We start from the raw sequence: 57,671 nt of genomic DNA on the forward strand, positions 1-57,671 counted from the left end.
CCCCGAAGGGTGCTTTTTTGACATGCAAGATAGAGCGTGACTTACCAGCCAGTCACTTCTTTCAGTGCATCGCCGATTTCCGCCAAAGAACGAACGGTTTTAACACCGGCGTCTTCCAGGGCAGCAAACTTCTCGTCAGCAGTACCTTTACCGCCAGAAATGATCGCGCCGGCGTGGCCCATACGCTTGCCAGGAGGTGCAGTAACACCGGCAATGTAGGATACCACTGGCTTGGAAACGTTGGCTTTGATGTAAGCCGCTGCTTCTTCTTCAGCCGTGCCGCCGATTTCACCGATCATGACGATCGCTTCGGTTTTCGGATCTTTCTCGAACATCTCCAGGATGTCGATAAAGTTGGAACCCGGAATCGGGTCACCGCCGATACCTACACAGGTAGACTGGCCGAAACCGTGATCAGTCGTCTGCTTAACGGCTTCATAGGTCAGGGTGCCTGAGCGCGATACGATACCTACGCGGCCCGGCTGGTGGATATGACCCGGCATGATACCGATTTTGCATTCGCCCGGGGTGATAACACCAGGGCAGTTCGGGCCAATCAGACGCACACCCAACTCGTCGCATTTTACTTTTGCTTCGAGCATATCAAGCGTGGCGATACCTTCGGTGATGCACACGATCAGCTTGATGCCTGCATTTGCAGCTTCAAGGATCGAGTCTTTACAGAACGGTGCCGGAACGTAGATAACGCTGGCTTCCGCGCCTGTTTTCTCAACCGCTTCTTTAACGGTGTTGAAAACCGGCAGACCCAAGTGCTCCTGGCCGCCTTTGCCCGGCGTTACACCGCCGACCATCTGCGTACCATAGGCAATCGCCTGCTCGGAGTGGAACGTGCCCTGGCCACCGGTGAAACCTTGGCAGATGACCTTGGTGTTCTTATCGATCAGGATACTCATTACTTGCCCTCCGCCGCTTTAACGACCTGCTGAGCCGCATCGGTCAGACTGGTAGCAGCGATGATGTTCAGACCGCTAGATGCCAGTTTCTCAGCACCCAGCTCGGCATTGTTACCTTCCAGGCGAACGACAACCGGTACGTTGACACCGACTTGCTCAACGGCACCGATAATGCCTTCAGCAATCATGTCGCAACGAACGATACCGCCGAAAATGTTAACCAGAACGGCTTTAACATTGTCGTCAGACAGAATGATCTTGAACGCTTCTGCAACGCGCTCTTTGGTCGCGCCGCCGCCAACGTCCAGGAAGTTAGCCGGTTTGCCGCCGCTCAGGTTGACGATGTCCATGGTACCCATGGCAAGGCCTGCGCCGTTAACCATGCAACCAATGTTACCGTCGAGAGCAACGTAGTTCAGTTCCCACTTCGCCGCATCGGCTTCACGCTGATCTTCCTGGGAAGGATCGCGCATGGCCTGCAGGTCCGGGTGACGATACAGCGCGTTGCTGTCGAGGCCCAGTTTGGCGTCGAGGCAGTGAAGATTGCCTTCGTCAGTAATAACCAGCGGGTTGATCTCTAAAAGCGCCAGATCTTTGTCATGGAACAGCTTGGAGAGGCCTAGGAAAATCTTGGTGAACTGTTTGATCTGGTCGCCTTTCAGGCCCAGAGCAAACGCCAGTTCACGCGCCTGGTACGGCTGTGCGCCGACCAGCGGATCGATTTCGGCTTTAAGAATCTTTTCCGGCGTTTCTTCTGCAACCGTTTCGATCTCGACACCACCTTCAGTCGAGGCCATGAAGACCACGCGGCGGGTAGTACGATCGACGACGGCACCCAGATACAGCTCATCAGCGATATCGGTGCAGGTTTCAACCAGGATCTTGGCAACCGGCTGACCTTTTTCGTCAGTCTGGAAGGTCACCAGGTTTTTGCCCAGCCACTGCTCAGCAAATGCTTTTGCTTCGGCGGGATCTTTGATCAGCTTAACGCCGCCCGCTTTACCGCGACCACCTGCGTGAACCTGGGCTTTAACAACCCACATGTCGCCGCCGATTTTTTTACACGCTTCTACTGCTTCTTCGGGAGTGTCCACGGCAAAGCCTTTGGACACTGGTAGACCATAATCAGCAAACAGCTGTTTGCCTTGATACTCGTGAAGGTTCATCGATTCATGCCATTGGTTGCATGTGACTCGAACGACAACCCGTTTTAAAAACGGGCTGTCCCCGTACTTTCGCGCGCTATTTTACAACATGCCCGAAAGTGATGCGCCACCTTATGGTGGCGCTTGGTTGTTACCGCTGAACTTATTAACGCTTTTTACGATTAGCCATATGAATTGCATGGCCTTCCACCGCGAGAGCCGCTTCGTGAATCGCTTCAGAAGTACTCGGGTGGGCATAGCAGGTCAACGCCAAGTCTTCGGCACTGGAGCCAAATTCCATTGCGATAACGCCTTGGGCAATCAGCTCACCCGCGTGCTGGCTGACGATATGCATACCCAGAATGCGGTCGGTCTCGGCATCGGCAATAATCTTGGCCATACCTTCAGGCGCATTGTTGGCAAGCGCACGACCGTTGGCCGAGAATGGGAAAGAGCCCGTTTTAACTTCGATGCCTTTGGCTTTGGCATCCTGCTCGGTCATACCTACCCATGCCACTTCAGGCGAGGTGTAGATAACGCTGGGGATGGCATCGTAGTTCATTTCAGCTTTATGGCCGGCAATAATATCAGCCACCATAACGCCTTCTTCAGATGCTTTATGCGCCAGCATCGGTCCACGTACGCAGTCACCGATCGCATAGACGCTCGGGACATTGGTACGGCACTGATCATCAACGAAAATAAAGCCACGCTCGTCAAGCTCAACGCCTACGCCGTCGGCAATAACGCCTTGCGTATAAGGACGACGACCCACGCAAACAATCAGTTTATCGAAGGTCATTTCCTGCTCGCCGTCACCATCGGTGTACTTAACGACGACTTCACTGTCCTTAACCTCAGAACCGGTCACGCGTGCGCCCAGTTTGATGTCCAGTCCCTGTTTCTTGAGCAGCTTCTGGGTTTCTTTGGCAATCGCACCATCAACCATCGGCAGGAAGCTGTCCATGGCTTCAAGAACGGTAACGTCAGAACCTAAACGCTTCCAAACACTGCCCAGCTCTAAGCCGATAACACCGGCACCGATAACCCCCAGACGCTTGGGTACTTCGGTAAACTCGAGCGCGCCTGTCGATGTCACAATCAGGTCGTCGGTCAGCGGCGTCGGCGGAATTTCAACCGGTACGGAGCCTGCGGCGATAACGATGTTGTCAGCGGTGTAGGTTGTCGCATTGCCATCGTGGTCGGTTACTTCAACTTCTGTGGAAGAAGTAACTTTGCCTTTACCTTCCAGTGAAGTAACGCCATTCGCTTTGAACAGCGCGCTGATGCCGCCAACGTTCTTGTTAATGACCGAGTTTTTGAACTCGAGCATTTTGGCGATATTAGCCTTCGGCGCGTCGATTTCGATGCCTACTTCGGCAAAGTGATCGCGCGCTTCAACAAACTTATGCGACGTTTCAAGCAGCGCCTTAGAAGGAATACAGCCGACATTCAGGCAGGTACCGCCATGAACGGTTTTGCCTTCTTTATTGACCCATTTCTCAACACAGGCTGTTTTCAGGCCCATTTGTGCTGCACGAATAGCAGCAACGTAACCGCCAGGGCCAGCGCCGATAACGATCACATCAAACTTGTCAGCCATGTTGGCTCCTTTAGCTTGGTGCCCTTCTCCCGTTTTGACATTAGCCGGGAGAGGGGCTGTGTGCGATTGCATTAGAAGGTGACGCGTAAATACGCGAAGATACGTAGTGACTGTATCTTAGACGTCCAGCAGCAGACGTGCCGGATCTTCCAGCAATTCTTTAATGGTCACCAGGAATCGAACGGCGTCTTTGCCGTCGATCATACGGTGGTCATAGGAGAGCGCCAGGTACATCATAGGGCGAATCTCGACCTTACCGTTGATCGCCATCGGACGATCCTGGATCTTGTGCATGCCCAAGATAGCGGTCTGCGGCGGGTTGATGATCGGCGTCGACATCAGCGAACCGAAAGTGCCACCGTTAGTGATGGTAAAGGTACCACCGATCATGTCGTCCATACCCAGCTTGCCGTCACGACCACGTTTACCAAAGTCGACAATCGTTCTTTCGACGTCAGCAATTTTCATATTGTCCGTGTCGCGCAGTACCGGCACGACCAGACCGCGGTCAGTAGATACCGCCACGCCGATATCCTGGTAACCGTGATAAACGATGTCGGTACCGTCGATAGAGGCGTTAACGTCCGGGAAGCGCTTGAGCGCTTCAGAGGCCGCTTTAACAAAGAAGCCCATAAAGCCCAGTTTGATATCATGCGCTTTGAGGAAGGTATCTTTGTACTGCGCACGCAGGGCCATGATTTCAGTCATGTCCACTTCGTTGTACGTCGTCAGCATCGCCGCCGTTTGCTGCGCCTGAACCAGGCGCTTGGCGATGGTCTGGCGCAAGCGGGTCATAGGTACACGCTTCTCAGCACGCTCGCCTTCAGCCACAGGCGCCGCCGCTGATTTAGCCGGTGCAGCAGCAGGTTTGGCAGCACCTTTCTTGGCGGAGCCATCTTTCACGGCTTTTTGCACGTCTTCTTTCAGGACGCGACCACCTTTACCCGTACCTTCAATCTTGGCAACATCAAGGTCGTGCTCAGCAATCAACTTACGTGCAGCCGGTGCAACGATCTTATCGCCCATCTTCTCATCGCTGGCGCCATCGTCAGCAGAGGCGGCTGGCTCTTTATCAGCCGCTGTCGCTACGTCGCTACCGCCGCCTTCAGTGAAGACTGCAAGAATCGCTTCGGACTCAACCTGGCTGCCCTCATCGGCCTTAATTTCAGCCAAAGCACCGTCAGCCGGTGCTACGACTTCGAGCACAACTTTATCGGTTTCAATATCAGCCAGCACTTCATCGCGCTTAACCGCTTCGCCGACTTTCTTATGCCAGGTAGCAACGGTGCCTTCCTGAATCGACTCAGGGAAGCTCGGCGCCTTGACGTCATGCTGCTTACCGCCGCTGCTGGCTTGCTTCTCTTCCTGCTTGGCGTCTTTCTTTTCGTCGGATTTCTCTTCGGATTTTTCAGCGCCATCATCGTCAGAAGATTTTTCTTCTTTCTTACCGCTGTCGTCGCCTGAAGCACTGCCTTCACCGATTTTGCCAAGCACCTGCTCAGACTCGACGGTTTCGCCCTCTTCGGCCATCACGTCAGTCAGGGTACCCGCTTCCGGTGCAACGACCTCCAGCACCACCTTGTCGGTTTCGATTTCAACAATCAGTTCGTCACGTTCGACGCTGTCACCCGGCTTTTTATGCCACGCAGCCACAGTACCTTCGGCAACGGATTCCGGAAAGGTTGGCGCTTTGATCTCAGTAGCCATGTCGTTTCCCTTATGTGTTCTCTAAATCCGGTGGGCGCTTTATAGATTAAAAGCGTCTTCCACCAGTTGGCGCTGCTGTTCAGTGTGAACGGACATGTAGCCCGCTGCCGGTGCGGCAGAGGCAGGACGTCCTGCAAATTTCAACTCGCGTCCTAGGCCATCTTTAAGCATATCGGCCACTGTACGCATGTGGTGTTGACTTGAATACCAGGCGCCTTGATTCAATGGCTCTTCCTGACACCAGACAATATCTTCCACATTGGCATACGCCTGGAGCACTTCCAGAAGCTCTTCTTTCGGGAAGGGATAGAGCTGCTCAAGACGAATAATCGCCGTATCGTTACGCTCATTCTCTGCGCGCCAAGCCGCCAGGTCATAATAGACCTTGCCTGAACACAGAATCACACGCGTTACCTCTTCAGCAACCAGATCCGCTTGATCCGGCAATACCATTTGGAATTTGCCGTGGGCAAGATCTTCAAGGCTCGATACCGCTTCTTTATGACGCAGAAGCGACTTAGGCGACATAACGATCAACGGCTTACGCAGCGGGCGAATAACCTGACGACGCAGCAAGTGATAAATCTGCGCAGGCGTTGTGGGTACGCACACCTGCATGTTGTGCTCAGCGCACATTTGCAGGAATCGCTCCAGTCGGGCAGACGAGTGCTCTGGACCCTGACCTTCATAGCCATGGGGTAGCAACATCGTCAGGCCACACAGCCGGCCCCACTTGGTTTCACCCGATGAAATAAACTGGTCGACCACCACCTGGGCACCATTAAAGAAATCACCAAACTGGGCTTCCCAGATAACTAGATCATTTGGCGCTGTGGTCGAGTAGCCGTATTCAAACGCCAGCACGGCCTCTTCCGAAAGGTAAGAGTCATGAATCGTGAACGTCGGCTGGCCATCGGCCATGTTTTGCAGCGGCACATAGGTAGAGCCATCTTTCTGGTTATGTACCACGGCGTGACGGTGCGAGAACGTACCGCGGCCTACATCCTGACCGGTAATCCGGATGGGATGGCCTTGTTCCAGCAAAGTGGCATAGGCCAGCGTTTCTGCAAAGCCCCAGTTCATGGCCATGCCACCGGCCTGCATCTTGCGACGGTCTTCGTAAATCTTGGCTACCTGACGCTGCACTTCGACCCCATCCGGAATCTCGCACATTTTCGCAGCCAGCTGCTGAAGACGCTTCATGTCAAAAGACGTGTCGGCATCGCCAGACCACTCATGCCCCAGGTACGGCGCCCAATCCACAAACAGGGATGTATTAGGCTCCTGCACCAGCGCATTGGCAACGTGGTTACCCGCGACCAAGTCATCGCGATAGGTTTCCATCATTGCTTTGGCGTCGTCTTTAGATAAAACACCCTGCTCAACCAGACGCTGCGCATAAACTGTGCGCGTTGAAGAATGGTCTTTGATCTTGGCGTACATTAGTGGCTGCGTACCGGAAGGCTCATCGGCTTCGTTGTGCCCACGGCGACGGTAGCAGACCAAATCAATGACAACGTCTTTTTTGAACTGCTGACGGTAATCCAACGCCACTTGGGTAGCATGGATAACGGCGTCAGGATCATCACCATTAACGTGAAAGATAGGCGCTTGAACCATCTTGGCGATGTCAGTGCAGTACTCAGTAGAACGAGCATCCAGGGGATTAGACGTCGTAAAGCCCACCTGGTTATTGATGACGATATGAATCGTCCCGCCAGTTTTATAGGCCCGGGTCTGAGACATCTGAAATGTCTCCATGACCACACCTTGACCAGCAAAAGCAGCATCACCATGAACATTGATGGGTAAAACTTTATCCCCTGCGGGATCTTTGCGGCGGTCTTGACGTGCACGTACCGACCCTTCAACCACCGGCGCTACGATTTCCAGATGCGACGGGTTGAACGACATGGCCAAGTGGACTTCGCCACCAGGTGACATGACGTTAGAGCTAAAGCCTTGGTGATATTTCACGTCGCCAGAACCACGCTCAATCACTTTCTTGCCGTCGAACTCGTCAATCAAATCAGCGGGATTTTTACCCAGAATATTGACCAACAAGTTAAGGCGACCGCGGTGCGCCATACCGATAACGACTTCCTTTGTACCATAACCGCCAGCACGCTGGATAAGCTCGTCCATCATAGGTACAAAGACTTCACCGCCTTCAAGACCAAAGCGTTTGGTACCTGGATATTTAGACGCCAAGTAAGTTTCCAAGCCTTCCGCAGCGGTCAGACGCTCAAGTACATGCTTGCGAACATCGTCACTAAACTTGGGAGCACTGCGTACTGATTCGAAGCGACGTTGTAGCCAACGTTTTTCTTCGGTGTCCACAATGTGCATGAACTCGCAGCCGATGGAGCGACAGTATGTCTTCTCCAGCGCATCCACGATGTCACGCAGCGGGGCCTTATCAATACCCAGGAAAAATGAACCGGTCTGGAACTCTGTATCAAGATCAGCTTTCGTCAGCTGATGAAATGACAAATCGAGGTCAGGGACGGGGGTGGGATTGCGCAGTCCTAGCGGATCGATATCGGCCTTTTGATGGCCACGAAAGCGATACGCATTGATCAGCTGCAGGACTTTAACCTGCTTTTTGTTCTCACCGCTATCGGCAGCGGCGACTACCCGACCAGGACGGCTTTCGCGGCCTAACTGGTAGAACTGATCACGAACGGGGCTTAGTGGAACATCGTGGGAGGCACTGCCCTCGGAACTGGGTAGCTGATCAAAATAGCTACGCCATTCGTCGGGAACAGCATCGGGATCGGCGAGGTACTGCTCGTAAAGCGCTTCCACGTAGTGGACATTGCCACCACTAACGTGAGAGGAACGCCACATTAACTCCATTATGCCTTGTTGCATCTCTCGGTCACCCTGCACTGATGGGGTGGTATCGGCATCGCTGCAAAAACGCAACGACATCGCTATTGCCCTGCCGGCGGGGCGGAACATTTGCCGGCGGCATCGGCTCAAAGCCGGAAGCCCTACTTATCTAGCGGTTCTTAATCAGTTCATGCTCAAAAGCCGGTACGTACAGCACCGGCTTTTAAACGTGTCTGGTCATAAGCTGCGACGCGTCGCCGCACCTTATGACAAACCCTATGATAACAAGCGAAGCGCCACGATTTAAGTAGCAAAGCGATACAAGTTGCGTGGCAATCGCTTTTTATTTGCTCAAAGGGTACTTACGTTGCATCCGCAAGCAGCATTTCACGGATTTTACCGATGGCGCGCGTCGGATTTAAGCCTTTCGGGCAAACTGCTACACAGTTCATGATGCCGCGGCAGCGGAACACTGAGAACGGATCTTCCAGATCGGTCAAGCGCTCGCGGGTTGCTGTATCACGCGAATCTGCCAGGAAGCGATAAGACTGTAGCAGGCCGGCAGGCCCGACAAACTTATCGGGGTTCCACCAGAACGACGGGCATGAGGTGGAACAGCAGGCGCACAAGATACACTCGTACAGGCCGTCCAACTTTTCACGGTCTTCGGGCGACTGCAAGCGCTCAATGGCGGGTGCTGGCGTTTCATTTTGCAGGTACGGCTGAATACGCTCGTACTGCTTATAGAAAATCCCCATATCCACAACCATATCGCGGATAACCGGCAAGCCAGGTAGCGGGCGCAAAGTCAGCTTGTTGTTTTTCACAACATCTGACAGCGGCGTAATACACGCCAAGCCGTTTTTGCCGTTCATGTTCATACCATCAGAGCCACAAACCCCTTCACGGCAGCTACGACGGAACGCCAGGCCACTATCCTGCTCTTTCATCAGGTGCAGTACATCCAGCACCATGATGTCGCGCCCTTTGGTATCAACTTGAAACTCCTGCATATAAGGCGCGGAGTCGGTTTCCGGATTATAACGGTATACGGATACCTGAAGATTGGACATTATAACTCCCTCTCGTCAATACGAAGCTTAGTAGGTACGAACCTTAGGTTCGAACGTATCAACAGTTTTTGGCTTAAAGTTAACATCGCGCTGCTTCAGCTCTTTCGTTGCGGGGAAGTAGAGCGAGTGTTTCAGCCAGTTGACGTCATCACGGTCCGGGTAGTCGTAACGCGAGTGGGCACCGCGGCTCTCTTTACGCTCAAGGGCAGCAATCGCCGTTGCTTCGGCCACTTCCATCAGGTTATCAAGCTCTAACGCTTCTACACGAGCAGTGTTGAAAGCGTTGGATTTGTCAGGCAAATGCGCATTGGCGATACGCCCACGCAGGTCGGCAAGCTTTTGAACACCTTCAACCATGTTTTTCTCTTCACGGAATACACCGAAAGAGTTCTGCATGATGTCCTGAAGCTCCGCCTTCAGCGCAGGAATACTCTCGCCACCTTCAGACTCATTCCAGCGGGTGATGCGCTTCATAGCGGATTCGATATCAGACTCGGAAGCGTCTAGGTACTCAATACCTTCGTTCAACGCGCCTTCGATAAACATGCCAGCCGCACGTCCAAAGACCACCAAATCAAGCAAAGAGTTCCCGCCCAGACGGTTAGCGCCGTGAACTGATACACAGGCTGCTTCACCACAGGCAAATAGACCGTTGATAATCTGGTCGTTGCCGCTTTCGTCCTGCAGAATCGCCTGACCATGAATGTTGGTCGGAATACCGCCCATCATATAGTGACAGGTAGGTACGACCGGAATCGGGTCTTTTGCCGGATCAACATGTGCGAAGGTTTTGGAAAGCTCAACGATACCCGGCAGGCGCTTGCCTAGAACTTCTTCGCCCAAGTGATCAAGCTTCAGGAAGACGTGATCGCCCTTCTCGCCACAGCCGCGGCCTTCCAGAATCTCCATCACCATGGAGCGCGCCACCACGTCACGACCCGCCAGGTCTTTCGCGTTGGGCGCGTAACGCTCCATAAAGCGCTCGCCGTCTTTATTGATCAGGTAGCCACCTTCACCCCGGCAACCTTCAGTCACAAGCGTCCCCGCACCGTAAATACCGGTCGGGTGGAACTGCCACATTTCCATGTCCTGCATCGGGAAGCCGGCACGCAGTGCCATACCAATACCGTCACCCGTATTGATCAGCGCATTGGTAGTAGAGGCGTAGATACGGCCTGCACCACCCGTCGCCAGCACGGTCGCTTTCGATTTAACGTGAACGACCTCACCGGTTTCAATGCACATAGCGATACAGCCAACCACGTCACCGCTGGCATTCTTCACCAGATCAACCGCGTACCACTCATTCAAGAACGTCGTGTTGTTCTTCAGGTTATTCTGGTAAAGCGTGTGTAGCAGTGCGTGGCCAGTACGGTCAGCCGCTGCACAGGTACGTGCTGCCTGACCGCCTTCGCCAAAATTCTTGGACTGGCCACCGAACGGACGCTGATAGATACGGCCATTATCAAAGCGAGAGAACGGCAAGCCCATGTGCTCAAGCTCAAATACGGCTTTAGGGCCTTCAGAACACATGTACTCTGACGCGTCCTGGTCAGCGATATAGTCGCCGCCTTTAACGGTGTCGTACATGTGCCAGCGCCAGTCATCATTAGGATCTGATGATGCAATAGCACAGGTAATACCACCCTGAGCAGAAACAGTATGGGAGCGTGTCGGGAACACTTTAGATAAAACGGCTGTCTTCTTACCGGATTTAGCCAGCTCCAGAGCAGCGCGCAGGCCAGCGCCACCGCCACCAATGATAATGGCGTCAAACGTCAGGCTACGAAGGTTAGACATGGATCAAGCTCCCCACAGAATTTGAATGCCCCACACCAGGTATACGAAGATGGCCAGAATGATCAGCGTCTGGGCACCTACGCGCAGTAGAGTGGACTTAAGGTAATCGGTGGTTACGGTCCACAGGCCAATCCAGGCGTGCGCTGCGATAGAGATAAAGGCTAACAGCGAGAAGATCCGCATCCACGTTTGGTTAAACAGACCGCTCCAGGTGTAGTAGTCAAGGTCTGGATGCAACAGCAGGTAGGCCACCATAAAGACCGTATAAACGGCCAGTACGACCGCGGAAACGCGCTGCATCAGCCAGTCAGACAGCCCGCTACGGCCAAAACTTGTGATGTTGGTTACCATACCCAAACTCCTGCCAGAATAATCAGAACCGCACTGACCACTACGGTGATCTGTGCTTTTTGCACACTACCTTCTAGCGTCACGCCAATATCTGCATCCATTAACAGGTGTTTAATACCTGCCACAAAATGGAACGCCAAAGCAGATAGCAGACCCCATGCAATGAACTTCGCCAATACGTTATTGGCTAGCGCATTGCTAACAGCATCAAAGCCTGCCGGAGATGACAGTGACTTACCCAGCGCCCAAAAAGCGAAAATCAGGCCCACGAACAAAATAACCCCCGTAACACGGTGGGTAATCGACGTCAGTGCCGGAAGTGGGAAGTGTATCGTTGTTAGATCTAAATTTACGGGTCGTTTGCTATTCACGGCTTATACACACTCTCTTGGCCCGCTCTGCGACAGGTCGGGCATAGCCCGAGCGGGCAGTGGTTGCTGGAAGGGGCTCGGCCGTTTGCCAAGTCTGGCACGACCACCTACCTGCCGGTCGCGCGCCGTGGATTATAAGAACCTTCGCCCCTGCTGACAAACCGATCTCGGACCTAACTCGACTATAGAGCAAAAAAAAAGCTATCAACCCGAGTCGATTTTGCGTTGCAGCATCGATATAGTGACAGAGCTGAGATGATTTGATAAGCCTGTTAAGGAGTCGTCAAACCTCTGACACTTCGCTACTATAACGAGCAGCAACTATATACAAGTATTGTTCACAATAATAATTTTGCATAACTACGCTTGTACGTTTGATATGCATAAAATTTTCACATGACGTTTTGCAGCGATGACGCCTAGCGTTTTGACTAATTGACAAAATGTCGCACGCTTCTATAGTGGGCAAGCCTTTTCGCCGGCGCGGTCTGCGAAACAATGACTTTACGTCCAACCCGAATCCGAAAGGAGGCCAGCATGGCTGACAGGAAAGCAACATTGACGGTAGACGGTCTCGATAAATCGATCGAGCTACCCATGTATTCCGGCACACTTGGCCCTGACGTTATTGACGTTCGTGGACTAGGTGCTGAAGGCCTGTTTACCTACGATCCCGGCTTTATGGCCACCTCTTCCTGCCAATCTGCCATTACCTATATTGATGGCGGCAAGGGCGTACTGCTACACCGCGGTTACCCCATTGACCAACTGGCGAAAGAGTCCAACTTTGTTGAACTAAGCTACACTCTGCTGTTTGGTGAGCTGCCTAACGATGAGCAGTATGCGGATTTCGCGGCACGTATCCGCAACCACACGATGGTGCACGACCAAATCAACAACTTCTTCAAAGGGTTCCGCCGTGATGCGCACCCCATGTCGATTCTTTGTGGCGTAGTCGGCGGCTTGGCGGCCTTTTACCATGACCACATGGACATCACCAAAGAAGAAGACCGCATTATCAGCGCTATTCGTTTGATTGCCAAAATGCCTACTCTGGCGGCCATGTCGCACAAGTATAATGTTGGCCAGCCGTTTAACTATCCGCGCAACGACCTGAGCTATGCAGAGAATTTTCTCTACATGATGTTTAGCAACCCGTGCGAAGAGTACAAAATCAACCCGGTCTACGCGAAAGCGATGGATCGCATTTTCATGCTGCATGCCGATCATGAGCAGAATGCGTCCACCTCTACCGTACGCCTGGCAGGCTCTACCGGTGCCAACCCGTTTGCATGCATCAGTGCGGGTATCGCTGCACTATGGGGCCCAGCACACGGCGGCGCTAACGAAGCCGTACTGGCGATGCTTGATGAGATCGGCGACGACTCTGAAGAGAACATCCAGCGCTTTATTGATAAGGCAAAAGACAAAGAAGACCCGTTCAAGCTGATGGGCTTTGGTCACCGCGTATATCGCAACTTTGACCCTCGCGCCAAGGTAATGAAAGAGACCTGCGACGAAGTGCTTGCCGAACTAGGCATGGCTAACGATCCGCAGCTCAAAATTGCCAAACGCCTTGAACAAATTGCGCTGGAAGATGAATACTTCGTCGAGCGTAAGCTCTACCCGAACGTCGACTTTTACTCAGGCATCATTTTGAAAGCGATGGGCATTCCCACCAATATGTTCACGGTTATCTTTGCCGTGTCGCGCACCATTGGCTGGATCTCTCATTGGCACGAAATGCTGAGCGAAAGTTATAAAATCGGTCGGCCTCGCCAGCTTTACATCGGCCACGACCAACGTGATTACCCGAAGAAATAAATTTTCGTCGGCGCACATCTAAATGAAGAAGGCCACCCTCGGGTGGCCTTCTTGGTTTACGTGCCTGCGTGCTTCTATATGGCCACTCCTTTTAACTCTCCACCTTATCTTTTGGCCATCACTACCCTACCTTATTGACGCCCCCTGTACGCACCTTTCAATGGGCCACTAAGCCAACTAGCCATACTTCAACCAAGATCTGTTCAAACGTCTATATCCCACCCTCTCAATAGACGAAAGCACCAGCCAAAAGGCTCGCAATAGGCTGTAATAGCGCTTGACTTTTTAAGGAGCCAGGATAGAAAAATGTTTTCCACACTATCTGTGGATAAGCTTGTTCATAACCTCGCAGGAATGCCCCACAATCGCCATGAACAGTGACCTAGCCTTAGATTGGTTATTTTTTAACCTCTCGTAAGTAATTGTTTTTAAACAAGATAAGCTATTTTGAATATTTTTCGCGGGTGCAGCAAGGGGTTGTGCACAACCTGCCCAAAGGATCACCAAAAGTGGACAAGTCAAGCAAAAAAACCGCAATTAAAGTGAGGATTTAGCCGTTTTTCAGACTAACAGGCAGGCAAAAACGCAGCGAATGAATTAACTCATTGCCACATTGATATCGGGATAGGAAAGTATAAAAAGAGATGGCGTCCCATAGGGGGTTCGAACCCCTGTTACCGCCGTGAAAGGGCGGTGTCCTAGACCACTAGACGAATGGGACGTTACGACAAATCTACTTAATTGGTGGAGCCTAGCGGGATCGAACCGCTGACCTCAACACTGCCAGTGTTGCGCTCTCCCAGCTGAGCTAAGGCCCCACATGTCTTGAAGACGGAGCGTATAGTACTGATTACGCTTGCCTTCGTCAACCTCTCAATCAAAGGAAAACGCCACCCTCTTAGTAGCTACATAAAGATGGCGTTTTCTGCAGCGATTAGCTTATCGAATTACAGGTCGCGATACTCTTTCTCAAAGCGCTTCGCCTGTTTCTTGGAAACGCCGCCCAGTACATCAATAGCACTGCGCAGGCGCGCGCGGGTTACATCTGAGCCTAGTATCGCCATGGCATCCATAACGGATGTACTTGAGGCACTTCCCGTAATGGCGATAAACACAGGCGCCAGGAACGCTTTCATTTTAAGCTCAAAGTGTTCAGCGAGGCTTTTCACCTCTTCCAGTAGAGCTTCTTTATGCCAGGCTGGCACGACCTCAAGGCGCCAGACCAAAAACTGCAGCAGTTTTACCAGCTCCTCTTTATCCAGCTTCACGCTATCAAAATCATCTTCGCTGAGCGCAGGCAACCCGGAGAAAAAATGCCCGGCCAGCGGCATTACTTGTGAAAGCGTTTCTACCCGTGGGCGCACCTGCGGCAGAATCTGCTTCACATAAGCGTCATTGAACGCCCATTCGCGCAGCGCGTTAAGTAGCGCATCGTCATCTAGATCCTCACGAATATAAACGCCGTTGAGCCAGGTGAGCTTTTCAAGATCAAATACCGGCCCGCCCAGCGATACTCGCTGGATATCAAACTCAGCCATCATATCGGATAGGCTAAATTTCTCGCGTTCATCGGGCATGGACCAACCCATGCGACCCAGGTAATTGGTAACTGCTTGGGGTAAAAAGCCCATACGGCGATAGTAATTAATCGACGTGGGGTTTTTACGTTTAGAAAGCTTGGACTTGTCGGGATTACGCAACAGCGGCATATGACATAGCTCAGGCATATCCCAACCAAAATATTCATACAACAGCTGATGTTTCGGCGCCGAGTTAATCCACTCTTCACCGCGTAGAACGTGAGTAATGTCCATTAAATGGTCATCGACGACGTTCGCCAGATGATAGGTAGGCATTCCGTCGGACTTGAGCAGTATCTGCGCATCGACCTGAGCCCACTCCACTTCAATCGTGCCACGCAGCATATCATTAACTACGCAGACGCCTTCGCCTGGCACCTTCATGCGTACTACGTAGGGCCAATCTTCTTGCTCACGACGAGCTACTTCCGCTTCATCCAAGGCCAAATCGCTTGGTTTCAGGGCCAGCTGCAAACCTTCGGCCTTACGGGATTCACGCAGCTCATCTAACTCTTCTGCGGTTCGGAAACATTTAAAGGCATGCCCGGCATCCAGCAACTGCTGAGCGTACTTCGCATAAATATCGCCACGCTCACTTTGGCGATAAGGGCCATGCGGGCCACCAACATCGGGACCTTCATCCCACTCAAGGCCTAGCCAGCGTAAGGAATCCAGAATCATTTGCTCTGACTCAGGCGTCGAGCGCACGCGATCCGTGTCCTCAATGCGCAAGATAAACTGGCCGCCATGCTGACGCGCAAAGCATAAATTGAACAGCGCAATATAAGCCGTACCAACGTGGGGGTCTCCTGTTGGGGAGGGTGCAATGCGAGTACGTACAGTCATGAAGACATCCTTAATAGCGAGAAAGCGTGGCGATATTATACCTACCCTACGCGCAACCAACAGCGTCATAAAGGGAACGACTAGCGTATAAAAGCGTCATATAAAAAGTCATAAGGTTATAGATTACAAGATGCGCGACATTGCACAATCGCTTAGTATGTCGCCGCGCCTATGATCGGCGATCATGCTGATAAAAAGTGTTTAAACACACCCAGCATGCCCACATCACCGCGCTTGCGGTGGAAGTAAACAGAACGAGCTGATAAAGCTCACTTATAGGAAATCGAAATGGAATCGCTAGGCTCACGAATCAAGCAATTGCGGCTTCGGGCCAAGCTAAATAAAGCTGCCCTAGCACGCAACGTTGGCGTGTCGGATGTCACTATCTCTTACTGGGAATCAGGCGCAATTAAGCAAATCGGTCATGAGCGCTTAGTCGCACTTGCCGAAGCGCTCGACTGTTCGCTTGCCACCCTGTTAGAAGGTGACACTGCTCCTCAACTATTGACGTTGACGCACACTGGCCCCCTCCCCTGGGAACAGGTACAGGCAACGACAATTACCGTGCCGCATCACCTGTCTTTAAACATTGACTGGAAGGCGCCATGCGTTATGGCCACTCCCGGTCCTGACACAGACTTCGCCCCTGTTGCAGCGAATGATCTACTGCTACTGGGTCCGACGCATGTGTTTCATAAAGCAGGGCATTACCTTATAAAACGTGATGATCGCTTTGTCCTTGAGCACTTTGCAAAAGCGCCCTCTGACACTGCTATTCACGCCGTACTACTCGCCCATTGGCGTTCTGTCTAAAGCATCCCCCTCCCCATAATATTTTAATGAACTTCCACCTGGTCACGTGTTCGTCTTGGTTCATCCCCCACCAAGAAACGGCGTGAGTAGGTGGCCAACTGTCCTAACCCATGGCGGGATTGGCTTACCAGCTCTCCCGCCAAATGCTCCCCACGGCGACCAATGCGATCTTGCACAGCCTCAGGCTGTACGCTTGCTGCGGAAAGCTGCACGCTTACTACATAAGTGCCATCCGGCAAACCGCTTCCCGAACCGAACGGGCCAGCACTGAAGCGACCATTATTTACATTGGTACGCGCATGCCAACGAACTCGACTTACTTCACGCTCTACAATGATCTGCACCTGCGCCTGATCAGGAAGATTGGTTTCGCCTTCAACCATTAAACGCCGGTCAGTGCGCAAGGAAACAGATGTCGAGATCGCCACCTCTAAAGGCGCGACCGATGCCTGCTCAACGTTTTTTGGCGCATCAGCAGGTAGAACGTTGCTGGATGTCTGATCCGATCGTTCACGAAGCGGTTCATGCTCCTCGTCACCACAACCTGCGATCAATAGCGACACGACCATTACTAAACCCACACCCGCTTGTAGCTTATACATAATGCTTCCTCGACAACGGCAGTTTACAGATTATCACTGCAGCCCTAAGACCACAGTGAATTAGGCCGTTCACGAAGTAAATTAAGTCGCCCAGCAGTGGCCTTTGCCATTGCGTTGACCTAACAGCGCTTTTATTTCATTTCAAAACCACGCTCGATCAGGAAGTCACGCATATGCGGACGCAGCTTGTTATCAAATAGCGGCTTTAGGTTTTGCGACCAGTCGGAATGTTTATTACCACTGCTACGCGATTGATAATACGTCTGCATGGTGTCATCAAACGCTTGCACCTGCGCGCTGTCGTCACTGTAGTAGTCTTCTTTTAAAATAGCCTCAACCGGCAGGCGGGGCTTTACTTCTGGCTCATGGGCCGGGTAGCCAAGGCACATACCAAATACGGGGTAAACATGCTCAGGCAGCTTTAAAAGATCGCTGACAGCCTGTGGATTATTGCGGATCCCGCCGATATAACAGATGCCCAACCCTTCGGATTCAGCGGCTGTCGCGACATTCTGGGCCATTAAAGCGGTGTCTACCGTGGCTACCAGCAGCTGCTCGGTCATTCCGCGTACGACGTTGGAACCCGCTCGCTCAGACGCCTCGGTTGGGCGTTTCATATCGGCACAGAAGACCAGAAAATCTGCACAGCTGGCAATATATGACTGCCCCCCCGCCAGCTCAGCAATCTGCTCGCGGTTAGCTGCGTTTTTGACATGAATAACCGTGTATGCCTGAACATGGCTGGACGTTGCAGCGCCTTGCCCTGCCTGGATAAGCTCGATCAGTAATTCGTGCGCAACGGGGCGATCGCTGAATTTTCGAATGGAGCGGTGGGATTTCAAGAGTTTAATAACGTCGTTCATGGTTCCTCGTCTAAATAGAGTATCGCTTATCGAACATTAGAATTGCACAGCACCACGCCGCTAGCTTACTGCTAAACGTTTCACCAAATAAGATGCAATATATTAGGCCTCAAGAAAAAGTATAGTGGGCCTGCTAGCGAAGCTGGCTATCTTTACTACCTCGACGATTATAACTGCCAGCATTCGACTGTTTTTTATCGTGCTCGTTCTGACAAGCAACGCATAGCCGTACACCGGGAACAGCAATACGGCGTGCCTCAGGGATCACCCCATCACACTCTTCACAATATTTACGACTTTCCCCCCGAGGGAGTCGGCTGCGAGCCAGCTCAACGGCATCGTCCAGCGTTCTTTCGATTTGCTCTTGTTCGGCACCATCCTTTGCCCATCCGCCTGCCATTATCTATCTCCTGTTTATTGGCCTACCTATCAAGATAGCAATAATAAGTCTTGCTGCTTAACAACGGAGAGTTTTGCTGATGTCGTAAAGCTGATTGATAAGCAGGTGGAGCCAAGCGTTAAATATTAGAGCGACAGACCAACAACCAAATAGGCGGCCAGAGAGAACAGAGCAACGGTCAATGCAAACGGGATTTGGGTTTTAATATGGTCAATGTGATCAGAAGCCGCCCCAGTGGACGCAAGCACCGAAGTGTCCGATAGCGGTGAGCAGTGATCTCCGAACACTCCTCCACCGGCTACGGCAGCAACCGTTGCATATATCAGCGGGGTAAGCACATCGCCACTAAAATTAAATGCCAGAGGCACTGCCAGCGGCATCATGATCGCGAAAGTACCCCAGGATGAACCTGTTGAAAAAGCTACCAATGCCGCAATTAGAAACGTCATGGCGGGCAACAGCGAAGGCGTAAGCCAGCCCGAGGAAATTTCCACGATATAGCTGGCGGTGCCCATATCCTTGGAAAGCTGATTAAGCGAATAAGCCAGCGCAAGAATAATAATGGCCGGCATAACGCCTTTCATTCCTGAAATTGCTGTTTTCATGATGTCGTTAAAGGGGATGCCTTGCAGGCGCATTACAACGCCCAGGAATACCGCAGCGGCCAAAAAAGCTTCCATGGTTTTAGCAGAACCCATGACAATGAAAGTTCCTACCGCGACACCAATAACAATCATTACCGGGGCAAAAAAGTTTAACAGTAGCCCCGTACGTGCGCCTTCATAGGCGGGAATTTCCGTCAACTCCTCACCCACCAGGGGCTCGGCACCATCGCGAAGCACTTTTCCTTCTTCTTGCGCACGCTTTTCGGCCTGACGCATGGGCCCAAATAGAGGAATGATGCCAATTATCACCAGGCCCACCATAAGTACAGAAAGCCAGGCATAGAGGTTAAAAGGGATCGCATTAAGAAATACGCCCATCGCCTGCCCGGCAGTTTCAATGGGCCCCATACCAATCAGCAGGCCAGAGATAAATACGGCCCACCCGGTGATTGGAACCAATACGCTGACCGGTGCGGATGTTGAGTCGGCAATATAGGCAAGCTTTTCACGGGAGACCCTGTAGCGGTCAGTCAAACCGCGCATCGTACTACCCACGAACAAGGGGCTGAAATAGTCGCTAAAGAAGACAAACATACCCATCAGCCAGGCTATGAGCTGAACGCGGACACGTGTTAAGGCGCGACGCTCAACCCAAGCCGTAAAGTTTTGGATGGCTCCGGTGCGCTGAAAGAAAGCAATGACCGTACCAATGAACAACTCGAGAAGCAGTATCCAGGAGAAGCTGGTCGTGCCCAACGTTTCCTTTAACAGGGTGGGAAAGCCCATCAAGCCATTCCCCAGTGTAATCACGCCGACAAAGCAGGCCACTGCTAATGAGAAAACGGTATTACGCGTAATAAATGCCAGGATAATAGCTAACGTGGCAGGAAGAATGGACAGCAATCCGATATGTGCTTGGGGATCCATAGGAATCTCTCTGTTTTTATAAGGAAGGAGCTTTCAAGTTTCACGTTTTGCTTTACGACGCTCGATACCGCTTTTTAAATAGAACCCCAGCTTGCGTATCGGGCTCGGGGGCATCCAGCTGGCTTTACCAAATAGCGATGCAATATCCTCAACCGGTAAACCTAACGCATGGCGCGCCAGGGCATCCCCCAAATAGGTGCCTTTGACTATTCCCCCACCGTTACACCCAGCCGAGACATACAGGCCTGACTGCAGTTCACCCCAAAACGGCGCGCCGTTATACGTCAGGCCCGTGGTTCCGCCCCACATCTTGTCGAAATGCACAGGGCCAAGCTCAGGATAGCGAGCCTCAAGACTGGCTTTCAGCTCAGCCTCAATAAGTGCATTGTCAGCCTCTTTTTCGTAGCTATAACGTGAGCGAATCATCAGCCGTCCATCACTGGTGGTTCGCAGCGTACAACCCAGGCGGTGCGCCGGCAGTAGTCCCCATTGCTCACTAATAATGCGCTGCTGGTCGGCGCTAGAGAGAGGAGGCGTTAATGCTGCATACGTATAGATGGCCGTTAACCGCGAGGTGTCAGCACCTAATGCACGCGAGAACGCATTGTTGGCAAGAATGACGGTTGGCGTTTTAACTTCGCCTTCAGGCGTGATTACGCGCCAGCCAGCGCCATCAGGTAAAACGCCGATAGCCGGTGAGCGTTCAAATAGCTGAATGGCAGGATCAAGGTTATCCACCAAGCCGGTGATCAGTGCAGCCGGTTGCACCAGATAGCAATCCGGCGAATAAAGCCCCTGCTGGTAGTAATTAGTGCCCAGCCGTTCATAAAGCTCAGCCTTATCAATAGCTTGATAGCTTAAGCCAGCCCCTTCGAGAAACTCACGGTATTGGTGTAGCGCATGCTGCCCAATATCGCTACGTGCCGCTCGATAGGTGCCGCTATGATGAAGCTGGCAATCAATGCCATATTGCTCGACTCGCTCACGCAATAGCGCCATCGTTTGGCGACTAAGCGCGTTCAACTTGGCCATACGCGCCAATTCATTGGGATGCGCGTCATTAGCTAGCGCCACTTCAAGCATGAAACCAGAATTTCGCCCAGGGCTACCTTCACCGATGCTATCGGCTTCAAGTAACGTAACGCGGTCTTGGGAATGATGTTTTTGCCACGCCATCGCCGCAGCCACACCCGTATAACCAGCGCCAATAATCACCACGTCGGCGACGTCAGAGCCTTGAAGAGATGGTTTTTCCTGGCGCGTGGGTAGCCAGTCGTTCCAGCCGCAACTTCGCTGGTGAGTAGGGTGAGTGGGTAGTGACATGGTAGTTATTCCAGATAAAGTAATCCGTGGGCCTGATCAATCATTTCGCGAACCTCAGAGTGCATGTTTTCCAGAACCTCTTTGCGGTGAGTGTCCGTCATGCGCGACTTGAGCATTGAGCAGCTCATCGCGCCCAACGGGTGCCCGCTATGATCAAGAATGGGAATAGCTAGCCCGGCGTATTCGGGCAGCAAAGAGCCTTCAACGCCCCGCGCAAATCCGTGCTCCTTTAGGTGGGTAATTTCAACGTTGACTGCCGCAATGGAAATCCCATACTCATTCAGAAGAGTTTCTGCATTGCGGCTTAATATGTCTTGTTGCTCTTCAACGGGAAGGTAAGCGAGCAGCGCAATAGAGGCTTGCCCTACGCCTAACGGCACACGTCCCCCCGTCGCTCGTACAAAACTGCCAACAGGATAGGCGCCGTTTTGGACTTCCAGGCAGACCGCATTAACGCCATCCTGAGCAAACAGATAAAAACTATCCCCAAGCCGTTGGGCTAGCGCCAATAACCTGGGACGAGACAAGTCACGAAGCCCCGCCCCATTACCCGCCTGAGCACCTAGCACCAGGAGTTCGTAACCCAATAGATAACGGCCTCTAACAGGTGATGATCGCAAATAACCTTGCTGCTTAAGGCTTTTCAGCAAGCGATAAAGTGTGGGACGACTGAAGTCAAGCGCCGTTAAATAGTCGTCGATGCTTGCACCACGGTGGCCACCCTGCGCCGTCACTTTTAGTATCTGCATTGCATGAATCAGCGTGGCGGGCCCAGCACGATGAGATTGCTCATAAGTTGACATGGTTTTTATCATTATTGGCTTCTTTGTTTTAAAACATAACAAGACAAAACGACCAATTCATCTCACATAGTGAGACATGCAAATTAATACAATAAAACGACTTTTCCTTTGATGGAGAGTCAAAGGCGGAGTGTGATTAAAATCGTGTCTGACGTGATGAGCTAGATAGCAAGCACTAGACCGTAAGTGATCTTATAAGGCAGAAAAGGCGCTCAAAAGTGGCATCTGAGTTAACGTTCATACGCTTAAAAAATCAGATATTTTCTTGTCGGCGCAGACGTTATGCCGCCGCAGGCTATACTCTTTGTACTCCCCTTGAAATATAACGATGCTAGGAAGCCGCCATGAACAACATTACGCCGAATGCGCCTGGTCAAGAGTGGGATGCTGGCCAATATGCTAGAAATGCTGACTTTGTTTCCAAACTGGGTAGTGATGTCGTTAAGCTGCTCTCGCCTCAACCGGGCCAACGCATTTTAGACTTGGGCTGCGGTGACGGTGCATTAACTGAGCAATTGATGCAGCTCGGCGCCGATGTGTTAGGCGTTGATACCTCAGAGGACATGGTGGAGGCCGCCCGCCAACGCGGGATTACCGCGCGTCTGGTTGATGCGCACGACCTTCCATTTGATCACGAATTTGATGCCGTTTTTAGCAACGCTGCTCTGCACTGGATGCTTGACCCACAAGCGGTTCTGTCTGGCGTTAAGCGTGCATTGAAACCGGGCGGTCGGTTTGTCGCTGAGTTTGGTGGGCACGGTAACGTTGCGGCCATTTGCACCGCACTGATTGCGTCGCTTCAGTTTCGAGGGGTTAGCGCTCGCGGGCGGCATCCATGGTATTTCCCAACCACCGAAGAGTACGCCCACTTACTACAAACCGTTGGATTTCAGGTGGATTCCATCGAGCTGATCCCTCGCCCTACTGCGTTACCTACAGGCATGACAGGTTGGATTGAAACCTTCGCCAGCCCGTTTTTACATGGGCTGGAAGAGGATCTCCGCCACTCCATAATTGATAACACCATCATGCTGCTGAGCCATAGTTTAAACGATGGCCAAGGCAATTGGACCGCTGACTACGTACGCTTACGGGTATCAGCCCACGTCTAGTTTGTACTGAGAAGACGTTCTACTCAGCACCCTGACCAGGCTTGTTAACTTTCTTACCAGCCCGGTCAGGTGAAACACCAAAACGTTTATTTAAAACTCATCCCAATCATCAGCGGCCGTTTCTTTAACACCAACCTGTCGGGAAGGCTTTTTAGTAGAGGAGCTAGTCTCCGTAGACCATGATGAGGGCAATGCAGAAGACGCCAAATATACTGGGGCCTTACCTGCCTGCTCATCAAGGCGAAAAGTTGCCATGAGTTCGGCTAATTGACGCGCCTGATCTTCAAGCGCCCCAGCGGCGGCACTGGTTTGTTGCACCAGTGCGGCATTTTGCTGAGTGACTGAATCCATTTCCGTCAGCGCCGCATTTATTTGCTCGATACCTCCGGTTTGCTCACGGCTTGCCGTTGATATTTCGCCCATCAGGGCGGTTACCTGACCGATCGCCTGAACCGTTTGCTGAATGGTGTGCCCACTGCGTTCAGCCTGCGCGGCGCCACCTGTGATTTGCGACGTCGTTTGCTCAATTAAGCCACGAATTTCCTTGGCTGATTCCGCACTACGGGTGGCAAGCAAGCGAACTTCACTGGCGACGACCGCAAACCCGCGCCCTTGCTCACCGGCTCTAGCAGCTTCAACCGACGCATTAAGCGCCAGAATATTGGTTTGAAACGCAATCGAGTCGATCACACCGATAATATCGTTAACGCGATTCGCGCTGGCCGCAATGTCACGCATCAACTGCACCGTATGCTGAACTTCCTCTCCCCCCGCCTTGGCAGACTGCGAGGCCGCCACCGACAGCTGGTCGGCGGCTACCGCCGTTTCGGCATTTTTGCTCACCGTGGTCGACATTTCTTCCATGCTCGAAGCCGTCTGCTGAAGCGCCGATGCCTGCTGCTCGGTACGTGAGGAGAGATCCTGGCTTCCTACCGAGATATCGCCAGCACCGCTAAAGACACTTTCACTGCTGCTTCTTAACGAGATGACCAGCGTTTTTAGCTTAGCCTGCATTGTGGCTAACGCGCTAAATAGTTGGCCCACTTCGTTTCGACCCCGCGCTTCGATACGCCCGGTCAAGTCACCGTCGGCAATATGCGCAAAATGCGCTATCGCCTGGTTAAGCGGGTGTACTACGCCACGCATCATTGCTATACGGATAAGAATCGCCGCAACAAAGGAAATGAACAGCAAGACCAGGGCGATGACCCCGATTATTTGCGCTAGCTGGTCAACTTGCTCAATCACTCGCCGCCCTCGACTCTCGGTATAGGTAATAAAATCCCCCATGGCCTCGTCAAGCTGGGCGCTGCTCTCGCCTAACGCCTCCTGACGCCGCTGAACCTGAAACGGCGCCGCTTCCAGCAAAGGTATGATGCCATTAATAACGAACGCTTCGTAAGCCACCACTACCGCCTCGCGATAGCCTGCCAATTCGCTTTCCGATAGTACTGGAAGCGCTTGAAACTCATCAAAGCGCGCCTGCGCTGCGGCGACTGCTTCCGTCGCCATTAGTAGGCTGGCTTGGCCTTTTTCCGGGTTCCCCTGAGTGCTAAAGCTTGCAAAACGGTCCAGAAAAGTTTGCGCTCTTAACGCATTGACCTGGGTTCGGTTGGCAAGGTTCGTCAATCGCACATTGATATCGGCAAGCTCCTCAAGTGCTCGGCCACTTGTATGATTGGCGTAAAATCCAAGGCCACTGATCAATCCGATCATAAGTACCATCAATGCCAATGCAGCGGTCAAACCCCACTTAATCGAGAGATGCCTCATCTATTTGATCCCCTTGCTTTTTTAGATATTGATCATTAACAGAGGCCAGAATAAACCAAGCAGAAGCTTTTTACGGCGTACTATCGACCTATGTATAACGCGAGGACATAAAAAAGCCCACCGCAGCAAAAGCCCCGATGGGTGGTTAACACTCCTAATCGTTACTCACTTTCCGTTAGTCGGCAGAGTCCTTTAGCGTGGCCATGTCAATCACAAAACGATAGCGCACGTCGCCTTTCTCCATACGCTCGAAGCCTTCATTGATGTTATTGATATTCAGCATCTCGATATCACAGGTAATTCCCTTCTCAGCGCATAGCGCGAGCAGTTCCTCGGTCTCAGCAATACCGCCAATCAAGGAGCCAGCTACTACTCTGCGCTTGAGCACTAGGTTGAAGGCTTCAATAGCTGGTTCAATCGGCTCTAAAAGACCGACAATAATATGCGTGCCGTCGTATTTGAGTGATGCAAGGTAAGGATTCAAGTCATGCTGGACCGGCACGGTATCCAGCATGAAATCAAAACTTTCCGCGACAGCCTCCATCTGGGACGTGTCGCTTGAAACAACGACGTGGTCAGCGCCATTGCGCTTGGCCTCTTCTACCTTGGCATCTGAGCGGGTAAATACGGTAACTTCAGCACCCAACGCTTTGGCCAGTTTGACGCCCATGTGGCCTAGACCACCCATGCCGATAACGCCCACCTTGTGGCCTTTGCCTACACCGTAATGTTTGAGTGGCGAATAAGTGGTAATACCAGCACAAAGGATGGGCGCCGCAGAAGCCAGATCAATGCCGTCCGGCATCTTCATTACAAAGTGTTCGCTAACCACGATAGCATCTGAATAGCCGCCCTGAGTAATAGTGCTATCCTGCCGATCTAGGCTGCCGTAGGTCATGGTAAACCCTTCCAGACAGTACTGTTCCACGCCATCTTTGCACGCGCTGCAGGTCTGACAGGAGTCGACCATGCAGCCGACACCTACCAGGTCGCCTTCCTTGAAGCGGCTCACCTTGTGGCCTACTGCAGTGACACGGCCCACGATTTCATGGCCGGGCACAACCGGGTACTGACTCATGCCCCAATCGTTACGGGCAAAGTGCAGGTCGCTGTGACAAACCCCACAGTAAAGAATCTCAATGGCGACATCATCAGCACGCGGCTGACGACGCTCAAATGAAAAAGGCGCTAACGGTTTATCCGCCGCAAAGGCAGCGTAGGATTTGGCTTGGCTCATCAGATAAAACTCCTTAAATCGGTGATCCTCTTGACCACGAGGACGCCTGACTATTATTCGCCGATTGAGCAGCAATAACGATGAGCGAAGCTCCGTATTTTTTGCCTATTCCTCCATATAATTGTGATAAAATAACAAAAAATGGCCGATATTTGACATTATTATCTTAAGCTGCCCATTTTCAAACATTTCTGGCAGGTCTTCATGAGCACGCTGTTACCTACCTACCCGCCCTTGGCACGCATTATTGCAACGCTAACCAAGGCAGACGGCATCACCCAGACGCGCTTATCCGGCGTCTCACTGCTGTGTCTGGGGCGCCATCAAGCGCGCACTCCGTTACTGTACGAGCCCAGTCTGACCGTTATTGCTCTGGGCCGAAAAGTGGGCTATCTGGGCGATCGTGAAATTCACTATAACCCCGGGCAATACTTGGTACAGACCCTACCGCTGCCGTTTGAGTGTGAAACCTATGGTTCACCCGAAGCGCCACTGCTGGGTATTTCGGTAAAGTTGGATCCGGCGCTGTTAAGCGAAATGGTCATGGCCATGGGCGATATCAGCGCACCGACTATTTCCCCAAAACCCATGGCGTCGGTTGCCATGACATCAGGCATGCAGGAGGCGGTGGATCGGCTAGCCGTTACACTGACGTGCGCAACAGAATGCGCCATCATGGGAGCAGCACGCATTCGTGAAGTGGTTTTCGAGGCGCTGAAAGGGGAGCAAGGGCCAGCGCTTAGAGCACTAGTAAACGGACAGGGGCACTACTCACGAATAGTGCAGGTGTTGTCGAGGCTTCACGTAAGTTTCGCTGATGAGTTTAAGGTCGAGCAGTTAGCCCAGCAGGCCAGTATGAGCGTTTCGACGTTTCATCACTATTTCAAGCAGATTACTCGCGCTTCCCCTGCCCAGTATCTGAAGCGGCTGCGGCTAATAAAAGCTCAGCAGCTTCTGTCGCAGCAGGGGCATAACGTCAATCAGGCGGCATTGGCGGTGGGCTATCGTAGCGTGCCGCAATTCAGCCGCGACTATAAACGCTACTTTGGCGAATCTCCCCTGCAACATCGCCGCCAGGAGCAAATGCTGCAGGGGTAATTATCACTTACTTGGCCAGATTACGTGGCAAACTCACTTGGCAAAGATTTGGCTCTTGTCCTTGAATGCCTTGAACTCTAACGCGTTACCGCATGGGTCGAGCAAGAACATGGTGGCCTGCTCACCCACTTGGCCTTTAAAGCGCACGTAGGGCTCAATTACGAAAACGGTATTATGTGCCTTCAAGCGCTCGGCAAGCTCCTCCCACTCATCCCACTCTAGAATCACCCCAAAATGCGGCACCGGAACGTCGTGGCCATCTACCGGGTTGGTATGAGCGTTTTCTTGGCTGGGCGTTTTAGGATGCCCGTGAATCACAAGCTGGTGACCAAAGAAATTGAAGTCGACCCAGTTGTCACTGGAGCGCCCTTCTTCTAAGCCGAAAACGTCGTTGTAAAAAGCCCGAGCTAGCGCCACATCGTAAACCGGGATGGCAAGATGGAAAGGGGAAAGGCTCATAGTGGTCTCCTGTTAGCTATCGTTTTGTAAGGCGTGGCGCAAACAAAGTGCCAACCTGTATTAGTCATCCTAGGCCGCGCGATATAAAAATAAAATCAATATCTTTTTCATTAATTCACAAATATTATTTATCAATGATACGAGAATTGAAAACCTTAACGGCCGTTGCTCAAGAAGGCACCTTTGCCTCGGCAGGCCAAAAGATCGGCTTGACGCAAGCAGCCGTCAGCGCACAGATGAAGCGACTAGAAGAACAGCTGGGCGTTACCCTGTTTGCCCGAAAAGGCCGCGCGGCGGTATTAACGGCGCAAGGCCAGGAAGTACTTCAACAGGCACATACCCTATTAGCCCTTTACCGGACGCTTGGCGAAGCCAATGCCGATAAACCTGCCAGAACGCCGGTGAACATAGGCGCTATCGCCTCCATTCAGCGCTCGCTACTGCCCAGTGCCCTGGCTCGCTTTCACCGTGCCTATCCAGACTGTCGGAGCCGCGTGCTGCCGGGGCTTTCCATGGCACTGGTCAATCAGGTGGATGCAGGTGAGCTTGATATGGCGGCCATTATTCGGCCGTTTTTCTCGCTGCACAGCGATTTACGCTGGACACCGCTTGCCCATGAACCTTATCGGCTGATAGTCCCGACTTCTGTTGAAGGTGATGACTGGCGCGAGCTGCTGACCCGAGAACCTTTTGTGCGTTATGACCGCACCTCGTTTGGTGGCCGCCAGGTCGACCGCTTTTTACGCGCCCAGCATTGCCACGTGCGTGAGCTGTGTGAGGTGGATGAACTGGACACTATTATTCAACTGGTTGCCAACGGCGTGGGTATTGCCCTGGTGCCGGAGGTAGCCGCATTGCAGCCTTGGCCGCCAGCGGTGCGCGCCATCTCGCTAGGTGAACATACGTTTCATCGCGATGTAGGGTTGATTCATCGTGCCAGTAGCCAGCTGAGTGCCCCAGCCCGCGCCCTTGCCCAACTGATTTGTGAAGCCGCCAATTGTGATTATTGAAGCCAAAAAAACGCTAGCCCCTTGAAAGGGGCTAGCGTTATCGAGCGCACCTGATATGGCACGTTAGTGCATTCAGGTTTGAGTTGGCAAAACCTTACAGAGCAACTTCTTGTATTTCGGCGTCCTGCTCTTCGCTTTGTGTATCAACGTTTTCGTCAGCGCTGCTTTCTTCACCGGCATCAGCGGCTTCTGATTCAGGCTGTACGTTTTCAACTTCCGTTTGAACGTCTGTGTCTGTTTCAGCAGCATTCATCGGCTCATTCAGCTTAAGCGCTTCTGCCGTATATACACGCATTTCACGCAGCAGCTCTGGGTTTTCGGAAAGGCGCTGGCCGTAGGAAGGCACGATCTGGGTCAGTTTTTCCTGCCACTCGTCGCTTTGTACCTGCTCAGCGAACACGTTTTCCAGCAAATGCAGCATGATGGGCGGCGCGGTAGAGGCACCGGGTGAAGCACCCAGAAGTGCGGCAATAGAGCCGTCTTCAGAGCTTACCACTTCGGTACCAAACTGCAGGAGTCCGCCACGCTCAGGGTCATCCTTGATGATCTGAACCCGCTGGCCAGCAGTCCACAGCTCCCAATCATCGCTGTTCGCTTCGGGGTAAAAATCCTGCAGTGCTTCAAAGCGGTCATCATCTGACATCATTACCTGGCCCACCAGGTAGCGCACCAGGTTGAAATTGTGCATTCCTACCTGAGTTGTCGGCCAGATATTATCAAACGTCATGGAGCCAAATAGGTCAGTCCACGAGCCTTCTTTCAGAAACTTGCTCGAGAAAGTCGCAAACGGGCCATAGAACAGCGCTGGCTTGCCATCCAGGTTACGGAAGTCTAGGTGCGGCACCGACATTGGCGGAGAGCCTTCGCCCGCTTTGGCGTATACCTTGATCTGATGTTGAGACACAACGTCAGGATTGGTGGTGTACAGGAACTGACCGCCCACCGGGAAGCCGGCATAGGCATTCGCTTCCGGAATACCAGATTCCTGAAGTAGCGGCAGCGCGGCACCGCCAGCCCCAATAAACACAAACCGGGCGTCAACGGTGGATTCATCACCGCTTTCCAGGTTTTTAATCGTCACATGCCAGGTATCGTCGTCATTGCGTTCAAGGCCGCGCACTTCACTGTTAAGCGAGAGGGTGAAGTTATCGCTATCACCCAAGCCTTCAATCATCTGGCGAGCCTGGGCACCATAGTTAACTTCTGTACCCATCTGCATGCGGGTCGCGGCAACCGGCTCGTTGTCATCACGACCGACCATGACAAGCGGCATCCACTCAGCGATCTCCTGGCGATCTTCCGAGTATTCCATGCCTTCATATAGCGGGTTTTCAGTCATGCGTGCATAACGTTCGCGCAGGAAAGCGACATCGTCTTGCCCCCACACCAACGCGTGATGCGGTACCGAATTAATAAAGGCTTTGGGGTCGCTAAGAATCCCTTGGTCAACCTGATGGGCCCAGAACTGACGGGAAATTTCAAACTGTTCGGTAACATTAACCGCGCGCTCAATTTCAACGTGCTCGCCATCACCCGGCGTATAATTCATTTCCATAAAGGCAGAGTGGCCGCTGCCTGCGTTATTCCAGGCGTTGGAACTTTCTTCAGCAACCTGACTCAGGCGTTCGTAAAGATAGATATCCCAATCAGGTTCTAATTCTTGAAGATAGGTACCTAGTGTGGCGCTCATGATACCGCCACCAATTAATACAACATCAACAGGCTCATCAGCCGAAACGGGCATCGCTGCCATCGCCAGAAGCGGTGTGCAGAGTAAAAAACTAAAACGTTTGTGCATGTCATATCCAGACGATACATAAGTAACTTACCGAAGCTATAATCGCCCGGCATCGAGGGGGGTATAATTTGTCGACTAAAGTCTAACAAAATTACGTCTTTTCGGAAACCAGCGCGGTAGATAAGCACAGAGGAAACAAAGATATGAGGCCTGAAGACCTTGAAAAACTGGTCACCCGTACGATGCCATTCGGCAAACACCAGGGCTGGCTGATTGCCGATCTGCCGGGGCCCTATCTTAACTGGTTTGCGCGGGAGGGATTTCCATCGGGAGAAATTGGCCAGCTGCTGCAACTAATGCAGGAGATTGACCATAACGGGCTGAGCGACTTGCTTGATCCGTTACGCAAGCCATCTAAATAAGATTATGCGTTTGAACGCGATGCCAACGCCTGCTGATATTCAGCGCGATAAGCCTCCGTATGCTGTATGGGGTGAGCAGGAAAGCGCCCCAACGCGACGGCTTGCTCAAAGAACCCAGCGGCGGGCATATTTTCGCCCCGGCGGCTGACCACCAATGCAGCGATAAATGGCCGATGAGAAGCGGCATCGTCGCGCATAAGCTGTTCCAACGCCTGCGTTACCCGCTGAATAGTACGAGGAGGCGTCAAGCCCAATGCCGCCGCCACTTGTTGATAAGTCATCGGTAATGTTTTTTCCGGTGCCGTGGCGAGTAATTGACGCACGGCAGTGGCAACATCTGTCATAAAAGTCCTGTTAATGACTGTCTTGAGTACTGTTTCAAGTACTGTTTCAAGTACTGTCTCAAGTACCGTCTCAAGTACTGTTTCAAGTACCGTCTCCGCCACTATCTTTATCGCTACCCATCGGTGCCTTAATGTTGCTCATTATAACTCTGAGGCGGTAAGGATTAGTGAACCTGGCTGCGCCTGGATCGACTTTCACGAATGAGTATTTCCTCGGCATCCAGAGTCGCAATCGGTACCTCATGCTGAGCGGGAATGTCTCCCGATAGTTGAAGCGCCTGGTAACGCAGCGCGCACACGCGTAAAAACGAGGTGAAATTACCCAGGTCGTGTCCGGCATCGATAGATTCATGATATAGGCGAGTAATCAGTTGAGCCGTATTCATACCATCACGCGTGGCGATCTCTTCCAGAATGAGCCAGAAGTAGTGCTCCATTCGCACGCTCGTCACCATGCCATCAATACGCAGTGAATGCGTCGCGCTGGACCACAGCTCAGGATTGGCGTGAATAAAGAGTTTGCACATGGGTGTGATCTCTTAACGTTCAGATAAGTCGTTAGCATAGCGGGCAACGACGCTACGCGCCTAATGTCTGTAGATGCATGTCTGTAGATGCATGTCGGTTAGGCGCGCAGGCTTCGCTTTATATGATTATGCTAACGACCCAGTGCTCACTTGTTTAGCAGCGCCATAAATTGAGCAAGCCAAGCCGGGTGTGCTGGCCAAGCGGGCGCCGTTACCAGGTTGCCATCGGTTACCGCATCACTTACGTCGATGCTGGCGAAATGCCCGCCCGCAAGCTCAACTTCTGGCTGGCAAGCGGGGTATGCAGAACACTGCCTTCCTTCGAGCACTTTTGCAGCGGCTAACAGTTGTGCGCCGTGGCAAATCGCGGCGACAGGCTTGTTGGCTTCAAAAAAGTGCCGAACCATCGTCAACACATCTTGATTCAAACGTAGGTATTCCGGAGCACGCCCACCGGGTACCACCAGGGCATCATAATCAGCGGGATCGATACGCTCAAAATCGGCATTGAGCGCAAATCGGTGACCAGGTTTTTCAGAATAGGTTTGATCACCTTCGAAATCATGAATCGCCGTCGCCACGGTGTCACCCGATGCCTTGCCAGGGCAAACAGCATCTACCTGATGGCCAACTGCCATTAATGCCTGGAAAGGAACCATGGTTTCGTAATCTTCAGTAAAGTCGCCAGTAATCATCAAGATACGCTTGCTGCTCATCTCCGCACTCCTTATTGTTTTATCATCGAGCACACGCTGAGTGTGTAACACAAGCCTAACAAGCGCTTTTACTTCAGGGGTAGTACGTCATTACTACACTGTTTTTTATGACCAAGAACGCGCCTTCAAAGCGGTAAGTGAATAATCGCGCGCTTTATCTGGTGCTCTTCAAGCCATAATTTGCCAAGCGTAATAGGTAGTTTAAAGCGACGCTTGCCCGCCGCGCCGGGGTTAAATAGCAGGCGATCCTCTTGCCACTCGTTACGCGGCTTGTGAGAGTGGCCATGCAAAACCACATCACAAGGCGTCGCTTCATCGAAATCGATAAGGCGATGTACCAGATGCAGCCGCCAACCATTTACGTCAAGCGAATGGGTTAGCGGCAATGACTCGGCCCATGGAGCGGTATCGATGTTGCCCTTAACCACAAACAGCGGCGCTATTTGCTCAAGGCGATCAAGAATGGACTGATCTTCCGGCTTTTGGCCGACATCGCCTAAATGAAGAATGAGCCCACACCCCGTTAAGTAAGTGAGGGCTTCATCGCGTAGCAACCCATGCGTGTCGGCAATCACGCCGACAGGCGCATCGAGCGTCAATAAGGGCTCGGGTTTAGTGCACGAGGTCACTAATGGATTCCTTACCGTTCAAGAGTGTGAACTCCTTATCTTTCAACGTAGGTGTTTTCACAACGTGCAGTAAGGCATGAGCAACATCTGCCCGGGTAATGGATTGTTCAGGAGATGCCTGCATCGTTCCGGCAAATCCGTGCGTTGCCTTCTCATCAGTCAAGGGGCCTGGCTTGAGGATGACGTGGGGAACTTTGGCAAAGCGTAGGTGGCTATCCGCGGCAAACTTGGCAGCCATGTAAGGGCGCATCTTTTCGGGTGCATCCAAAGGGCGCTCTGCGCGAATAGCGCTCACCATAATATAGCGATCAAGCCCTTTTTCACTGGCAATATCGGCGGCCCGAATAGCACCAAACAGATCGATCATGAGCGTTTTATCCGGGCCGGTGTGTGGCCCAGAACCGGCGGTGAAAACCACCTGATCGCAGCCTTCAAAGGCATGTTCAAGCTCACCTTCAAGGTCGGCGATCACCGTTTCGATGCCGCGTTCAGTAAACCAGGCAGCTTGCTCATCCTTGCGCACCATGGCCTTGATCGGCACATCAGCCTGTTTGGCCAGCTCGCAAAACTGTTTACCGATCTGCCCGTTGGCGCCAATCACTAATGTCGTCATTTCACTTCCTTGATTTGGATGACTGTCTCTTGATGGGTGCAGGCACCTCGGCTATAAATCAACCCCTAAAACGCAACACAGCGAACGTGCCTAAGACACGTTCGCTGAAAGAAAGCACGGCGGCGATGGTTAGGTTAACTGCATCGGTGCCTTATGTTGCGGTAATGAAAGTGCATTTTGCCCAACGCTGTCGCTAACCCTGAAGCGGCTAACCAGCGTATGCATATCACCGGCACGCTCATCAAGCTCCTGGCTCGCGCTTGAAGCATCCTGCACTAAGCGAGCGTTCTGGTGGGTTACCTGATCTAGCTGGGAAATCGCCTGGTTGATCTGCTCGATCCCCGTAGACTGCTCTTGCGTTGCGTCGGCGATCTCGGTCACGTAGCGCGTGACTTCAGAGAGACTATCGATAATTTCCTGAAGGTGCGTGCTGGAGGCATTTACCAACTCCTCACCCTCGCTGACCTTGGCCACGCTATCATCGACCAGATGCCGGATTTGCGCCGCCTCATCCGCACTGCGCCCGGCAAGTTTACGCACTTCCTGGGCCACTACCGCAAAGCCACGCCCCTGTTCGCCTGCACGAGCGGCCTCTACGGAGGCATTTAGCGCCAGTAAGTTGGTCTGGAAGGCAATATCGTCAATGGCTTTAATGATTGAGGTGATTTTCTCGCTCGCTTCGCGAATGTCACTCATCGCGGCTGTAGTGCGCTTGGCGACATCTCCTGCCGAGCGGGCTCGCTGATCAACACTGCCACTGGCGTCTTTGGCCTGGTATGCGTAATCGGCGGTTTGCTTCACTGTCGAGGTAATTTGCTCAAGGCTAGACGCTGTTTCCGCAAGCGAAGCGGACTGCTGGTCGGTACGCTGGGAGAGGTTTTCATTGCCGCTGGCAATCTGTCGGCTACTCGCAGCAATGGCCTCAGCGCTTTCCCGAATCTGCGCGACCATACCTTCGAACGTATCCATCATCCGGTTAAAGGCCTGAGCGGTTTGGCCCACTTCATCATTGCGCTGTAACATCAGGCGCTGTGAAAGGTCGGCATTTTCACCGGCGGCACCGCTAATATTTTCCATCTGACGACGCATGGCGACCAGCGGGCCTAGAACACGTACCAGCGTACGCCAGCCAAAGATGGCCAGTAGCGTAACAACTCCAAGCGTTACGCCAATCAGCAGCGTCAAACCGGTAGCTGCTAAGGCTTCAGCCCGGTTAACGGCACTATCCGCCTGAGCAACGGCGTAGTTTTCTACCTCGCCTAGCGCTTGCTGCATTGCTTGCATAGCGCTTGCGACATTCGTAAGCGCTATCTGAACCTGCTCACTGAGCTCCAGCTGCTGCTCACGCAGCATAGACACCGACATGGGGCCGGTTATCATGATGCTTTCAAGCTCGTCGACCACCTCAGACAGCGCAGTGACCATACGCGCCTGATTTCTATCGGAATTAGGCGCATCGAGAATAGCGGATAATGAACTACGCACCTGGCTAAACTGCGTTTCAATAAACTGCTGACGTAACATGGAAAGCATCCCGCTATTGGACGCCTGTACCATTTGATGGCCATATCCTGCCAACATCGCCAGTGCCGTACGTACATCGGCACTATAACGCCCTATATTGGCGCCCTGAACAAACAAACCATCCAGAATCGTTGTGGGTAGCGTGGTCATGTCATCTTCACGCCACGCCTCCATAAGGTCCCTTTGATCACGCTGATAGCGCTGCTGATTAAGCACCGAAACGTTAGCGATCTCTTCCGCGCTACTCATGGCGCTACTCACAAACATTTCCATGTTGCCCAGCTGGGCGTCCATTTCCGATTTCAGATTAAGCTCAACCTGACGCACCATTTCAAGCTCAGCATCACCGTCCAATAGCGCATTATAATGACTATCGAGGGTTGCCAGCTGCGCTTGAGCCCCGTCCTCTTTCAGCGCTTCGCGTGCATCCATAAAACGTTGATTAAGTGTCTCTTCAGACACGACGTTTTCCAGTGCAGACTCATCTTCTGCAGCGAGCAGCTCACTATGGCGTTGGCCAAAAGCGGCCATGGTCAGTACCAAACGGCGGCTGGCATCCTGAAGGGGAAGCACCTCATCGGTAATAGTGTGCTGGGAGTTGATAAGCCGCTGATTGGTAAACCAACCGGTAGCAGCAAGCGCAACCGCGCCCAGCATTGCCATGATGAAAAGGCTGATTAACATGGCGCGGATACTGAAAGTCTTTTTCATTATGGGTGTTCGCTTGTGTCAGAAGTTATACAGGTAACGTCTGCTTTTTTTTGAAAAAGCACCTCTAATAAGGCGGCTAAGGATAACCGCTTAGGGCAAGGGTTAGGTATTCATTTTCCAAAAAAATCGATATAAATGACGACCTTGAGCGCCATTACAACGCTCTTTCCAAAAACGGATATCACGCTACTAGTATCGGCAGGGGGTAGTTTAACTAAAGCTTATTTATACTTAAGTTAGCGATTGCTTTATAAGAATTGTATTGAAAGCGTTTCTGACCTAAGCACCAGGCAGTTCTGGCCCGAGACATAGAACCTGATATAGAAACGGATATAGAACCTGAAATAGCTTCAGACATAGCTCAGTGCAGGCTTGCTAGATTAAGCCGGGCGCTCAATAGCAAAGCGGTCGGTTGCACGAGCGTAGTCACTACCCGCTAGCCGGCCAATAGGCTTGAGTAAATCGATATCTACATGACGGCCATCCCATACGGCGTCATCGATATGAATAGACACTATCTGCGCCAACACCAGCGTACCCGCCAAAGGCTGGTCGCCAAAGCGAATCAACTCATAGAGCTTGCAACCAAAGGCAACTGGGGATGCTGCGATACGCGGCACTGAAACGCCTGACATTGGCGCTTTCTCAAGCCCTGCAAGCGTAAACTCATCTTCCTCTCTGGGCAGGCTGGCACTAGTTGTGTTCAGCGCTTCGATCAGCGCTTCACTACCAATATGCACCACGCATTCCGGCAATTCCTCTAGATTGCGAATTGTATCTTTCGGCTGCCCGCTGCCATCTAGAAGTGGCGAAAAAGCCAAGACAGGCGGGGTCACGCTTGCCACATTGAAAAACGAAAAGGGCGCAAGATTGTCCTTCCCACTGGTACCTTGAGTGGCTACCCACGCAATCGGGCGTGGGCAGATACTTCCTGAGAGCAGGCGATAAATAATCCCAGCGCTTAACGGAGAATCCTCTAATAAATAGTCGCTCATTCATTGCTCCTTGATTGCCAAACGTAAGGGTAGTATCACTTTATAACAGCACGCTATCGGCGCTGCGTTTATGATGATGTTACACCGACCAAGGACCTGCCAATGAAGATCGTGATTGCCGATGATTATCAGGACTGTGTGCGTCACCTTAATGCCTTTGCTGCACTGAGCAGGCATGACGTAACGGTTTATCACGATACGCTGACCGATCTGGAGGCGCTAGTCGAACGCTTTCAGACAGCAGATGCGTTAGTACTCATCCGTGAGCGTACTCCTATCACTGCAGAGCTCCTGGAACGCTTACCCAACTTAAAAGTGATTAGCCAAACCGGCGGCGGCGCAGCCCATGTGGATCTCAAGGCCTGCCAGCGCCGTGGCATCACGGTAATGGCGGGTAAAGGCTCACCCTACGCGGCAGCTGAATTGACTTGGGGGCTGATCCTATCAGCCATGCGTCACATACCTGAAGAAGTAGCCAACCTTAAAGCTGGCCACTGGCAGCAAACGCTAGGTACCGGGCTGAAGGGACGCACATTGGGGATTTTCGGTTTCGGAAAAATAGGCAGCCTAGTGGCCCGCTACGCCCAGGCATTCGAGATGAACGTGCTGGTATGGGGCCGCGAAAGCACTCAGGCACGCGCGCTTGAGGCGGGTTTAACGGTTGCCGAGAGCCAGGATGATCTTTTTCAACGCGCCGATGTGCTGAGCTTACACCTGCGCCTGAATGATGAGACCCGCGGTATAGTCACTGCACATCACCTTGCCCGCATGAACCCCACCGCCCTTCTGGTCAACACCAGCCGCGCACCGTTAATTGCCCCAGGCGCTTTGGTCAGTGCCCTAAAGGCAGGCAGGCCCGGGCGTGCGGCGGTCGATGTTTTCGACAGTGAACCCACGCATGATGATCCGCTCATTCAACTGCCCAATTGCCTGGCGACCCCTCACGTGGGTTATGTCGAAAAAGATAGCTATGAGCTTTATTTCGGCGATGCCTTTGCAAATTTAAATGCCTTTATTAGCGGTGAGCCGGTCACTAACCTCGCCTCTTGACCCCCGCGGTTGCACGCTCCTCTGTGTTAACTGTGCTAGCCTTATAACTCACGTGTGACACAGAGGACTGGATGCTCACTATTTCCAACCATGTTGCCCTCGCCGACTGGGAAATCGATATTAGCCAAATCCGAGCCCAGGGTGCTGGTGGCCAGAATGTCAACAAAGTGGCGTCAGCGGTGCATTTACGCTTTGATATTTTACGCTCTACGCTGCCTGCGTTTTATAAAGAACGTTTGATGGCGCTTAATGATCAGCGCATCAGTAAAGAGGGCGTGGTAATTATCAAGGCGCAAAGCTATCGCACGCTGGAGCTTAATAAAGAAGACGCCCTTACGCGCTTGAAAGAACTGATCATCAGTGCGACCAAGCAGCAGAAAGTACGCCGTCCTACTAAGCCGACAAAAGGCTCCCAGCGACGCCGTGTTGACCATAAAACCCGCAAAGGCAAAATCAAATCGCTACGTGGTAAGGTTTCCACTTCATAAGCGTTACACAGTATATTGAGCCTCGCATGACAATTGTTTCCCGACCGCTTTCCCCCTGCATTCAGCACTGCCAGTTAGACCCGGCAAACACATGTCAGGGTTGTGGACGCACGCTGGATGAAATTGCCTATTGGAGCCAAATGACCGAGGCCGAAAAGGCCCCGGTATGGGAGCGCTTAGAAGCGAAGGGGTATATAGCGAGCCGAGGCTAGCTACCCGACTTAGCGGCATGGCGGTCGCTCAAAATATGGTGCAACTCACCACAGGCCACCAGCGGGTCATCACAGTTAATCACGATATCCGACTGAGCAAGCACGTAGCTGCGTCCGGTAATTGTGTTTTCAACGACCTGATACGCGCCTTCCTGATGCGTTCCGGTAAACGTACCAATAAATCCGGTTTCACGCAGCGACACTGTTTCAAGCTTATCGCCTACGTTGAGGCGGCCTTCATAGTTCATCAGCGCTAAACGGGCGGAAGTACCCGTCCCGGTGGTACTGCGGCAAATCACGCCTGGGTGCACGTAGGTTGTTGAGCGCGAGCGAAAATAGCCCTCACCCACCTGCTCTTCAGGCCCCATAAAGTGCAAAAACGGTAGCGGGCCGACATCGCCCAGCGTGTAGTGTGAAAAACCGCGCTGGGCTTGCAGTGCTTCCACGATTTTATGCGCGCAGGCTGAAAGTGCCTGCTCTTCTTCGCGAATCAGCTTAAAGCCAAGCTCGGTGGCGTCCACTAGCGCGTAAAAGCCGCCACTATAGGCAATGGAGTACGTCACTGCGCCGATACCCGGCACCTGAATCGTATCGCGGTAGGTATCAATATAGCTTGGCAGGCCTTCGCAGGTAACCGACTCCACCACCCCGTTATGCACGCGCGCCTCTATGTGTACCAGGCCTGCCGGCGCTTCCAGAGCAAAGCGCTGGATACCTTCCTGCTTGGGCACGATGCCAGCCTCAAGCACGGCGGTAGCAGTACATAACGTGTTGGAGCCTGAATAGATCGGATAGCCCATCACTTCCATAATAATGTAGCCCACCGCTGCCTCAGGATGTGTAGCGGGTACCAGCAGATCGACCGACATTTCTGGAATACCGTAAGGTTCTTCCAACAGCAGCCTGCGCAGGCCATCGGCATCGTCGCGCAGGTACTCCATTTGTTCCCGTACGGTCGCCCCCGGCAGGGCATCAATCCCTCCCGTTACAATCCGGCTAACATCGCCGCCTGCATGGGTATCCATCAATTGAAGTGTATGGATATTTTTCAAGGGCGTTGCTCCTGAGCGTTCGTTAGGGCAAAAGGAGCGCCATGGGCGTCCCACTGCGCATCGGGCACGATGACGATCTTACCGAGATAATTGCTGCCTCGATTAACAAAATAGCGTTCGGCGGCATGCAGCTCTGAAAGCTTGAAAGCGGCGTGAAGGACCGGCTTGAGCTCACCATGGCGAATCCAATCAATAAGCTGTTCGGCTTCTTCCCGGGTACCGTGAGAAACGCCAAATATCTGGACCTGATAAAGGTAAATACGCGTCCACATGATTTCGCTAAGGTTACCGCCACTCGCGCCTGCAATTGAAAGACGTGGGTAGGTTTGGCGGCTCTGCATATCGACAATCATGGTGTCGATAAACAAATCGGTCATATCACCACCGACTAAATCCATCACCGCGTCAATCGGCTTACCGCTGGTAGTGGCCAGCACCCGATCCACAAACGTAGGCAGGTCGCCGCGGTCAATCACCGCTTCGGCGCCTAGCGCCAGCAGCGCATCGGCTTTATCGGGCTGGCTAACCGCATAGGGAATGGCCCCGACAATACGGCAAAGCTGAATCAATGCGGTGCCCACACCGCCACTTGCACCGCTTACCAGCACGCGCTCGCCCGCTTCGACCTGGGCCGATGTCATCATGTGATAGGCCGTCTGGTAGGAGCACATGCCCATGGACGCAAGCTCGGCGTCATGCAGTTTAGGATTAACGACATGGTGAAACTGGTCTGACGGTACGGCAACATATTCAGCGTAGCCGCCGTCAGCACCATGGCCATAGTAATCCGGGGTCAGGTTGATGTCCCGACGCTCATCGGCATAGATATTGAAATCAAGCAGACCCCGCTGACCGATTCGCCCGGCATCCACGCCTTCGCCCACTGCCACAATCCGCCCCGCCACGTCAGCCCCCTGAATGCGCGGGAAGGTTAACGTGGGTGTACCGCCCATAGCGAAAGAAGTAACGTCGCCCTTCTCCTTGGTGGGATAAAGGCCTTCGCGGGCTTTGCGGTCGGTATTGTTTTTCGCAGTCGCCGTTATCTGAACCAGAACATCACCCGGCCCAGGCTTGGGAGTCTCGACGTCTTCTCGGTAATGCAGCTCTTCAATGCCACCATGCCCAGTCAAGAGCATGGCAGCCATCGTGGTAGGAACAGCAGCAGATTCAGTCATTGGGCAGGCTCCCTAATGCAAAGGAATAAGGTAACTGCTCGACCATAACAAACTCTGGCCGCTGCTTAAAAGCCTACTGAACTAGAACCAGCCTCTTCGCTTGAATAGCCAAATCAGCACCACAGCCATCCCGACCATGGCGCCCCATACAAAGAAGTAGCCGTAGCGATAGCCCAGTTCCGGCATGTACTCAAAGTTCATCCCGTAGATACCGGCAATAAACGTTAAGGGGACAAAAATCGCGGTAATCACCGTTAGAACACGCATGGTGATATTAAGCTGGTGCGATGAAATGGAAATATAGCCGTCGACCAAATCGCCGCAAATGTCGTAATACATCTGAGTCAGCGTATAAAGCCGTTCAAAACGTTCGGCCACATCGTTAATGGCATGCAGCGTTTCGCTTTCTTCGCGGGGAAGATGCTGATAGTCGTAGGCCGTTAACTCTTGGGTAATCCCTTTATGATAGTTAAACACGCGGCGCATTTTGACCAATCGAGAACGATAAGTAGTAATCTTACGCATTAATACGTCGTTACCGTTTGCGAGCAGCTCATCCTCTAAATCGCTCAGTTCCGACTCAAACTCAAGCAGACTATCGATATAGTAGCCGGCTGAGGTATACATGATTTTTAACGCTACCTGCTCAGGCGACTTGGCTAAGAGTGCCTTACCATGCTCTTTTAACAATCGCTCAACGCTCATGGCAAGGCCTGAATGTAGCGTGACTAAAAAGCGCTCGCCGATAAAAAAGCACACCTGCTGAGGGACAAAATTAAGCTGGGCATCAAATGAAGAGATACCCCGGTAGACAATCAGCGTGTGATTATCGAATTCTTCGATTTTAGGCGGCAGGCGCTCTTTATGAGCATCCTGTATCGCCAGTGGGTGACACTCAAATTTTTCCAGCAGGCGCTCGACCGTCTCTTCGTCTTCGCCCTGCATATCTATCCAAATGTGGCTATCGGGTATTGTTTGCCACGTCGCAAAGAGCTGCTCGTCGCCTTCGTAAGTGGTGCCATCGGGTGTTGTCACAATGCTGCGAATCATACTCTTCCTTGAATTCTTTAAAATAATACGCAGCTTACGCGATGCGTACCTTTGATATGCGTACCTTTGATATGCGTACCTTTGATATGCGTACCTTTGATATACGTAGCTATGATATGCATACCTGAGCTTTACCCGCGCGTTTTGCTTCATACATCGCAACATCGGCACGTTTAAGGAGTTCTTGCGCCGTTTCATCTGCGCCCGGCGTATAAACCGCAACGCCAATGCTAGTACTTACGGTTAACACGGCCTTACCAATGAGCAGCGGCTGTTCAATAGTATGAATGAGCTTTTGCGCTATAGGTTTGATCGCATCCAGCGCAACGCCCTCAAGCAGCAGAACAAACTCATCCCCGGCCCAACGTACAACAAAGTCGGTTTCCCGGGCAGAGGCCGTTAATCGCTTGGCTATTTCGCGTAGCAGCTCATCGCCAACCGCGTGGCCATAATTATCATTAACCTGCTTAAAACTATCCAGATCCATAAACAGTACGGCTAACGGCTTTTGTGAGCGTCGCACACGAGCCATAGCGTCAGGCAAGCGTTCGTCCAGCGCCCGGCGATTGGCCAACTTGGTTAGTACATCTTCGCGCGCCTGCTGGTCACGCAAGCGTTCAAGCTGCTGGCGTTCGCTGATATCGTGGATAAACAGACTACGCCACTGCCTACTGTGAAAAGAGAGCGATTTAAAGCGAATCTCAACCGGTAAGCGACTGCCATCTGATCGGTGTGCTAAATGAGTCACCGGTCCTTTTTCAGCCTCACAGGGTAAGCCATCAGGCAGTATAAGCTGGCTAATCGGCTTGCCCAATGCCTGCTCGCGCGACCAACCAAACATGGTGGTGGCAGCTAAATTCCAGTCCAATACGCAGTCGTTTGCATCAACGCTCACATAGGCGTCGTAAGCGGTTTCAATGACCAATTTAAGCTCATGTGTACGCTGTTCGATTTGCTGTTCAAGACTATGATGAAGTTTAATCAGGGCTTCCTGAGAGGCCTCTTTTTGTTTCTTCTCACGATTGAGTCGCTCACGCAGCTGGATTTCCTCAGTCACGATATCGGCAAGATCCTGCAACGTGGAAAAATCGCTTTTACTGAGTTTTCGTGGTTTGGTATCTATCGTACAGAGAGTGCCTAGCACCAGTCCCTTGGTGGTTTTTAGCGGTATTCCTGCGTAGAAACGTACCCCATTAGGCTTAGCCACCAGTGGGTTCTGCGCAAATCGGCTATCAAGACAGGCATCCTCAACGACCAAAGGGGCAGATTCGGCAACTGGGTAGGCGCAAAAAGCGATATCACGTGGCGTCTCAAGCACATCCAGACCAACACGTGATTTAAACCACTGGCGTTTGGCATCAATCAGGGTAATCGTGACACCAGGCACATTAAGCAGCCTCGCGGCAAGCCGGGTAATACGGTCAAACACTGGCTCGCTGGGCGTATCGAGCAGTTTAAGCTCGTAAAGCGCCTCTAGGCGTGCTTTCTCATCTGACGGTATAGGATAACTCATTTAATACTTCACCCAGGTCGGTAGGTGTTTTGTCCATCATAGCGTGAAATAATTTTCACTGCCCAACCGCCTTATTGCTCGTCACATACGCGAGCACCACGCTTACCGTAGTGGAAGCTAACAACGCTCCTAAAAACGGGCCGAGCGTGGGAACGCTATTGGGGAAGCTTGCAGCCATTATACCGGCACTTAGGCTTTCTTGACCTATCCATCCCGGCAAGATAGCGCCCATTAGTCCAGCCAAACCGCCACCAATAGCCGCAAGCGGCGTCATGCGTTGCCATAAACCGAGTAGAACAGGCACGACAATGGCGGCGCACAGTAAATCGGCAATTAAAAAAAGGCGTAGGATCGACAACCCCTGAAGCGCGACAATCACCACCGGCACCATAAGTAAGACGGTCATCCAACGCGTGAGAGTGATGGAAACACCAGGCTTTTCGCTGCGCGACACAATCAGCGAGGCAATACCACTTTGCAGCGTATCCACACTCGATGCCACCAGCGTGACCGCCAGCACCAGGGCTACCATGGCTACCCAAGAGGGCACGTTATTCAATAGCGCAAAAAAAGGCATCGGGGGCTCACCAAGCGCTATTCCACTCATGGCCGCCACCATGCCCAAACCGCCAATCACCATTACGATGATCACCGTGGCAATTCCGCCCATCCAGGCGCCCCGCCCCAGGCTTTGATTATCACGCGCAGCCCATACTCGCTGCCAATAGCCCTGGTGAAACAGGTTGGCCGCAGTGACCGCAATCACCAGCGTTAACGACACACTAAGTGCACTGGATGTGGGAATGGAGGGCAGCACCGCACCACTGGGCATTGCGGGCAGGTGCCACAGGGTGACGCTTGAAACGATCATCAACAGGGCAACCAGTAGCCACGCCTGCCAGCGGTCGGTCGCAAGGCTTGCGCGCAGCCCGCCGCTTACCGTGTAAAGTAGTGTAGCGAGGGTAACGCCAATGATCACCCAGTTCGGCGGCACGTCAGATAGCAGTGACGTAATCGCCCCAATGGCGGTTAATTCAGCGGCCAAAAAACACGCCATGTATACCACCGAAACCAGCGTTACCCAGTGGCGAACGCCCCGGCCATAGCAAGCGTCGGCAAACTCCGCGATGCTGCGTCCCTCGGGCAAAGCGCGGCGAATAGCCGGCCCATAGAGGCCAAGGACGATAAACGGAAGCGAAGAGCCAAGAGCGTAACCTGCCAGTGCCAACGGGCCGGCAAAGGCGCCAATTTCTGGCGGCGCAAATAATATCCATGCCCCCATCCCAGAGGCAACAAAAGAGAGCCCTAGCGTAGTGCTGGTTTGTGAGTTTCGCGCGGTGACATAGTCATCTAGTGAGCCTTTTCGCCCACGGGCTTTAAAGCCTAAAAATGCAAAGCAGCAGAGCGCCGCGCCTAGCATGGCTGACGTTAGGTATGGCATGTCGCACTTCCTCCGCCGGTTCTAACCGGATCAGGTTCCAGGGTCTGCAACAGCATTCTCAGCCACACAATGTGGCTCCCCTGGCGACAGTGAATTGAGAGCGTATCCTGATTGAAATTCAACGAACCGTCAAAACTGAGTGACAATGTTCCCCACTCGCGCCTGCGGCTATGTATGCTATGCGCTAAATAGCTAGAATGAAAAGGGCTTACTTCTCCTATTCATTCGCTACAACGTTGCTTAAACTAATAAAAATTTGGAGTATTACCTGCATAGCGGCGTTGCCGCATAAAACTGGCTTACTGCCGTTCGCGCCATAACAACCATCAATGCCAAAAGCGCCGTGTGAATATACCTATGGCGCGCGCATAGGAAATTGCCATGTCGTATACCGAAGCCAAAGAGCATACCCAAGGTCGGCTCCATACTCTATTTGCTGATCCTTATCGTGCATTTGAAAACAACACCGATGAGCGCCAGCTTCACGTTCGTGTAATGCTTTATATGCTGTTGGCGCGACCGATGGCACGCGGTGACATGACGCTTCGCGTCATTCATGGCTGGGAAAACGGTGGTTTTGAACCAGACGACCTACAGCATGCCGACTACGCTTTGCATGATCTGGCTGATTTTAAGCGGGTTGTAAAATACTTTGAGAAGGCCGCGCAACAAAATGTCCCTCTCCCGTCAGAAAACCCGACCGTTCTAGCAGACCCTCTCGCCCATGCTATCGCCGACGCCAAAGCTGAAGGGCAAATGCTTGCCGATGATATACGCACAATGCCAGCAAGCTGGCCCGCCTTTGAAGGCGGGCTCGCCCTTTATACGCTGTTTAAAATGTATCACCGCTTGGTATATGGGGAAGACGATGTCTACCGCTGCTCACAGTGCAAAACTCCGCACGGCCCCCGTGAAATCCATGAGTTTCATCTGGAAGAGGGTGAGTTTGCACTGTTGGTGCCGCTTAGCGGGCAGGTAAAAGCGTCGCCCTCGCTACTGGTTCTGCATGAGAGCCAGCTTAACCCCATTGAAAAGCTGCTTGAGGAAAGCTTCAACCTGCTGCAGGACTTTTAAGACACTCTATACCAGCACGGGCTCCTAAAAAGGAGCCCGTGATATCTAGTTAAACGCTGTCAGGCTTGGCTAAGCGTCAGCGCAATCATAAGCCCAAGCACAATGGCTTCTGACTTGATGAAACATAGCTTCTAGCTTAATGAGATAGTGCTATTGATGCCGCTGGAAACATTTTCAGGCTCAAACCAGCGCGCGGTTACTGTTTTGGTTTGTGTCCAAAACGCAATAGCCTGCTTACCGTTAGGCCCTAGATCGCCCAGTTTTGAGGCCCTTGAGCCGGTAAAGCTAAAATAAGCAACCGGCACCGGAATCGGCACGTTAATTCCCACCTGCCCCACATCAATATCCGTTTCAAAACGCCGCGCCACCCAGCCGGAGTTAGTGAAGATAGAAGTGCCGTTGCCGTTAGGGTTGGCATTGATAAACGCAATCGCCTCATCAAGCGTTTCCACATTGACTACGCAAAGTACGGGGCCAAAAATCTCTTCACGGTAAATGGTCATCTCCGCCGTCACGTCGGTAAAGAGCGTCGGTCCGACAAAGTTGCCCTTTGGGTAGCCCTCTACTTGGCAGTTGCGCCCATCAACCAGCAAATTGGCGCCTTCCTTTTCGCCCGCCTCAATTAAACGCAGCACACGATCCCTAGCAGCGGTTGATACGAGTGGCCCTAAATCGGCATCCTGCTGAGTGCCTGGGCCGACTTTCATCTGGCGCGCGGCTTCCACGATATCGTCAATCCACTGGCGCGCCTCACCGACCAGCACTAAGACGGAATTGGCCATACAGCGCTGTCCGGCGGCGCCAAACGCCGACCCCAGCAGGTTATTAATCGCCTGGCTGCGATTCGCATCAGGCATCACTACACAGTGATTTTTCGCGCCCATCATGGCTTGCATGCGCTTGCCTGCATCGCCCGCCCGCTTGTAAAGCAGCGACCCCACATGGGTTGAACCAATAAATGAAAGGGCTTTGATCGTTGGGTGATCAGCGATCTGATTGGCAACCTCGGGACCGCCATGCACGACGTTTAACACGCCCGGCGGCACCCCCGCTTCATGGGCCAACTCCACCAGACGCATGGTAGAGCTGGGATCCTGCTCGGAGGGTTTCAAGACAAACGTATTGCCCGTGGCAATGGCCAGCGGAAACATGAAGCAAGGCAGCATAATGGGGAAATTAAACGCGGTAATACCCGCACCGACACCTAGCGGCTGGTGAAGCGTATAGACATCTACTTCACTAGCGGCGTTTGCAGCCACTTCGCCTAGCTGAAGCGAGGTAATCGAGCAGGCATGCTCAACCACTTCTAACCCGCGCCCCACTTCGCCTTTAGCATCCGGTAGCGTCTTGCCATGCTCTTCGGTGATTAAAGCGGCCAGCTCATCGGTATTATCCCGAATCAACGCCTGTAGGGTCAGCATGATACGCATACGTTTGCCAAGCGGGACGTTGCGCCACTCTTTAAAGGCCTCCTGCGCACTGGCAATCGCGCGCTCTACCTCTTCTGCGGTACAAAAAGGTACCCGGGCCACCACTTCCTGAGTCGCTGGATTAACCACATCACGCCATTCCTGACTCTGTGACGGGACGGCCTGACCATCAATGATCATGGAAATTTCGCGAACGGCCATTGCGTTGCTCCTGTCTTATGATTGTTCGTTGTGGAGACAGTCATTATCACTGCCTTTGCGGTGTGAACAGGGTATAGCAGCAAGTTGACGTAAACGTCAATTAGCTATTAATGCAATTGCTGATTGGCAATGACACAGCACAAAAAGAAATCGTGAGCGTGCGCTTAACCGCTTGACCTGCCTTGCCAATAAAGGATGATAAAGCGTACGACGATGGAGATGGCGCTTTGCCTTATCAGAAACAAGCCTTCACTGCGGTGATTACCCACAAGCTGAGCCATGCCGGCCTGTGCATTCTGACCCTGCTGCTCTGGTGCGCCACTCCATCTTCTCCGGCCGCTATTGCTACCGGCGTCAACAGCTCATCCACGCATGCCGATCAGCGCGAAGCGCTGCTGCCGCTGGCCACACAGAGCCATTCATTACGAATTCGCGGCAGCAAGCCCCTGACCGCCGACACCAATGACGCGGAGACGGGCGATGCGGCCTTGCCTGCTTATGCAGCCCAGGTTGTCTTCGCCCGCTCAGGCAGTTGCACTCTGTCGCGTTCAATTACGCCACGGGCAGATAGCCTATCCATATGCCTTCCACCTAGCCGCGCGCCTCCGGCTGCCTAACCGATTAGGGTACTCTCAGAATTTCATTACTGCATGGCACCACGGTTTAACGCGGCGCCCATTTATATCGTTTGCTAGGAAGCGCGTATGTTTCAGGTGGATCAACTTATTTTAATGGCAGCGATCCTGCTGCTGATCGGCATAATCTCAAGCAAACTTTCGGCCCGCTTGGGTATGCCGGTGCTGGTTCTGTTCCTGGGAACCGGCATGCTGGCTGGGGAAGCGGGTATTGGCGGGATCAGCTTTGATAATCCTATTTTGGCACATGCCCTGGGTACCTTGGCGCTGGCCATGATTCTATTCGACGGCGGTCTACAAACGCCGATGGCTTCAATTCGCATGGTTTGGAAACCCGCATCCTTACTGGCAACGGTTGGGGTTCTCATTACATCAATGATTACAGGTGCAGCAGCGGCCTATATTCTTAATCTGCCGCTGCTCGATGGGTTATTGTTGGGCGCCATCGTAGGGTCGACCGATGCGGCGGCCGTTTTTTCGCTGCTACGTAATGCCGATATCCATATCAACAAACGGCTTAAGTCGACGCTTGAGATCGAAAGCGCCTCGAACGACCCTATGGCGATTTTCTTGACCATTGGACTGCTTGAAGTTCTGGTTAACGATATGCCGCTTGGCGTGGGCTTATTGAAGCTATTCGTGATGCAGATCGGGGTTGGCGGCGTCGTAGGTTTATTAGTGGGCTGGGCATCGGTTCAAATAATCAATCGCATCCAACTGGTAACCTCAGGGCTTTATCCCGTGCTGGTGGCAGCCTGTGGCCTATTTGCCTTTGGTGTCGCAGCTAATCTTGGGGGAAGCGGCTTTCTGGCGATCTTTGTGGCGGGGGTGATGATCGGTAACCGTCGCATCGCTTTTCAGCGCAGTACCTTCTTGTTTCATGATGGCTTGGCGTGGATGAGCCAGATCGTCATGTTCGTTGTGCTGGGCCTGCTTATCAATCCCATGTCACTGCTGGACGTATGGCTTGAAGGCCTGATGATCGCGGCCATTTTAATACTGGTGGCCCGTCCGCTTGCCGTGACGCCTATTCTTAAAATGTTCGGCTTTACCAACCGTGAAACCGGGTTGGTTGCCTGGGTAGGCCTACGTGGCTCAGTGCCCATTATTCTGGCTATATTTCCGCTGATCTTTGGCCTGGAAGGCGCGGAGCTTATCTTCAACGTGGTTTTCTTCGTGGTGTTAATCTCCGCGACCCTTCAAGGCACAACCCTTCCCTATGTGGCGCGTAAATTAGGCCTTACCGTCGCACCGCCCATTGTGCCTGCCGCAAGCCTTGAAATTACGGCACTGGAAGATGTTGACGCCGATATTGTGGAGTACCGCTTAGGCGATACCGCAAGGGCCGTCAATCGACGGTTATCGCAAATTGCGCTACCGGATGGCACGGTGGTGGCGATGATTACGCGCGGCAAGGATGTCATCCCACCGCGTGGCTCAACGCTACTTCAGGCAGGCGACCACCTGTTTGTCGTTTTACGTCCTGATATTAGGCCTTTTGTTAACTACGTGTTTGCCGAGGGCGCAAGTATTACCAGCGGCGAATTTCCTGATCAAACCTTACGCCTTAAGGGAAGCACCAGTGTCGGCGAAGTACTTCACTCGTATGGCCTTACGTTAGATGATGATATGACATGCACACTGGATAAGCTGTTGCATGAACGCCTGCCCGATAGCCCAAGCGAAGGCGATGAACTAGTACTAGGCGATGTGACGTTATCCGTACTGGGGGTACTCGAAGGGCGTATTACCACCATAGGCGTAACGAATATTCAACCAGCGCTTGTACCGACAAACATGCCAGGCTAACCGCTATGCGTAATAGCCACCTGCTCGGTGCAGGTGGCTATTGGCTTGAATAGAAACGCATCGCAAGAATTGTTTAAGCCGCTTCGTAAGCCGCTTTAAGCCGGTAGAACTCATCGACGATTGCCGCCATTTCGCTGGCGTCGTAATGACACAGGCCACTAACCACCAACTTCTTGGAGCCAACCCCTACCGCATCTCCCGCCGACTCAATGGAAAATTCAAGCAGCGCATCCGCCCGCTTACCCTGCACATCCAGCGAGGAGCGCGTTAACGCAAGATTGGGGTTAAACCCATCCAAACGCTCCAGCGAGAATCCCATGCTATCGTAAATAACCAGCGGGCGTTTGGGGTTAAACATGACCCCGTGCTGCTCCATTAACGGCTTTAAATAGTGCGGAAAGTTTTTTCCCGAAAAAGCCACATAGCAGCGCGCAAATGCTTCAATAGCGGTTTCATCCAAGGTTGTTTCACCACTGCGAACCACCTGCAGATAGCATTTGCCACTCTCGTCAGATACGTGTAGCTCACCGTTATCTGCTTCACTAAACAGCAGCGGCGTATCAGCACTCACCATATTGGTGAAGCGAAATTCCATTTGCCGCGACAACCCAAATTTGACGAGTATCAGTGCGAATAGCAAGTCACCAGGCACGCAGAAACGACGCGCATCCGGATTATGAATGGGGTTGTAATCGCCAGCCACGCCTTTAGCGAAACGGCTGGCCTGCTCAGCAGAGATCACGATGTACTCTCCGCGTTGCGCGTAAAAATCCTTGAACATGGCGTTTGCTGCCTGCCTAGCGTTGAAATCGAAAACCCATAACTGCCCAACGTCGCGCATAATGCCATAAAACACGCGCTAACAGGAGTCATCGGCCAGGAAGCGAGTATGCCAAACACGAATATTGCCAAAAAACGCTTACCACGCTTTGCATTAGCAACGCTAATTGGCGCCTTATTTATCGTCGCCATTTGGCTGATAGGCAGCTATTGGCTGCTTAATAGCCAGTGGCTACCCAACAAAATCTCCCAGTTCGAAGGCGTTGAGATTCGTTGGAGTCAAGGTGCCAGCCGCCACCCTGGGCGCTGGGAGGTAGAAAACCTGTACCTTTCACGTGAAGATGACGCGTTACCGATTAGCATTGAGGCCGAACGCGCCACGCTTACGCTGTCTTTATTATCGCTACTGCGCGGTGAACTACATATTCAGGCAATGGACGCAGAAGGCATTCGCCGCTTAACCATAGGCGATATTGCCCTTGAAGCTCAAGGCACATTGCGTGTATCGAACACAACGCTTAGCCGTGAGCGCCTGGCCGTCCCCGAAGCAACCCTTGCCATCACTGAAGGCCGCTTGGTACGGCTTAGCGACCAAATGACGCTGGTTAATGCGATTAACCTTGAGGCAACGGCATCGCTTGATGAGGTCACACCGACCGACCCGGCCACGGGCGAGCTTAACCCTGAGCTACTAGCCGCCCTTTCGGCAACGCTTGAGCTACGTGCCCAAGCAGATGCCTGGGACGTGTTCATGCCCTACCTGGATGCCCTTCCCTGGCTGTTTCTAAATGGCCGGGGCGAATTGACCGGCCATATTGCGCTAGCGTCAGGTACGCTTGAAGAAGGCAGCCAGCTGACCCTTGAAGCGCCTGAGTTACGCTTAACGCTAGACGAGCGCAAGCTTATTGAGCCAACGGCCCCGACCACCTGGGTGATCGCGGACGCCCCACCGCCCCGGCATTCCGCGACAGGCCAGGGAAACGTTCAACTTAGCGTGAGCGATAATCAGCTTCACTTTGCAACCCAGCTACAAGGCGTCACTCTGGCAGATACTCAAGCCTACGCCACTGATACCGCACTACGCCTGACCAGCAAGATCGCCAATCAGCGACTCGATCACTTAAGCTCGCCCACGGACGCCGAACTCACCCTGAAAGGCACCATCACGCGACTGGATATGCTGGACCGCTACCTGGCCGATACATTACAGGGCCAGGGGATTCGCTTATCAGGCAATGGCCGTCTAGAAGCCGATGTTAGTGTGCGTGATACCCAGCTCTATAATGCTCGCCTGTTTATTGACGCCGAAATGCTGGCGGCTGAAGCGTTGGATTTCAAGGCGCAAGGTAGCGGTACTCTTAATGCTGAGCTAACGGATGCCGCGAGCGTTGACGCCACGCTTCAATTTACCCAGGCAATGCTTAACCACCATGAGCGAACGCTACTTAACGACGCTACGATCGACCTGACCGCTCAAAGCCCCATCGACACGGCGCTAGCCCATGAACAGGCGACGGCCACTCTGACCTGGCAAGATGCGCGCATGCCCAGCATCAATGTACTGCAACCCTATTTGGCTAGCTACCTGCCGGATCCCGCACCGTTTCAGCTAATCAGCGGTCAAGCGCAAAGCAGTGGAGCGCTTGCCCTTACCGCTGATCAGCTGAGTGGAGAGCTTTTTTTATCGGGTAACGCACTTACCACCCGCTGGCAGCGTGATGAGCAGCGCACAACATTAACCAGCGACATGCAGCTTTCACTTTCACTTAAGCAGGCAATGACCGACGGCACGTCAATTGATATAAGCGACAGCCGTTTACGCTGGCAGGTCGCCGATGATACCCAGCCCAATGAACGCTTGGAAAGTATTCTGGTGCTGCGCGATGGTCGCTTTCAGCGGCGTGACGATACGCCCAGCGGGCAGTTTCAGCTGGAAGGCAGCGTGCAGCGCCTAGGCTTTTTAAACACCTTTTTGCCCGATGCCCATGGCGTATCGATTTCAGGCAACGGCCAGCTATTTGCCCAAGGGTCGTTTCGGGATAATCGTCTGCTGGCACCCACCCGGCTACGTATAAACGCCAATCAACTCGAAGTCGCGTTTTTGGATTACCTGGCGACGGGGCGTGGCGAGCTAACCGCACAAGTCGATAGCGCTGAACAGGCCCGGCTTTCCCTGGGAATTCCGCGTTTTTCGCTGCAGCGAAAAGATGATGACAGCCCCCACGTCGAGGGACGTCATTTCGCTTTAACCACCCAGACTAATCAGCTCAGCGAGGTGCTAATCTCACCGGAAGCAGAGCACTTCGTCACCCGGATTGCCCTACCGATTACCGACGTACCGGACTTTACCCGTTATAACCGCTACCTGCCCGAAAGCGCGGGAATTACGCTATTAGGTGGGCAGGCAAGCCTTACCAGCGAGTGGTTGCTAGATGGTTTAACCGCCCAAGGAGAGCTATCGCTGCGCGCGTTTGTCGCCGATATGGCGCTGCTTGATCAGCGCCTGCGAGGGGATTTGCATCTTTCCCTGACCCTTACGCAGGGTGATCTGGAAACACACCGCTTTACCGCCGACAACTCCTTTCTTCGCCTGGAAAATATTATCCGCCCAGGCGACAACGTCTCGGCGGATGCCGGCTGGTGGGTACAGATTTCCATGAATGAGGCCCAGCTAGACTGGGCAGACCCTGTGCGTTTAGTGAGCCAAGTAAGTCTTGAAATGCGCGATACGGGGCTACTTGCCAGGCTTTTTCTGGAACGGGCGCGTGAAAAGGAGTGGCTAGGCCGGCTACTCAGCGTACGCAATATCAGCGGCTCTGCCGAGCTTGCGATTAACGGTGATCGCGCAAGCCTCAACAACCTTACTCTTACCGGCGGCGCGTTACGACTGCTGGCGGATATCACTATGGCTGAGCGCAGTGCGAATGGCGCGCTCTATGCTCGGCTCGGCGCGCTGGGCGTCGCGGTGGAGCTGGTTGATAACCAGCCTGATTTACATATTTTACAGCCGCGCCGCTGGTTTGAACGCTGGCAGCAAGCCCAGTCACCTATCTCAGCCACCCCCACTCAATGACCCATATAACCGTTATATAATTAGCGTTTTGTTTTACGCTCACGACGTATCATTCTCACCCGCTCTTTGGCTTTAGCTGGCGTCGAGAGCGGCACTGCCGATTGGGCCTCTTTGGGAGGTACCGTCACCCAGGCAAAGACCGGTAACGCCAGCTGCCAGTGAATCGCTGCCAACCGAAGACCCAGCGTAATTCCTAGCGCCATAGTAATACTTACGCTTAGCGGCGCATTTAGGGCTTGCAGGGTGGCATAGGCAATCCCGCCGGCCATAGCGGCAGTGGCATATATCTCTTCACGCAACACCATGGGTACGCGCTGGGCCAGCATGTCGCGAATCATGCCACCCGCCACACCTGTCATCATGCCCATCAAAACCGCCACCACGCCTGAGGTCCCAAGCAACAGCGCTTTATGCGTGCCGATGACCGTAAACAGGGCAAGGCCAAACGCATCGGCAATTGGCAGAAACCCCCGCGACAGACGATGAATATAATGAAAGCCGACCAGCGACACACTAACGGTTGCCAGAATGACCCATAAGTAAGTAGCGTCAGCGACCCAAAAGACGGGGCGTACCCCCAGCACTAAATCACGCAACGTACCGCCGCCAATGCCGGTGACGGCGGCAAGCACCAGCATGCCAAACGGGTCCATTTTGGACCGACACGCCAGAATCACGCCCGACAGCGCAAAGACAATCACCCCTGCCATATCTAGCCAGTACACCACACCTGTCACGCGATTCCCCTTTGTGCGCTATGGTTCTTAAAATCAGGTTCTTAAAATCAGGTTCTTAAAATCGAGTTCTTATAGCTAGGTTCTTAAAAGCAAGCTCATAAAGCAGGCAGAATAGCACTAAAGCGGTTTGCGTTTATCGCTTACTTAGATGCGAATTAAGCAGACTTAACGCAGTAGCTTAAGGTAGGCTGATGATAACTTTAAAAGGAGGCACTATGGATTGGAATCCTGCCTATACGTGGTTAGTGCTGGCGCTACTTCTCAGCTTGGGGGAGTTAACATCAGGCGCCATGGTACTGCTGGCGCTTGGCATCGCCGCCGCCTTGACTGCGGCCGTTACTGCGTTGGGATTATCGCTACCCTGGCAGCTTTTAAGCATGGGTATCTTTACCGGTGTTCTGGTGCCAATAGGTATTAGGGTGATCCGCCCACGTTTTTCCCCTCGCGGCGTTGCCTACGGCACCACCGGCACGGGGGTAGAAAAGGGCAATTACTACCATACGTTGCGCCGCGATTATGACGATGCAACCGGTATCAAAATTAACGGTGACTTTTACCGCTTGCGCGTCACCGATACGGGCACAACAGACCTGCCACCCGACACCTCCGTTATTTTTCAACGCTTTGAAGGTACCACAGCACTGGTTGCTCTCCCTTCGTCAGTACCCAATCCTTTGCAAGACGACACCACACTTCGTAAGGAACCTTGATAATGGATCTACCTATTAGCCCCGGTTTGTTAATAAGCCTGATTATTGTCGTTATCGGCATCGTGATCATTTCCAAAGGGCTGGTCATTGTTCGCCAATCTGAGGTCATGGTGGTTGAGCGCCTCGGCTCGTTTAATCGCGTACTCGAAAGCGGTATCAATATCATCGTGCCCTTTATCGAGCAACCCCGCGCCATCACTATGTTGCGCTATCGCAAAATGGGCGAAGAGTACCAGGCCATTACCACTGATGAGATTCGCATTGACCGCCGCGAGACGGTAATGGACTTCCCCGGCCAGCCGGTTGTCACTACCGACAATGTGACCGTACGTATCAATGGCGCGCTCTACTATCAGATCATCGATCCTAAGCGCGCTGTTTACGAAGTCGTCAATATGAGTCAGGCCGTCGAGGTTCTGGCCAAAACCACGCTGCGCTCGGTGGTTGGCAAAATGGAGCTGGATAAGCTGTTTGAGTCGCGCGCGGAAGTGAACAATGAAATTCAGGCCGCGATGGAAGAGCCTGCTTCTAAATGGGGCGTCAAGATATCTCGTGTAGAGGTACAGGATATCGCCATGCCCGAAGAGGTGGAAACGGCCATGCGCCTGCAAATGGCCGCCGAACGTAAACGCCGCGCGACGGTGACCGAGGCTGAGGGTGAAAAATCCGCGGCCATTGCCATGGCGCAGGGCCAGCGTGAATCGTCCATTCTTAACGCCCAGGGTGATAAGGAGTCGGCTATTCTGCGTGCTCAGGGCGAGCAGGAATCCATCAAGCTGGTACTTAACGCAATTGGTGACAGTGAAGAGAACAAGCGGACGGTCGTGGGCTATTTGCTGGGCCAGAGCTATATCAAAGGCCTGCCCAATATGGCAAAAGATGGCGAGCGGGTATTTGTACCTTATGAGTCCTCTGCACTGCTGGGTTCAATGGGTATGTTCCGCGAGCTGGCTGGCTCACCTGAAGATGCCGTGGGGGAACATCTTAAACATCGTGCAGGTAATGCCAGCGCATCCAACAGCTTTCGCAGTGGCGTGGTAGGCGGAGCCACCAATAGCTAAATAAAAAATCACTAATACAAAAATCGCTAATGCAAAATCATGCAACGCTAATTTAAACTAAATCAAACCGCGCCGGGTAATGATAAGCCCGGCTTTTTTTTGTAGTCAACGTGACATATAACTGCTTTACTTTACCCAATAAGAAAATATTGATACATACCTATCTAAACAGCCCGCAGGGAAACAAACTTCTTTTGCCGCGTGTAGGCGAAGTTTATCAGCTGGTTTTTAATCCGTCAGGGATCTCTTACCCTTGCTAAGCCAAGCATCATTAGCCGCTTTTATTCAGCGGATCATGGCTGGCCTGCCGGGTTTTAGCATCGTTACGAATTATCCAGTGATGATGCGTTTAACAGCCGCATAACAGCGACCAGGAACAGAACTTTGTTGTTGCGTGGGTATGGCATCTATAAAGCTATCCTGTGGGGCATTACACTTTGTATTGGAGTGCTGCTTTCGTGTGCCTTAAAGGCCGACACAGCGCCCCAACCTCTACATAGCTGGGAATATCATTGGGGCGACCTCCCTCTTGATACGCAAGGCACTCTTCAGCAAAACAATACAACGCCCGTCTGGCACGCCATTAGCTTTCCTGCCAACCCACCGGAACGAAATGGCCAGCAGCAAGTATGGTTTCGCGGTGTGTTACCGGAAGGTAACTGGAGTGATCCGGTACTTTATATCACCAGTATCGATCTGATTGGCCAGGTCTATCTGGATGATACGCTGATATATCAGTACGGCGAATTCGATGAACAGGGCCGTGGAGATTTTGCAGGCTGGCCCTGGCACATGGTCGACCTGCCTGAGGGATTTTCCGGCAAATCGCTTAATATACGAGTGTTCTCCTATTATACCAATATCGGCCTGTGGGGCGAAGTAAAGGT

General features: G+C 52.7%; 51 protein-coding genes, 2 tRNA genes and 1 riboswitch (1 of these 54 running past the window's edge). Of the genes, 16 read left to right on the plus strand and 37 right to left on the minus strand.

The window, feature by feature from the left end:
* Nucleotides 1-41 precede the first annotated feature (41 nt).
* The 9 genes from sucD to sdhC form a co-directional block, all read right to left on the minus strand.
* On the minus strand, nt 42-914 hold the full coding sequence (sucD, locus tag ACT3R7_RS12990; RefSeq protein ID WP_007111115.1) for a succinate--CoA ligase subunit alpha: 873 nt from the start codon (nt 912-914) through the stop codon (nt 42-44).
* Nucleotides 914-2,080, minus strand: a complete 1,167-nt coding sequence (gene sucC / locus ACT3R7_RS12995) for an ADP-forming succinate--CoA ligase subunit beta (RefSeq protein ID WP_018916615.1) — start codon at nt 2,078-2,080, stop codon at nt 914-916. The genes sucD and sucC overlap by 1 nt, the downstream gene beginning before the upstream one ends.
* Before the next feature lie 145 nt (nt 2,081-2,225).
* The gene (lpdA, locus tag ACT3R7_RS13000; RefSeq protein WP_192536921.1) at nt 2,226-3,662 is read right to left on the minus strand and encodes a dihydrolipoyl dehydrogenase; all 1,437 of its coding nucleotides are present in this window, start codon (nt 3,660-3,662) and stop codon (nt 2,226-2,228) included.
* Between the two features lie 117 nt (nt 3,663-3,779).
* On the minus strand, nt 3,780-5,369 hold the full coding sequence (gene odhB, locus ACT3R7_RS13005; RefSeq protein WP_193091238.1) for a 2-oxoglutarate dehydrogenase complex dihydrolipoyllysine-residue succinyltransferase: 1,590 nt from the start codon (nt 5,367-5,369) through the stop codon (nt 3,780-3,782).
* 39 nt (nt 5,370-5,408) lie between these two features.
* On the minus strand, nt 5,409-8,243 hold the full coding sequence (locus tag ACT3R7_RS13010) for a 2-oxoglutarate dehydrogenase E1 component (protein ID WP_193091240.1): 2,835 nt from the start codon (nt 8,241-8,243) through the stop codon (nt 5,409-5,411).
* A 323-nt stretch (nt 8,244-8,566) separates the two neighbouring features.
* Nucleotides 8,567-9,277, minus strand: a complete 711-nt coding sequence (locus tag ACT3R7_RS13015) for a succinate dehydrogenase iron-sulfur subunit (protein WP_018916611.1) — start codon at nt 9,275-9,277, stop codon at nt 8,567-8,569.
* Nucleotides 9,278-9,304: 27 nt separating this feature from the next.
* Nucleotides 9,305-11,077: a succinate dehydrogenase flavoprotein subunit gene (gene sdhA, locus ACT3R7_RS13020; RefSeq protein WP_193091237.1), complete on the minus strand. Its 1,773-nt coding sequence runs from the start codon at nt 11,075-11,077 to the stop codon at nt 9,305-9,307.
* 3 nt (nt 11,078-11,080) lie between these two features.
* A complete protein-coding gene (gene sdhD, locus ACT3R7_RS13025) occupies nt 11,081-11,428 on the minus strand; it encodes a succinate dehydrogenase, hydrophobic membrane anchor protein (RefSeq protein WP_018916609.1) in 348 nt (115 codons plus the stop codon).
* A complete protein-coding gene (sdhC, locus tag ACT3R7_RS13030) occupies nt 11,422-11,799 on the minus strand; it encodes a succinate dehydrogenase, cytochrome b556 subunit (RefSeq protein ID WP_026285629.1) in 378 nt (125 codons plus the stop codon). The genes sdhD and sdhC overlap by 7 nt, the downstream gene beginning before the upstream one ends.
* Nucleotides 11,800-12,336: 537 nt before the next feature.
* Here sdhC and gltA point away from each other — a divergent pair.
* Nucleotides 12,337-13,623: a citrate synthase gene (gene gltA, locus ACT3R7_RS13035; RefSeq protein WP_192536918.1), complete on the plus strand. Its 1,287-nt coding sequence runs from the start codon at nt 12,337-12,339 to the stop codon at nt 13,621-13,623.
* 645 nt (nt 13,624-14,268) lie between these two features.
* Here gltA and ACT3R7_RS13040 read toward each other — a convergent pair.
* The 3 genes from ACT3R7_RS13040 to gltX all read right to left on the minus strand — a co-directional run bounded on the left by ACT3R7_RS13040 (nt 14,269) and on the right by gltX (nt 16,049).
* Nucleotides 14,269-14,344 (minus strand) — tRNA-Glu (locus ACT3R7_RS13040).
* A 21-nt stretch (nt 14,345-14,365) separates the two neighbouring features.
* Nucleotides 14,366-14,441 (minus strand) — tRNA-Ala (locus ACT3R7_RS13045).
* A gap of 129 nt (nt 14,442-14,570) precedes the next feature.
* On the minus strand, nt 14,571-16,049 hold the full coding sequence (gltX, locus tag ACT3R7_RS13050; RefSeq protein WP_193091236.1) for a glutamate--tRNA ligase: 1,479 nt from the start codon (nt 16,047-16,049) through the stop codon (nt 14,571-14,573).
* Nucleotides 16,050-16,337: 288 nt separating this feature from the next.
* Between gltX and ACT3R7_RS13055 the strand changes: the two genes are divergently transcribed.
* Complete coding sequence (locus tag ACT3R7_RS13055; RefSeq protein WP_192536916.1) at nt 16,338-16,862, plus strand: helix-turn-helix domain-containing protein; 525 nt, start codon at nt 16,338-16,340, stop codon at nt 16,860-16,862.
* Nucleotides 16,863-16,885: 23 nt separating this feature from the next.
* On the opposite strand, the gene ACT3R7_RS13060 is transcribed toward ACT3R7_RS13055, so the two are convergent.
* From ACT3R7_RS13060 to ACT3R7_RS13085, 6 genes are all read right to left on the minus strand, one after another.
* A complete protein-coding gene (locus ACT3R7_RS13060) occupies nt 16,886-17,464 on the minus strand; it encodes a hypothetical protein (protein WP_192536915.1) in 579 nt (192 codons plus the stop codon).
* A gap of 131 nt (nt 17,465-17,595) precedes the next feature.
* Entirely contained in the window at nt 17,596-18,327 is a 732-nt protein-coding gene (nfsA, locus tag ACT3R7_RS13065; protein WP_192536914.1) for an oxygen-insensitive NADPH nitroreductase, read from the minus strand.
* Nucleotides 18,328-18,460: 133 nt separating this feature from the next.
* Entirely contained in the window at nt 18,461-18,727 is a 267-nt protein-coding gene (locus ACT3R7_RS13070) for a DksA/TraR family C4-type zinc finger protein (RefSeq protein WP_192536913.1), read from the minus strand.
* 125 nt (nt 18,728-18,852) lie between these two features.
* Complete coding sequence (locus ACT3R7_RS13075) at nt 18,853-20,259, minus strand: Na+/H+ antiporter NhaC family protein (RefSeq protein WP_192536912.1); 1,407 nt, start codon at nt 20,257-20,259, stop codon at nt 18,853-18,855.
* Between the two features lie 33 nt (nt 20,260-20,292).
* Entirely contained in the window at nt 20,293-21,582 is a 1,290-nt protein-coding gene (locus ACT3R7_RS13080) for an NAD(P)/FAD-dependent oxidoreductase (RefSeq protein ID WP_192536911.1), read from the minus strand.
* Nucleotides 21,583-21,587: 5 nt separating this feature from the next.
* On the minus strand, nt 21,588-22,385 hold the full coding sequence (locus ACT3R7_RS13085) for an IclR family transcriptional regulator (RefSeq protein WP_225736030.1): 798 nt from the start codon (nt 22,383-22,385) through the stop codon (nt 21,588-21,590).
* A gap of 344 nt (nt 22,386-22,729) precedes the next feature.
* Here ACT3R7_RS13085 and ACT3R7_RS13090 point away from each other — a divergent pair, with 344 nt between their 5' ends.
* Nucleotides 22,730-23,497 carry a class I SAM-dependent methyltransferase gene (locus ACT3R7_RS13090; RefSeq protein WP_192536909.1) on the plus strand — a complete coding sequence of 256 codons (768 nt, stop codon included), beginning with the start codon at nt 22,730-22,732 and terminating at the stop codon, nt 23,495-23,497.
* Between the two features lie 90 nt (nt 23,498-23,587).
* Here the strand turns inward: ACT3R7_RS13090 and ACT3R7_RS13095 are convergent, their stop codons facing one another.
* Nucleotides 23,588-25,270, minus strand: a complete 1,683-nt coding sequence (locus tag ACT3R7_RS13095) for a methyl-accepting chemotaxis protein (protein WP_192536908.1) — start codon at nt 25,268-25,270, stop codon at nt 23,588-23,590.
* Nucleotides 25,271-25,445: 175 nt separating this feature from the next.
* Nucleotides 25,446-26,507, minus strand: a complete 1,062-nt coding sequence (locus ACT3R7_RS13100; RefSeq protein ID WP_192536907.1) for an NAD(P)-dependent alcohol dehydrogenase — start codon at nt 26,505-26,507, stop codon at nt 25,446-25,448.
* 204 nt (nt 26,508-26,711) lie between these two features.
* Between ACT3R7_RS13100 and ACT3R7_RS13105 the strand changes: the two genes are divergently transcribed.
* Nucleotides 26,712-27,605 carry an AraC family transcriptional regulator gene (locus tag ACT3R7_RS13105; RefSeq protein ID WP_192536906.1) on the plus strand — a complete coding sequence of 298 codons (894 nt, stop codon included), beginning with the start codon at nt 26,712-26,714 and terminating at the stop codon, nt 27,603-27,605.
* Nucleotides 27,606-27,638: 33 nt separating this feature from the next.
* Here the strand turns inward: ACT3R7_RS13105 and ACT3R7_RS13110 are convergent, their stop codons facing one another.
* Nucleotides 27,639-28,064, minus strand: a complete 426-nt coding sequence (locus ACT3R7_RS13110; protein WP_192536905.1) for a VOC family protein — start codon at nt 28,062-28,064, stop codon at nt 27,639-27,641.
* Nucleotides 28,065-28,198: 134 nt separating this feature from the next.
* Here ACT3R7_RS13110 and ACT3R7_RS13115 point away from each other — a divergent pair, with 134 nt between their 5' ends.
* Nucleotides 28,199-29,074, plus strand: a complete 876-nt coding sequence (locus tag ACT3R7_RS13115; protein ID WP_192536904.1) for a LysR family transcriptional regulator — start codon at nt 28,199-28,201, stop codon at nt 29,072-29,074.
* 94 nt (nt 29,075-29,168) lie between these two features.
* Here ACT3R7_RS13115 and mqo read toward each other — a convergent pair whose 3' ends face one another.
* Nucleotides 29,169-30,872 carry a malate dehydrogenase (quinone) gene (mqo, locus tag ACT3R7_RS13120; protein ID WP_192536903.1) on the minus strand — a complete coding sequence of 568 codons (1,704 nt, stop codon included), beginning with the start codon at nt 30,870-30,872 and terminating at the stop codon, nt 29,169-29,171.
* 143 nt (nt 30,873-31,015) lie between these two features.
* On the opposite strand from mqo, the gene ACT3R7_RS13125 reads away from it, so the two are divergent.
* Nucleotides 31,016-31,234, plus strand: coding sequence for a DUF3820 family protein (locus ACT3R7_RS13125; RefSeq protein WP_192536902.1), 219 nt, complete (start codon nt 31,016-31,018; stop codon nt 31,232-31,234).
* A 2-nt stretch (nt 31,235-31,236) separates the two neighbouring features.
* On the opposite strand, the gene ACT3R7_RS13130 is transcribed toward ACT3R7_RS13125, so the two are convergent.
* The 7 genes from ACT3R7_RS13130 to ACT3R7_RS13160 all read right to left on the minus strand — a co-directional run bounded on the left by ACT3R7_RS13130 (nt 31,237) and on the right by ACT3R7_RS13160 (nt 37,293).
* Complete coding sequence (locus tag ACT3R7_RS13130) at nt 31,237-31,578, minus strand: hypothetical protein (protein ID WP_193091235.1); 342 nt, start codon at nt 31,576-31,578, stop codon at nt 31,237-31,239.
* 164 nt (nt 31,579-31,742) lie between these two features.
* On the minus strand, nt 31,743-32,105 hold the full coding sequence (locus tag ACT3R7_RS13135) for a ribbon-helix-helix domain-containing protein (RefSeq protein ID WP_193091234.1): 363 nt from the start codon (nt 32,103-32,105) through the stop codon (nt 31,743-31,745).
* 146 nt (nt 32,106-32,251) lie between these two features.
* Nucleotides 32,252-32,821: a DJ-1/PfpI family protein gene (locus tag ACT3R7_RS13140; protein ID WP_018916588.1), complete on the minus strand. Its 570-nt coding sequence runs from the start codon at nt 32,819-32,821 to the stop codon at nt 32,252-32,254.
* Between the two features lie 125 nt (nt 32,822-32,946).
* The gene (locus tag ACT3R7_RS13145; RefSeq protein WP_193091233.1) at nt 32,947-33,450 is read right to left on the minus strand and encodes a metallophosphoesterase family protein; all 504 of its coding nucleotides are present in this window, start codon (nt 33,448-33,450) and stop codon (nt 32,947-32,949) included.
* Nucleotides 33,434-34,063 carry an SDR family oxidoreductase gene (locus ACT3R7_RS13150; protein ID WP_193091232.1) on the minus strand — a complete coding sequence of 210 codons (630 nt, stop codon included), beginning with the start codon at nt 34,061-34,063 and terminating at the stop codon, nt 33,434-33,436. The genes ACT3R7_RS13145 and ACT3R7_RS13150 overlap by 17 nt, the downstream gene beginning before the upstream one ends.
* A 129-nt stretch (nt 34,064-34,192) precedes the next feature.
* The gene (locus tag ACT3R7_RS13155; protein ID WP_193091231.1) at nt 34,193-36,298 is read right to left on the minus strand and encodes a methyl-accepting chemotaxis protein; all 2,106 of its coding nucleotides are present in this window, start codon (nt 36,296-36,298) and stop codon (nt 34,193-34,195) included.
* Nucleotides 36,299-36,678: 380 nt separating this feature from the next.
* Nucleotides 36,679-37,293, minus strand: a complete 615-nt coding sequence (locus tag ACT3R7_RS13160) for a flavin reductase family protein (protein ID WP_192536896.1) — start codon at nt 37,291-37,293, stop codon at nt 36,679-36,681.
* 102 nt (nt 37,294-37,395) lie between these two features.
* Here ACT3R7_RS13160 and ACT3R7_RS13165 point away from each other — a divergent pair, with 102 nt between their 5' ends.
* From ACT3R7_RS13165 to ACT3R7_RS13175, 3 genes are all read left to right on the plus strand, one after another.
* Entirely contained in the window at nt 37,396-38,343 is a 948-nt protein-coding gene (locus ACT3R7_RS13165) for a D-2-hydroxyacid dehydrogenase family protein (RefSeq protein ID WP_193091230.1), read from the plus strand.
* A gap of 71 nt (nt 38,344-38,414) precedes the next feature.
* Entirely contained in the window at nt 38,415-38,831 is a 417-nt protein-coding gene (gene arfB, locus ACT3R7_RS13170; RefSeq protein WP_192536894.1) for an alternative ribosome rescue aminoacyl-tRNA hydrolase ArfB, read from the plus strand.
* A 26-nt stretch (nt 38,832-38,857) separates the two neighbouring features.
* Nucleotides 38,858-39,043 (plus strand): DUF1289 domain-containing protein, encoded by a 186-nt coding sequence (locus ACT3R7_RS13175; RefSeq protein ID WP_192536893.1) that lies wholly within the window; start codon nt 38,858-38,860, stop codon nt 39,041-39,043.
* Here ACT3R7_RS13175 and ACT3R7_RS13180 read toward each other — a convergent pair.
* The 5 genes from ACT3R7_RS13180 to ACT3R7_RS13200 all read right to left on the minus strand — a co-directional run bounded on the left by ACT3R7_RS13180 (nt 39,040) and on the right by ACT3R7_RS13200 (nt 45,274).
* Nucleotides 39,040-40,095, minus strand: a complete 1,056-nt coding sequence (locus tag ACT3R7_RS13180; protein ID WP_193091229.1) for a proline racemase family protein — start codon at nt 40,093-40,095, stop codon at nt 39,040-39,042. The genes ACT3R7_RS13175 and ACT3R7_RS13180 overlap by 4 nt on opposite strands.
* The gene (locus ACT3R7_RS13185; protein WP_193091228.1) at nt 40,092-41,270 is read right to left on the minus strand and encodes an alcohol dehydrogenase catalytic domain-containing protein; all 1,179 of its coding nucleotides are present in this window, start codon (nt 41,268-41,270) and stop codon (nt 40,092-40,094) included. The genes ACT3R7_RS13180 and ACT3R7_RS13185 overlap by 4 nt, the downstream gene beginning before the upstream one ends.
* Nucleotides 41,271-41,351: 81 nt before the next feature.
* Complete coding sequence (gene corA / locus ACT3R7_RS13190) at nt 41,352-42,320, minus strand: magnesium/cobalt transporter CorA (protein WP_192536890.1); 969 nt, start codon at nt 42,318-42,320, stop codon at nt 41,352-41,354.
* A 109-nt stretch (nt 42,321-42,429) separates the two neighbouring features.
* Complete coding sequence (locus tag ACT3R7_RS13195; protein WP_193091227.1) at nt 42,430-43,833, minus strand: sensor domain-containing diguanylate cyclase; 1,404 nt, start codon at nt 43,831-43,833, stop codon at nt 42,430-42,432.
* 55 nt (nt 43,834-43,888) lie between these two features.
* Entirely contained in the window at nt 43,889-45,274 is a 1,386-nt protein-coding gene (locus ACT3R7_RS13200; RefSeq protein ID WP_193091226.1) for an SLC5/6 family protein, read from the minus strand.
* Nucleotides 45,264-45,366: riboswitch (TPP riboswitch) on the minus strand. (Overlaps the previous gene by 11 nt.)
* A 289-nt stretch (nt 45,367-45,655) precedes the next feature.
* Here ACT3R7_RS13200 and ACT3R7_RS13205 point away from each other — a divergent pair.
* Complete coding sequence (locus ACT3R7_RS13205; RefSeq protein WP_192536887.1) at nt 45,656-46,348, plus strand: hypothetical protein; 693 nt, start codon at nt 45,656-45,658, stop codon at nt 46,346-46,348.
* A 131-nt stretch (nt 46,349-46,479) separates the two neighbouring features.
* Here the strand turns inward: ACT3R7_RS13205 and ACT3R7_RS13210 are convergent, their stop codons facing one another.
* A complete protein-coding gene (locus ACT3R7_RS13210) occupies nt 46,480-47,979 on the minus strand; it encodes a CoA-acylating methylmalonate-semialdehyde dehydrogenase (protein WP_192536886.1) in 1,500 nt (499 codons plus the stop codon).
* A 227-nt stretch (nt 47,980-48,206) separates the two neighbouring features.
* Between ACT3R7_RS13210 and ACT3R7_RS13215 the strand changes: the two genes are divergently transcribed.
* Together ACT3R7_RS13215 and ACT3R7_RS13220 are read left to right on the plus strand one after the other, a co-directional pair.
* Complete coding sequence (locus ACT3R7_RS13215) at nt 48,207-48,596, plus strand: hypothetical protein (protein ID WP_192536885.1); 390 nt, start codon at nt 48,207-48,209, stop codon at nt 48,594-48,596.
* Between the two features lie 87 nt (nt 48,597-48,683).
* Complete coding sequence (locus ACT3R7_RS13220) at nt 48,684-50,423, plus strand: potassium/proton antiporter (RefSeq protein WP_193091225.1); 1,740 nt, start codon at nt 48,684-48,686, stop codon at nt 50,421-50,423.
* Between the two features lie 73 nt (nt 50,424-50,496).
* Here ACT3R7_RS13220 and ACT3R7_RS13225 read toward each other — a convergent pair whose 3' ends face one another.
* Nucleotides 50,497-51,204: a DUF3581 family protein gene (locus ACT3R7_RS13225; RefSeq protein WP_192536883.1), complete on the minus strand. Its 708-nt coding sequence runs from the start codon at nt 51,202-51,204 to the stop codon at nt 50,497-50,499.
* A 108-nt stretch (nt 51,205-51,312) separates the two neighbouring features.
* On the opposite strand from ACT3R7_RS13225, the gene ACT3R7_RS13230 reads away from it, so the two are divergent.
* Nucleotides 51,313-54,276: a translocation/assembly module TamB domain-containing protein gene (locus ACT3R7_RS13230; protein WP_193091224.1), complete on the plus strand. Its 2,964-nt coding sequence runs from the start codon at nt 51,313-51,315 to the stop codon at nt 54,274-54,276.
* 20 nt (nt 54,277-54,296) lie between these two features.
* Here ACT3R7_RS13230 and ACT3R7_RS13235 read toward each other — a convergent pair whose 3' ends face one another.
* Nucleotides 54,297-55,013 carry a trimeric intracellular cation channel family protein gene (locus ACT3R7_RS13235; RefSeq protein ID WP_192536881.1) on the minus strand — a complete coding sequence of 239 codons (717 nt, stop codon included), beginning with the start codon at nt 55,011-55,013 and terminating at the stop codon, nt 54,297-54,299.
* A gap of 215 nt (nt 55,014-55,228) precedes the next feature.
* Here ACT3R7_RS13235 and ACT3R7_RS13240 point away from each other — a divergent pair, with 215 nt between their 5' ends.
* The 3 genes from ACT3R7_RS13240 to ACT3R7_RS13250 all read left to right on the plus strand — a co-directional run.
* Nucleotides 55,229-55,723 carry a nodulation efficiency, NfeD-like protein gene (locus ACT3R7_RS13240; RefSeq protein WP_192536880.1) on the plus strand — a complete coding sequence of 165 codons (495 nt, stop codon included), beginning with the start codon at nt 55,229-55,231 and terminating at the stop codon, nt 55,721-55,723.
* Between the two features lie 2 nt (nt 55,724-55,725).
* Nucleotides 55,726-56,784: an SPFH domain-containing protein gene (locus tag ACT3R7_RS13245; RefSeq protein WP_192536879.1), complete on the plus strand. Its 1,059-nt coding sequence runs from the start codon at nt 55,726-55,728 to the stop codon at nt 56,782-56,784.
* Between the two features lie 384 nt (nt 56,785-57,168).
* On the plus strand, nt 57,169-57,671 hold the start of the coding sequence (locus ACT3R7_RS13250; RefSeq protein WP_441674939.1) for a diguanylate cyclase. The gene runs 1,348 nt beyond the window's last position; 503 of the gene's 1,851 nt are visible here — the first part of the coding sequence; the start codon lies at nt 57,169-57,171; the stop codon falls past the right edge of the window.

The organism is Halomonas sp. AOP43-A1-21, from assembly GCF_052376775.1.
GTDB classification, from domain to species: Bacteria; Pseudomonadota; Gammaproteobacteria; order Pseudomonadales; family Halomonadaceae; genus Vreelandella; species Vreelandella colorata.

Excerpts from the sequence above, each read along its gene's own strand:
- ACT3R7_RS13055 (WP_192536916.1), top strand. The coding sequence starts at position 16,338 with ATGGAATCGCTAGGCTCACGAATCAAGCAATTGCGGCTTCGGGCCAAG.
- odhB (WP_193091238.1), bottom strand. The coding sequence starts at position 5,369 with ATGGCTACTGAGATCAAAGCGCCAACCTTTCCGGAATCCGTTGCCGAA.
- arfB (WP_192536894.1), top strand. The coding sequence starts at position 38,415 with ATGCTCACTATTTCCAACCATGTTGCCCTCGCCGACTGGGAAATCGAT.
- ACT3R7_RS13075 (WP_192536912.1), bottom strand. The coding sequence starts at position 20,259 with ATGGATCCCCAAGCACATATCGGATTGCTGTCCATTCTTCCTGCCACG.
- ACT3R7_RS13085 (WP_225736030.1), bottom strand. The coding sequence starts at position 22,385 with ATGTCAACTTATGAGCAATCTCATCGTGCTGGGCCCGCCACGCTGATT.
- ACT3R7_RS13165 (WP_193091230.1), top strand. The coding sequence starts at position 37,396 with ATGAAGATCGTGATTGCCGATGATTATCAGGACTGTGTGCGTCACCTT.
- mqo (WP_192536903.1), bottom strand. The coding sequence starts at position 30,872 with ATGCACAAACGTTTTAGTTTTTTACTCTGCACACCGCTTCTGGCGATG.
- gltA (WP_192536918.1), top strand. The coding sequence starts at position 12,337 with ATGGCTGACAGGAAAGCAACATTGACGGTAGACGGTCTCGATAAATCG.
- sdhA (WP_193091237.1), bottom strand. The coding sequence starts at position 11,077 with ATGTCTAACCTTCGTAGCCTGACGTTTGACGCCATTATCATTGGTGGC.
- ACT3R7_RS13115 (WP_192536904.1), top strand. The coding sequence starts at position 28,199 with ATGATACGAGAATTGAAAACCTTAACGGCCGTTGCTCAAGAAGGCACC.
- ACT3R7_RS13160 (WP_192536896.1), bottom strand. The coding sequence starts at position 37,293 with ATGAGCGACTATTTATTAGAGGATTCTCCGTTAAGCGCTGGGATTATT.
- ACT3R7_RS13225 (WP_192536883.1), bottom strand. The coding sequence starts at position 51,204 with ATGTTCAAGGATTTTTACGCGCAACGCGGAGAGTACATCGTGATCTCT.
- sucC (WP_018916615.1), bottom strand. The coding sequence starts at position 2,080 with ATGAACCTTCACGAGTATCAAGGCAAACAGCTGTTTGCTGATTATGGT.
- gltX (WP_193091236.1), bottom strand. The coding sequence starts at position 16,049 with ATGACTGTACGTACTCGCATTGCACCCTCCCCAACAGGAGACCCCCAC.
- sucD (WP_007111115.1), bottom strand. The coding sequence starts at position 914 with ATGAGTATCCTGATCGATAAGAACACCAAGGTCATCTGCCAAGGTTTC.
- lpdA (WP_192536921.1), bottom strand. The coding sequence starts at position 3,662 with ATGGCTGACAAGTTTGATGTGATCGTTATCGGCGCTGGCCCTGGCGGT.
- ACT3R7_RS13155 (WP_193091231.1), bottom strand. The coding sequence starts at position 36,298 with ATGAAAAAGACTTTCAGTATCCGCGCCATGTTAATCAGCCTTTTCATC.
- ACT3R7_RS13105 (WP_192536906.1), top strand. The coding sequence starts at position 26,712 with ATGAGCACGCTGTTACCTACCTACCCGCCCTTGGCACGCATTATTGCA.
- ACT3R7_RS13205 (WP_192536887.1), top strand. The coding sequence starts at position 45,656 with ATGTCGTATACCGAAGCCAAAGAGCATACCCAAGGTCGGCTCCATACT.
- ACT3R7_RS13245 (WP_192536879.1), top strand. The coding sequence starts at position 55,726 with ATGGATCTACCTATTAGCCCCGGTTTGTTAATAAGCCTGATTATTGTC.
- ACT3R7_RS13210 (WP_192536886.1), bottom strand. The coding sequence starts at position 47,979 with ATGGCCGTTCGCGAAATTTCCATGATCATTGATGGTCAGGCCGTCCCG.
- corA (WP_192536890.1), bottom strand. The coding sequence starts at position 42,320 with ATGATTCGCAGCATTGTGACAACACCCGATGGCACCACTTACGAAGGC.
- ACT3R7_RS13140 (WP_018916588.1), bottom strand. The coding sequence starts at position 32,821 with ATGAGCAGCAAGCGTATCTTGATGATTACTGGCGACTTTACTGAAGAT.
- ACT3R7_RS13110 (WP_192536905.1), bottom strand. The coding sequence starts at position 28,064 with ATGAGCCTTTCCCCTTTCCATCTTGCCATCCCGGTTTACGATGTGGCG.
- ACT3R7_RS13130 (WP_193091235.1), bottom strand. The coding sequence starts at position 31,578 with ATGACAGATGTTGCCACTGCCGTGCGTCAATTACTCGCCACGGCACCG.
- ACT3R7_RS13010 (WP_193091240.1), bottom strand. The coding sequence starts at position 8,243 with ATGCAACAAGGCATAATGGAGTTAATGTGGCGTTCCTCTCACGTTAGT.
- ACT3R7_RS13185 (WP_193091228.1), bottom strand. The coding sequence starts at position 41,270 with ATGACTGAATCTGCTGCTGTTCCTACCACGATGGCTGCCATGCTCTTG.
- ACT3R7_RS13150 (WP_193091232.1), bottom strand. The coding sequence starts at position 34,063 with ATGACGACATTAGTGATTGGCGCCAACGGGCAGATCGGTAAACAGTTT.
- ACT3R7_RS13060 (WP_192536915.1), bottom strand. The coding sequence starts at position 17,464 with ATGTATAAGCTACAAGCGGGTGTGGGTTTAGTAATGGTCGTGTCGCTA.
- ACT3R7_RS13090 (WP_192536909.1), top strand. The coding sequence starts at position 22,730 with ATGAACAACATTACGCCGAATGCGCCTGGTCAAGAGTGGGATGCTGGC.
- ACT3R7_RS13240 (WP_192536880.1), top strand. The coding sequence starts at position 55,229 with ATGGATTGGAATCCTGCCTATACGTGGTTAGTGCTGGCGCTACTTCTC.
- sdhD (WP_018916609.1), bottom strand. The coding sequence starts at position 11,428 with ATGGTAACCAACATCACAAGTTTTGGCCGTAGCGGGCTGTCTGACTGG.
- ACT3R7_RS13080 (WP_192536911.1), bottom strand. The coding sequence starts at position 21,582 with ATGTCACTACCCACTCACCCTACTCACCAGCGAAGTTGCGGCTGGAAC.
- ACT3R7_RS13175 (WP_192536893.1), top strand. The coding sequence starts at position 38,858 with ATGACAATTGTTTCCCGACCGCTTTCCCCCTGCATTCAGCACTGCCAG.
- ACT3R7_RS13100 (WP_192536907.1), bottom strand. The coding sequence starts at position 26,507 with ATGAGCCAAGCCAAATCCTACGCTGCCTTTGCGGCGGATAAACCGTTA.
- ACT3R7_RS13015 (WP_018916611.1), bottom strand. The coding sequence starts at position 9,277 with ATGTCCAATCTTCAGGTATCCGTATACCGTTATAATCCGGAAACCGAC.
- nfsA (WP_192536914.1), bottom strand. The coding sequence starts at position 18,327 with ATGAACGACGTTATTAAACTCTTGAAATCCCACCGCTCCATTCGAAAA.
- ACT3R7_RS13195 (WP_193091227.1), bottom strand. The coding sequence starts at position 43,833 with ATGAGTTATCCTATACCGTCAGATGAGAAAGCACGCCTAGAGGCGCTT.
- ACT3R7_RS13230 (WP_193091224.1), top strand. The coding sequence starts at position 51,313 with ATGCCAAACACGAATATTGCCAAAAAACGCTTACCACGCTTTGCATTA.
- ACT3R7_RS13135 (WP_193091234.1), bottom strand. The coding sequence starts at position 32,105 with ATGTGCAAACTCTTTATTCACGCCAATCCTGAGCTGTGGTCCAGCGCG.
- ACT3R7_RS13070 (WP_192536913.1), bottom strand. The coding sequence starts at position 18,727 with ATGGCAGGCGGATGGGCAAAGGATGGTGCCGAACAAGAGCAAATCGAA.
- ACT3R7_RS13095 (WP_192536908.1), bottom strand. The coding sequence starts at position 25,270 with ATGAGGCATCTCTCGATTAAGTGGGGTTTGACCGCTGCATTGGCATTG.
- ACT3R7_RS13125 (WP_192536902.1), top strand. The coding sequence starts at position 31,016 with ATGAGGCCTGAAGACCTTGAAAAACTGGTCACCCGTACGATGCCATTC.
- ACT3R7_RS13200 (WP_193091226.1), bottom strand. The coding sequence starts at position 45,274 with ATGCCATACCTAACGTCAGCCATGCTAGGCGCGGCGCTCTGCTGCTTT.
- ACT3R7_RS13220 (WP_193091225.1), top strand. The coding sequence starts at position 48,684 with ATGTTTCAGGTGGATCAACTTATTTTAATGGCAGCGATCCTGCTGCTG.